Below are 57671 nucleotides of genomic sequence, written 5' to 3' on the forward strand. Positions count from 1 at the left end.
ACACCCATTACCCCGGCGCCCACGACCATGCCGGCGACCAGCACGTGCCCCACGTCCGCCTCAGCGGCCTATGGCTGGAACAACTGGGCTTTGCCATCGGCACCAAGCTGCGCATCACCGCGAGCGAAGGGCAGCTGTTGATGGAGGTGTTGCCGCCGGTGGAGGTGCCTGCAAAGCAGCTTAGGGCGCGTCGGTGAGCGCCGCCCGCCGCATTCAGCTGGATCCGTCCGCCGCTAGCCGATCTTGCGAACGCAGAACTACGTGGAGTAATTGCTGCCGCCGCCTGATTTGAGGTCATTGACGTGTTAAATTTCAGCGACACTCTTAGCGCAGGATCAGAGAGATGGCCCTCCACCTTGGGAAATCCCATGGCCGGCAAGTTAGCCAAGGACGTAATGCCTTCCCTCAGGTAACGTTGTTACCAATTGCACTGCTGGCACTATGCACCTTTCATGCGGGATGTGCCCCCAGCACTCCACGCAATCAATCAGCCGTAGCGGCTGCAAAGCCCTCCGTTGAAACCAGGAGCAAAGACGTGACGGAACGCCTCAAGCAAGATGTAGATCGTTTGATCGCAACTGACTTCCAAGATAGCGCTGCCATCAGTGCTCAACTTCACACTCAACTCGGACCACCCCAGTTAGACGAGGAAAGAGAGTTGCGTGTCAGCGAGAGTGGTGTACTGGCAGGTGAGAAATTGCAGCGCGTTGAATTCAGTAATGCAACAGATGATCCATCGCGTGGAAAGTTGTTGATCGATTTTTCTCCACCTGGTCCAACCTTTGTGCATGCCCCCTGGGCAGATGCTATGCCCTATCCACCACGTCCGGATGCACCCGATTCGAGAGCATATTGGGTGATGACGGTTGACCGTACAAAAGTTACGTTTGGTCTGACTGAAGACCAGGCGCACCTAAGTTATATCTCGATCAATAAAATGTGACTAAAGGCTTAGTTGCTCAAGCAAAGGAAATGCGATGGAAGGCAATGAAGAATCAAAAATTCCGCAACCTAAGCAGGTGGGTGCATCATCTGCCGGCGCACCGCCCACCTTGCCGCTGAAAGACCCCGCACTTACTCCGTTTCTTGCTCAGTCACCTACGCTACAAGCAGGCTTATCTCAGCTCAAGCGTGATGGCATAGGCGTTGTGTGGGGTAATGCAGGCGGGGGCACTTACATAGTGCCCGACAAGGAGATCGTGATTGACCAGAATGCGATCGGCAAGGGCGGGCGAATCGCCGCATCGCTCTCGCATGAGATTGGTCATCATCGGTTCGCCGAGCCTCCTGATTATTCGTCCAAACAAGCTTATGTGAGTAACATGCTCCGCGGCGAAGCTGCAGCAACGCTCAGTAACGCACTGGTTCGGCGTGAGATTTTGAATAATCAAGGGCCAGATATTGGTATCGCTGGTAGCGGAAATAGGCCGCAGCAGTACGAAGCAATTGCCGATCAACAAATGGCAGGCCGCATCACTCGCAATGCGGCGTTGAATCAGATCGCCCAGATATTCAAGACGGAACAACCTTCGGTTGGGCCAAGTAAGACATACGAGCAATATTATGGCGATTACTACGACAAACACATTGTCCCCTGGAAGCTTAAACAAGGGCGGCCGGAGCCCGGAGCCGTTAGTGATATCGCTTTTTCTGATGTGAAGCAGGGTGGACTTGGCCCTGAATCACCCTTGACACCACCGAAGACCCCGTCGTTGCCCTCACAGCCAGGCCATGCGGACCACACGCTGTATCAGCAGATCAAAAGTGGTGTGATGCAGCTCGACGCCCAGCACGGCAAAGAGTGGGACGGGGCAAGCCAGCGTATGACCGCCAGCCTGCTTGCGCTGGCCAAAGAGGAGGGCTTGTCGCGGGTGGATCATGTAGTGCTCAACAACCCCACAGGTCAGCTGGCCGGCGGCGAGAAGGTCTTTGTCGTCCAGGGCGCCCTCAACGACCCGGCACACCAGCGCACACACATGCCGACGGTGGACGCCGTGCAGGCACCAGAGACCCAGTCGTTCGATCGCCTGCAGGCAATTAACCAGACTCAGGCCCAGGCGCGTGAACAGCAGCAGGCGCTGGAGCAGTCGCAGCAAGCCGTTACCCAGACAGGACCATCAATAGCGCGCTGAGATATTCCATGTCGTCGGTATTGCTGTCACTGAGTGCGACTGACTTGTCTCTTGTGTCGTTGATCCACCTTCACAGAGCTGTAATCAGATGGGCGACTCCTCAAAATCAAATGTAATTGTCTGATCGAAATCTCCAGGAATTCCTTGGCCGGCGTGAGCCGGAATTCGCTAGAAGGGGCGTCGCTATTCCTGCAAGGATGCGTGTGCTTTGTGCTTCTGGTAAAACATCGCTTTACCGCTGGAAGGGGCCGCGCTGTATGCCATTCGCTATCTTCCCTCATTACTTTTCGGCATCGGCCGCAGTGGTTGTTGCCACCTTTGCAGGATGCGCCATGAATGAGCCACCGATTTCAAAGGAACAGTTTTCCGAGCATGTTGTGACGCTGCTGGCCGGCAAGGACTCGGCGGTGGTCGAAGCCGGCAAGCTGACCGATTTCCCTTGGAAGACGCTGTGCTTCGAGCGCGATGACAGCCTGTTGCTGAAGTTCGATCGCGACGGAGAGACATCCGTGCTGCCGTTGCCCTATGAAGAGTTCTTCGTGGATGAGGCACATGTGAGCAATTCCCTGGAGGACAGCTGTGTCACGCCATCCGATCGCATCCTGATCAAGAAGAAGTATCCGGGCTATCAAGGGCCTATCGAGTTTCAGAAGGCAGCGCAGGGAGGCTAGGCCATGGTCGATATCACCGATCCAAAGGGTGCCAAGCGTGAGATTGAGCAGGAAGCCTATCGGCACTACGAACATCTGAGCGGCATCACCTTGGCAAAGCGTCCCGATGGCACCTTCCAATCGCAGGGGCACAACGACGAGCTCGATGCCTTTCGGCATGCGTATACCAGCGGCCGTGTCACCCAGCTTGCGTTAGGTCAGCAATGGATCGCACGCAGGTTCGGGGATGATGCCGAGATTGGGCCAGCCCATCCAAATGATCCCTACGAACATCGCATGGATCTATGGAACAACGAAGCCGGTCGCCGGCTTGGCGATCAGACCTCCGGGCAGGATGAGCTGGCGCGACAGGCCTACGCTGCGCTGCGCCAGGGCGATCTGGCGACCGGTTTGAACGATCCGCGGCTGAGGCAGCTGTTTCCCGACGATCCACGCCTGGCGCGCCCCCAGGGAGATCCAGAACGGGACCTTGTGACCAGGAGCGACGTTGACCGTATCAACAAGGATGTATCGCGTTTGCAGGACCAGGCGCGTGACAAGTTCCCAGACACGCATCCGGATCGTGCGTATTTCCAGACGTTGCGTGGGCAGCTGCCGGCATCCGTTTCCGATACCAAGGTTGCCGAGGTCATGATTGCCGCAAAGCAGGCCGGCATGGAACGGGTCGACCAACTTGCCGGCGCCGTGTTACGTGACGATCACATCTTCGTGGCTGGAAAGACGCCGGGATTTCGTGCGCAGGTGGACGCAACAACTCCGGCACCCGATATGCGCCAGAGCCTCTACACGGCCGACCAGCAGAATGCTGTCCACGCCTATGACCAAGCGCAGTCGCAAGCTGCACCACAAGCCCCTGCACCTGCACGTTAGCCGGCCCACGGGGGCCTAGCGGGCGGTTGGAGATTGTCGCGTGCTACCCGATGTCTTTCGTATCCCAGCCTGTCGGTCACGACTAGCCCTTCTTTTGCCTGGCAAGCCCTTTTTTGCATAACCCAATATTGGTTCTAGCTGCGCGAACGATTGCCAGATAGCGATCGGCAAGGGCCGGCGGCCAGTTGTCCGTCACCGCATCGTCTGGTGACGCTGCATCTTCAGCGTAGTCGTGCAGCGTTTCCAGGCATTGCGTGTACTGGGAAGTCTTGTACTGGGTGATTGCCAGGTCGTTGCGCATATCTCCCTTCTCGTCCCATTCCAGTGTCTGCCCGCACCGCGTCAGGATGGGAGACAGTGTAGGGAGTGCTGCTTGATAGTCCTTGCGATCGTAGTGCTGCTGAAACATCGCGCGCGTGCGGGCAATGGCGTTGCGGTCGCAGCCTGTCGTGGCACGAAGGTAATGCGCCTCAAAACCGCCGTTATAACCGCACAAGGTTTTGCATTCCATCGGGGTAGGCGTCGTGACGTCGATGCCTCCGGCGACTGGTGAGAACTGAACCTTGCAGCCTGTAGCGCCAGCTTCATTCTCTGCGCTGCCTTGCGTGCTTTGGACGGTGCCCTGCAGTGAACACATCGATTGGCCGGTCGTGCTTTCCAAGGAGAATCGAAGCGCGCCATTGTCGTTGGTCAGCAGCAACCGGCCCCACCCCGCGTCTGTAATGTATTCACCTGGCTCAAGCGGCCTGGCTTCCACATGCTGCGCAACGGCAGATGTATGGGGAGCTGCCGTCAATGCGGTTGGCCCAGGCTTGCCGATGGTTGACTGTGCAGCAATTGGCGCGATGAAGAGGGTGCCGGCCAGCCCTGCGAACATCCAGGCGGTAGGTATGAGGTAGTCCATTACGTTGGGTTCCCTTTGCTTTTATGCGTGTGGCGTAAATTGGCTGCCTCGGTCTACGCGGTGTCTGAATCCGGATGGCAGCTTGCCCTGATTCCATCATCAGCACTGCAGACGATAGTCTGCCCGTTTCGCTTTGCATCTGCCGTATGTATGTGCCTGCTGACGGCAATGTGCGGCTCATTTGCTCTCGGGTATGCATTGGCCTGGTGCACGCGTCGCAGCAAGCGGCGTATTCGTTGTCTGCAACTGCTGCAGCGCGCCGCTTTGCTGTTTGCTTGGAGTGCGCGGGAAAAAGCGTTGTAACCGTGCGATGCCGCGGGCAGGACTGCGCTTGCAGCGACCAGGTGTGGAGTGCGTGGTGATCTCGACCGAGGCTGACTAACACCCACAACGTAGGGGGTTAGCATCGCTTGCCGTCATAGAGGAAGAGGTGGGGCTGCGGTTCGGGGTGCGGCGCCCACCACCCACTCTCCATCTTTCGGCTGCACTGCTCATGTTCAGATCCACTTGCATGACCCTCGCGCGCGCGTTGCGCTGGTGCGTCGTGTCGCAAGATGCGTGGGGAAGTTGGTGGGCAGCGGCACTTGGCCGAAGGCGCGGCGATCACGATGAGCTCGCGTGACGGGCCGCCCATGGCGCGCGGGCAGCCGTCGCTCGCCGAGAGGGACCGTCTCCGCGCCGAGTTCGACCAGGCATTGGCCGCACTGCATGCTGAGCTGTTGGTGTACCTGCGCCGCCGTACGCGCGATGCCGAGACCGCTGCAGACCTGGCACAGGAGACCTTCTCGCGGATGATGGTGTACCGCGATGCGCCCAACATCGGCGACCGCCGGCTGCTGATGTACCGCATCGCGCACAACCTGGTGATCGAGCAGCGGCGCTCGCGTCAGCGGCGGCTGGCGGCGCAGCACGTGTCGCTGGACCAGGTTGCACCGATCAGCGCCGACGAGGCCGGCGTGGACGAGATCGCCGATGCACGCCAGACACTCGATGTGCTGCTCAAGCGCACCTTGCTCGAGCTGCCGCCAAAGTGCCGGCTTGCGTTCAAGCTCAGCCGGTTCGACGGGCTCACCTATCCGCAGATCGCCGCGAAGATGGGGATCTCCACCAAGATGGTGGAGAAGCACATCAGCCGTGCGCTGCTGGCGTGCCGCGCGGCGGTGGGGGAATTGCCGCAGTAACCGGGCTGCAAGGCGGCTGGCTGGCGCCGCCGGAAGATGCTGGTAGCATCGTGCGCGAGGCCGCAGCAGACGGCCCGTCGGGAGTCACCAGCCATGCGTGCAGAGTCCGGGCGCATCCACGCGCAGGCGGCCGCCTATCTCGTTCGACGCGGCAGCGAGACTGCTGCCGAGCGCGCTGCGCGCGAGGCGTGGCTGGCTGCCGATCCGCGCCACCGTGCGGCCTACCAGCAGTTGCTCGACGTGGACGAACACGCGTCGGCAGTGCTGGATGACCCCGAGTTGCAGGCCGCCACTGCACGCGATCTGGAACTGCTGACGCCGGCCTCTGCCCGGCGTCGTCGCTGGCCCTGGCTGTTGCTGGCAGCGATGCTGGTTGCCGCGATCGGCTACGCGGTGCATCACCTGCTGGTGCAGTAGCGCGCACTCAGCGCTCGGCACTCAGTAAACCGCACTGCGTGTTGCAGAAGCCGTTGAATGTGCGCTCTGTTGCAGCGCTGCCTGCATATTGCACACGTTGCTGGTAGGGCATTGCGCTTGCGCAACATCACTTGTTGTCGGGGGACGCAATGGCGATGGTGCCGCGCCCAGGACGCGAAGGATGCACATGCAAGCACGACGGGCAGTATCGGGGAGTGGTGTCGGTTTTGATCATGCACGCAGCAGACTGGCAGTGGCGGTTGTCTCGCTGCTGTCGCTGCACAACCTTGCGGCGCAGGAACGCACTGCTGTGCAACGCGTGCAGACCCCAGCGGTGGAAGCGGATGCGCAGCTCGGTGATGCGCCTGTGCACGTAGCCACGGCCGGCATGCTCTGGTGATGGCGATGCAGGCGTAGTGGACGCGTAGGAGGTAGTGGGGAAAGGGCAATTGCATACACAGCGATGACGTGTCGGGCCCGGATGGGTGCCGAGCCATTTTGCGTGCGCAATGATTGCTCGAAAATCAAACAGTTAGTGATACTGGTCGCTGCCCGCCGCGCTGCGGTGCCCGCGTTTTCAGCAGTCGGGTGCAGGACCGATCTTGCTCAGCTGGCGATGCGCGCCGGGTCGACCCGGAGTGCGCCGTCGGCGGGCCAACCCAGGCAAGCCAAAGGACGCAGCATGAAGACACGCACGTTACGCAACGCCATTTCCATCGCCCTGCTAGCCGTGGCGAGCGGGGCGGCAGGTGCGGTGGGGGCACGGGCAGCGACAGCGCAGGGGGCGACGCAAGCTCCGGCAGCGGCGCAGAAAACGCCGGGAGCCGTGGCACCGAACGCAGGCGAGCCGCCCAGGCCCGGCTCGCCGGAGGCTGCGATTGCGGCGACCGCGCCGGCGCAAACCGCCGCGACCGAGTTGGAGTCCATCGAAGTCACCGGCACGCGCATCAAGGGCGGTGCAGTTCCGTCGCCGGTGATTTCGATCAGCGCGGCGCGTATCCAGGAAGAGGATTTCAGCGATCTGGGCGAGGTGATCCGCAGCGTGCCGCAGAACTTCTCCGGTGGGCAGAACCCGGGCGTGCTGAGCGGCAATCTGGCCGGGGCCGGCAATGCGAACCAGAACATGACCGGCGGCGCGAGCCTCAACCTGCGCGGGCTGGGCGCCGATGCCACGCTCACCCTGCTCAATGGGCGCCGGCTGGCCTATGGTGGATTCACCCAGGCGGTGGACCTCAGCGCGATCCCGGTGGAGGCAGTGGAGCGGCTGGAGATCGTGGCCGACGGTGCGTCGGCAATCTATGGGTCGGACGCGGTGGGTGGCGTCGGTAATGTGATCCTCAAGCGCGACTACGACGGGGTGAGCGTTGGCACGCGCTTCGGGCGGGCCACGCAAGGCGGGCTCACCTCGCGGCAATACAGCGTTACGGCCGGCACCACCTGGCGCAGTGGTGGAGTGATCGCGACCTACCAGGACGTCTCGGCAGACCCCATCTACAGCCGTCAGCGTAGTTACACCACTCAACTCACCGACCCGTCCACGCTGTATCCGGGCAGCGACCTGCGCAGCGGGCTGCTGAGTGCCTACCAGGCGCTGGGCGACAACGCCGAATTGCGCCTGGATGCGTTACGCACTGAACGCGACCAACTGCACTTTTACGCTGTCAGTGGCCGCAACAGCCGGGTCACTCCGACCACCACCAGCCTGCTGCTGTCACCGAGCCTTGTGGTGTGGTTGCCCAACGACTGGACGCTGACATTGGGCGCCACCGACGGCAACAGCAAGCACGATCAATACCGCCAGGAGACGGCGCTGGCTAGCGGTGCGGTGAGCGTGACCGACCTGTGCTATTGCAACGACAGCCGCAGTTACGAGCTGGGCGCCGAAGGGCCGCTGTTCGCGCTGCCGGCAGGCGATGCGCGCCTGGCCACCGGGGTGGGGTATCGCAGCAACACGTTCCGTAACGTCAACCACGTCAGTGGCGTGGAGACGATCGACGGCAGCGAAAGCGCGCGCTTTGCCTATGCGGAGCTGAACCTGCCGGTGGTGGGCCCGGCGCAGGGCGTGCCCGGTGTGCAGCGACTGACGCTGACAGCGGCGGTGCGCGGGGAGGACTACAGCAGCTTCGGCGGGGTGACGACGCCCAAGTTCGGTGTGCTGTATGCGCCTGGCAGCGATGTGACGCTCAAGGCCTCGTGGGGCAAGTCGTTCAAGGCGCCCACGCTGTTCGAGCGCAACTACGCGCAGGAGGCGTGGCTGTTCCAGCCGGGCGCGTTCGGCGGGGTGGGCTTTCCCGCCGGGACGACGGTGCTGGTGGCCGATGGCGGCAACCAGGATCTGCAGCCGGAGCGCGCCATCACCCGCTCGGTCTCGCTGGCCTGGCACCCCGAGGCGCTGGATGGCCTGGAGGCGGAGCTGACCTGGTTCGGGGTGGACTACAGCAACCGCGTGTTGCAGCCGATCGCCAATGCCAGCCAGGCGTTGCGCAATCCGATCTACGCACCCTTCGTGGACCGCACGCCGACGCCGCAGGCGCAGGCCGATGTGATCGCGCTCGCCAGCCGGTTCTCCAATTTTGCCGGCGTCGCCTACGACCCGAGCCGGGTGGCGGCAATCATCTACACGCAGTACGCCAACGTGGCGCAGCAGGACATCGAGGGTCTGGACCTGAGCGGTAGCTACCAGGTGGCGTTGGCGCGCGGCACGCTGACCTTGCGCGGGGCGGCGAGCTGGCTGGACAGCACGCAGCAGACGTTGCCCGCGCAACCGGAGTTCGATCTGTCCGGCACGCTGTTCAATCCGCCCAGGCTGAGCAGCCGCGTGGGTGCGGTATGGAAGCAGGGCGGGCTCACTGCCTCGCTGTTCGGCAACTACCGCGGCGGGGTGCGCAACCGCGCCGATGGGGTGGAGTCTGCATCGTTCACCACCTTCGATATGGCATTGCGCTACGCAACGGGCGCACGCCGCGATGCATGGGCCGGGCTGGAATTCGGGGTGTCGGTGGACAACGCCTTCGATCGCGATCCGCCGCTGTATCGGGTGACCTCGCCGCTGTACGTGGCGCCGTACGACTCCACCAACTATTCGGCGATTGGTCGCTTTGTGAGCGTGTCGGTGTCCAAGCACTGGTGATGCGTCGGCTGCCTACTGCCGCCGGTGTACAGGCATTGCCCTTGAGCGTTGCTGAGAGGAGTGTGTACGTGAGGAATCACAAACCATGGCGCCTGCTGCTTGCTGGCGTGCTGATGGCGGCAGGTGCGTGCGTGTGCCACGCGCAAACGGTATCGCCCCAGCGATTGCTGGAGGTGGTGGATATCGGCAGCCCCACGCTGTCGCCGGATGGCCGCAGTGTGGCCTTCCGCACGGAGCAGGCATCGGTGCAGCGCAATACCTACGACAGCGTCTGGTATGTGCAGGGCCTGCAGGATGCTGCGCCCAGACGCGTCGCCGATGGCGGCGTGCCGTTGCGCGACTCGGCTGGCGGGTCCTTGCCTGCAAAGGTGCTGTGGTCGCCGGATGGCCGCTGGCTGTACTACCGCGCGTTGATCGATGGCGTGATTGCGGTCTGGCGCGCGGCGGCGGACGGTTCCGGGGCGGAGCCGGTGACGCACGATGCAGCGGATGTGCAGGAGTTCGCGCTGGATGCGGACGGGCGCGTTCTGCGTTACCGCATCGGTGCAACGCGCGAGCAGGTGCTGTCGGCCGAGCAGGACGAGTATGCGCAGGGCATCCGGATCGACGAGACGGTGCCGCTCGGGCAAGGCCTGTTCCGTTCGGGCAATGTCGACGGGCGCTTGGCCACGCAGCGTTTCGGCTCGGTGTGGTTCGACCGTGCCGGGCTATCGGCGGGAGTGCCGGCACGGTGGATCGCGCTGGATTTGACGACTGGCACTACACAGGTGCTCGCCGATGCGCAGCGACCCGAGGCGGAAGCAGACGTCAGCACGCTGCGCGACCTGGTCGGCGATGCGTGGAAATCTGCGCGCGCGCCACAGGGCGGCGCGGTAGCGGTGTTGTCGCGCGTGGGCGACGGCACTGGGCAGCTGTCCCGGCCGGACGTGGCGCTGTCGGTAGTACCGGGTGCTGGCCCACGCAAGGCAGTGCAGTGCGTGGCGGCAGCCTGCGTGGGCAAGGCGATCAGTGGCATGCAGTGGCGCCCCGGGAGCACGGAGGTGCTCTTCACCATCACCGATCCTGCCTTGGGGCTGGCGCAATCCATCCACCGCTGGGACCCCGCCAGCGGGCAGGTGCAACTGGTGGTGCAGGGCGGCGGGTTGGTCAATGGCGGGCGCGATCCATCCGCACCCTGCGGCGCATCGGCTACGGCACTGGTCTGCGTGACAGCCGAAGCCGATCGCCCGCCGCGTCTGGAACGTATCGGCCTGGACGATGGCACGCGGCAGGTGCTGTTCGATCCAAATGCGGAGCTTGCAGCGGACATGGCGCGTGCGACGCCTGCACGGCTTTTGCAGTGGAGCGATGCACGTGGGCGGCGCTACAGCGGGCAGTTCTTCGCGGCACACGGTACCGGCGCGGGCAAGCTGCCGTTGTTCGTCACCTACTACAGCTGCCCTGGCTTCGTGCGCGGTGGCGTGGGCGATGAGTGGCCGCTGGCCGCGTTGGCGCAGGTCGGCATCGCAGCGCTGTGCATCAATCAGCTGCCCGGCTACACCATGGATGCGGTGGAACGGCACGGCGAAGGGCTGGCGGCGGTGGAAAGCGCGGTGGCGTTGTTGTCGTCACAGGCCGGCATCGATCGCACGCGGGTGGGCATGGGCGGGCTGAGCTTCGGCGGTGCGGTGACCCTGTGGACGGCCACTGAGTCGAACCTGCTGGCCGCCGCTTCGGTGGCCAACCCGGTGGTGTCGCCATCGTACTACCTGTTCGGCAGCATGAAGGGCGAGCCCTTCCTCAAGGGGCTGCGCGACATGTGGGGCCTGGGTGCACCGGAGCAGACACCCGAGCGATGGAAAGTGTTGTCGCCGGCGTTCAAGCTGGAGCGGATTCGCGCGCCCATCCTGTTCCAGCATTCCGAGCAGGAGTATCTGTACGCGCTGGATTACCTGATTCCCCTGCTGCGTGCGCAGCGCGCCGAGCTGTACGTGTTTGCGAACGAGCCGCACCAGAAGTTCCAGCCGCAGCACAAGTTGGCCGTATATGCGCGCAACGTCGATTGGTTCCGCTTCTGGTTGCAGGACTACCAGGACGCTGCGCCGGAAAAGGCCGCGCAGTATGCGCGCTGGCGTGCAATCAAGGCGGCATTGCCGGCGCGTGGCGACTAGCGTGTGTGGTGCAGCTGACGCGTGGCACGTTGGCATGCGGGCGGCACGCACCTACACAGTGCAGGCAACCTCAGCGCTGATGACGGACCCAGTTCTCGACCGCACACAGGTCAAAGATGCGCATGACGCTGTGGTCGCCGTCGGCCACTGTGTGGTCGAAATGGTGGCGCAGGGCATCGGCGTCCAGCAGCCCCTGGCCTGCAAGCCGACCCTGCAGCAGATAATCGCGGATCTGCTGCCTGCCCCGACGATAGACCGCGCCGGAGTAATTCATGAAGGTGCCTTTGCTGCGGCGATGCAGGATCTGCGCAGGCAGCACATCCGCAAACGCGTCGCGTGCGACGGCGCGATTGCGGCCACCAGCGATCCACATCCAGCTCGGCACTGTCAGGCAGGCCTCCACCACCGGTTGCGACAGCAGCGGCATGCGCAGGTGCCACGACGCACTGCGTGCCAGCCCATCGCGGAACACCTGGGTGCCGGCCAGATCGACGATACGTTCGCGGTCGCCGGGCAGGCTGTCGGGTGGGGCATCGAACCAGGGATGCGATTGCAATGGAACAGCAGCCTGTGTGCTTGGCAGGAACGATCTCTCCGGCTTGCGTGGCGGTCCGGCCTTGGCGAGGAGTTTCTTGATCGTCAGCCTGCCTGCCTTCCAGAGCGTGCATTGGTGCAGTTCTGCAAGCGCATGGATTGCGCTGAAGCCGGCGCGCAGGCCGCCTGCACGGAAGGCGTCTGCAGCGGGCGCGGCGGTTCTGGTGTTGCAGAACACGGTGTCGCCACCGCCGCCGGAAAAGAAACTGGTGATGGCCAGCTGCGTGCCGATCGCTTCTTTCAGCGCATTGGAGGCATGCTGCAGAAACCAGGTGCTGGGCGCGACCGCATGTGCCGGCGGTGCGAAATCGACTGGTGCAGCGTCGAACCCCAGGGTGCGCACGATCAGCTCGGTGCCCAACAGATCGCTCATCTGCCGGGCATAGTGCCGTTCGTCGGCGCCAGGCACCGGCGTGACCAGATTGCAGCACGCCACGCGCGCGGTGGTGTCTTTCAGGCATGCAGCCAGGATGGAGGAGTCCAGGCCGCCAGAGAGTTCCAGCAGTACGGACGCATCGGTCCGCGCCCAACACGTGACGCTGGAGGCCACCGCCTGACGCAGCTGTGCCTGTGCGTCGAGTGGGTCGTGCCGGCGCCGGGATGCTGCGACGAAATCCCAGGGGTTCCAGACTTGCTCGACACTGCTGTGGTTGGACTGCAGACACAGCTGGCTGCCCGGCAGCAATTCGCGTACGCCAACAAGCCCGGTGCGCTCGGTCTTGAGGTGCGGGTAGTGCAGATGATGGGCGATGGCGTCCCAGTCGATCTCACGCGAGTACACACCGGCATGCGTGGCGATCGAAATGTCTGAAGTGATAAAGCCATGCTGTAGCGCGTAAACGCATGCCACGCCGCCGGAAGGCTCGCGCATGACGGTGATGGCGCTCGGGTCCGCGCGCGGTGCATGCAACAGCAGGTACTCGCCCCAGTGCGTCTCGATCAGGTGCCGTGTCCGTTGTGCTGCGGAAAACGCATGCAGCGATGCGCCGTCCAGCAAGGGGGCGTTGTCGCGCTGCGAAAAGACATGGCCGATCAGTGCGCCACCACCAGGCAAGTCGAGCACGGGCGTGTCGTCTGAGGCATACAGGTCGATGTGCCCAGCGCGTTGCCGTAGCTGTAACCCGAGCTGCCGCAACGACGCCTCGACGCCGGCGCGGTCGCCATCGCGGTGCGCCTGCGCATGGTTGAACAAGGCGATGTAGCGGTACATCACACCACCCGGATGGGGGTATGCGCGTGGACGTTGCCGACCGTGTCGTTCAGGACCAGATCGCCTGTCTGTACCCAGCAATGGGCCGAAAACGGATCGAGTGCAACGCCGAAGACAAGCTGGGCGTCGAGCTGGCGCCTACGCAGGAATCTTGCCAATGCGACTGAATCGAGCAGGCAGCGCATCTCGACCGGCACCCACAGGCGTGCGTGCCGGAAGGCGGACGCCGCATCAGTGAGCCGTTGCTCGACTCCGGCGGCCGAGCGTTGCTGCGTCCCCCGACGCTGTGCTCCAGCGGAGAGGCTGCCAAGTACCCTGCCAAGCGGGTTGCGCTTCAATGCCAGGCGTGTGGACAGCACAAGTGCCAGCACCTCGAGTTTTTCAAGCAGCTGTGGTCGTCGTGCTGGTATGGGCATTTCCATCGCGCTACGCGCAACAGGCATGACGGAAGTTTGTGGGTCGGCGGTTGCTCGCGACCGCTCAACCAGCAGGCCCCGTTCGACAAGGTCGTTGATCTCCAGGTCCGACACTGGGTCTTGCGCCAGGTAGGTGAGCAGGGAGTGCTCCAGTGCCTCGGGCAGACGGAAGTAGCGGTCGTTACCGACATCCAGGAACACCAGGCGCTCGCCAATGCGGCAGAACGCTAGGTCGTCGCGCAATGTGTAGCGTTGCATGGCGCTGTCCTTGAGAAAGAAGGGGCGCACCGTTGCAGTGCGCCCCGTGGCCTGGGAAGTTGCTCACCGGCATGTACGGCCGAGTGGCGACTGCCGCGCGTTGGCCGTGCCTAGTCCTGGCTGATGCCCAGCGCGGTGATGCCGCCCATTTCTTCGCCTGCGAGTGGCCCGCCCTGTGTGTCCAGGCTTGCGATGCCAAGCACGATGAGATCCTGGCCAGACGTCGTGGTATGCGCGTCGTTGTTGCTGGTATCCATGGTCTCTACTCCTGGTGGGAGAGGCGTGCGCTCAGGCACGCCTCGGGTTCACTCTTCGGAAATGCCCGGCACATTGAAGCCGCCGATTTCTTCGCCAGCGAGCGGGCCGCCCTTGGTGTCGGTGCTGGCAACGCCAAGCACCGTGATCTCGCTGGATGCATCGGTGTGGGTGGTGTCATTGATGTTCATCGCTGTCTCCTGGTTGTGTCATGGGATCCATGACACCAACAGGTTAGGAAACGGGATTGTTGATTTTCAAATGATTAAGTCGTAACACCGCAATAATTAAATTCACTGTGTGACCGCCATCGAAGATGGCCGTGGAAACTTTGCCGGTAGCGTCGCATCGCGCCGCTTATGCCGCATCAGGTGCACGTTGCCGGCAGTGCCCCAGCGCAGCATGCAGATCTTGCGAGGCCATGCGCTGGCGACAGTCAGCCGCCAAACCGTCAAGCCTGACGGCTGCGCTCATGCATGGCGGCCACGATGCGCGGCACGGCCTGGATGCGGCGCACGTGATAGGCATGCATCGCCGTTTGCAGCGCCGCAAGGTCGTGCCGCTGCCAGTGCAACGTGAGTTCTGCCAGTTCTCCCTCGAGGGCGTCGAGCAGGCCATGTTTGGCACGTCGCACCGGGGCCAATCGGTCATTGGTCTGCCTGACGGCTTGATGCAGCGACCAATGCGCAGTGGCGTGGGCAATGGCGTCGAAGAGCTTCCAGGTCTCCTTAATCACATCTGCAGGGGCTGTGGTGGGCTCCTGCTCGCCGGGGGCATGCGGCATCGATGCAACGCCGATTTCGCAGGCCATCTGCAACAGGCGATCCATCCAGTCATAGAGATCCCGCAGCGCGACTTCGGTGAGCAGCGGTACCTGCAAGCCATAGCGTGCGTGATCGATGAGCAGGCCTTCGCCAACCAGGCAATACAGCGCAAAGCGCACCGGCGTGGGGCTGACCTTGAACTCTTTCGCCAGTGTTCCCGGGTCGATGCGTTGACCGGGCGGATACCGGCCGGATTGTAGTGCGCGCCTGACCTGTGCGTAGGCGACAGCACGTTTGGAGTGGGACCCGGGCATGGCGAACTCCTTGTCTGACCTCGACTCTTCCCCTGGATGGATCGTACATGCAATGACTGTGGCGGGTGGCTGCTGCAGTAGCCTTTTCAGTCCCAGGCTGGGCACAGCGCGACGCGTGTTAGGCAGTTCCGAGCCAATCGCCTGTCCCGACAGTAATAGTTTTAATAACGTAGAAAAGAGAGAAAGCCGAGGGCCACCCGATATGCCCGGGCGGCCCTCGTGCGTTGTACGTTATCTGTCCCCGCTATTGCGGGGCACCACCGCTGTGCCAAGCGCGGTGGCTTGTCTAGCGAAACGACTCACGCAGCCGCTTGCCCGCATACTCCTGCGCGGCCTTTGCCTTGGCAACGACTGCCGCACAACCGAAGAACTCGTGCGTCACGCCGGTGTAGACCTCGCGCTCGACCGGTACATTGGCCTCCTTGAGGGCGTCCTCCAGCTTGGCGCCGTCGCTGCGCAGCGGGTCGATGGTGGCGTTGATGAGCGTCACCGGTGCCAGGCCGCGCAGGTTGGCGTTGACCAGGTCCAGGCGCGTATCTGCCTTGTCCGCATCGCTACGGATCAGGTGCTCCACGAACCACTCGATCATGGCCTTGTTCAAGGGCTTGGCGATGGCGTTTTCGATGTAGGACTCGGTGTGCAGGCTGCCGGTCTGGCCGACCGGGTACACCGCCAGGATATGCGTCGGTGCCTGCAGCCCCTTGTCGCGTGCGGCTACCGCCGTGGCGATGGCGAGGTTGCCACCGGCGCTTTCGCCCGCAAGGGCCACGCGCTGGGGATTACCGCCGATGCTGGCCGCATTGGCCAGCACCCATTCGTAGGTGGCGAGTGCGTCGTCCCAGGCAGCGGGAAACTTGTGCTCTGGCGCCTGGCGGTAATCGACCGAAACCACGATGGCGCCGGTTTCCTTGGCCAGCCCACGCGCGCCGCCGTCGTAGACCTCGGCATTGGCGATCACCCAGCCACCACCGTGGAAATAGACGATCACCGGCAGTTGCGTGCCGCCGTTGGGGGTATAGATCAGTGCCGGGAGATTGCCTGCTGGCGTCTCCAGCGTGTGAGCCGTGCGTTTGACGCCGGGCACCAGGACTTCCGGGTCGGTGGTCTTGCCCTGGTCCTGCAATACCTTGTTGACCGCATCGGCAATGGTGGGCTGCTGCCGTGCTTCCTGTGGCGTCAATTTTTCGATGGCCTTGGGTTCCAGCGCATCGTGCGCCAGTGCTACCTGGTGCATGTCGTCATCGGCGCGAAGGGTGCCGATGATGTTTGCGAGGGTGTCGATGATGGGATTGGGTTTGCCGTTGTCGGTCATCTGCGCGTCTTCTGAGGAGTGGTGCGACGCTAGCGCCGATCTGATCAATGGTGTGGCAAGGGAACACGACCGTTGTGCACGTGGTTGCAACAATTGAGCTCGCTTGGCCGCACGGCGACGCCGGAGCAGCTGGAGCAGGGGCAACGGGCCGCCCTCCACCAAGCGGGTGCGTTGGCCGGGACATTGATTGACCAGGGTGGATCGTCGCTGCTGGCGCTGTGCGATTGCGCCGCGAACCGTCTGCTGCGCGCGCAGCGCGGCAACGCGAGCCGCGTGCGTTGACGGATGAGTGACCGTTTCATGCCCCCCAGGGCACGGGAAGCCTTGCAGGCGTGCGCTGGCGCAGGCGCCCTATCGCCGGATAGGGCAACCAGCCGACGGCGTCTGGAATCAGCTGCCCGGGCGGCGGACGCCGGACGGCATCGCAGCGTGACAATGTGCCGAGACGCGCCGACCTAGTGCAGGTGCGTGAAAACCCAGCAGGCGCCACTCAGCAGCGTGACGTAGCCAGTGACAAGTGCCGCATGGATGGCACGTTGATGCGTTCTGATCAGCTGCATGCTTCCCCTCGCACACAAACATCTGCTGTTGGAATGCCGGCTCTGGATGTGCTCCGCATCCCACGAGATGAGCGGCCCATGGCCTCGTGTCCGACAGCGTGATGTTGGTGTGAAGGTGGGCGCCAATCCAATAGAAAATTTCTATCCCTCGATTCCGGAACGAACCCGCCGGCTCACAGGGTCTCGACTCGCCATTTCCGATCATTGCGCGCATGAATAGTGGTAACCAGATCACAGCGCGAACCGTGACTGTCGCGCCCGGCGACACGGGGCGCGCCGGCAGCAAGATCACCGTCGAGTTGTCTGCCCATCCCGACCCGCGGTGGCAGGCGTGCTTCCAGTTCGTGGTGCAAGGCCGCGACGGGTTCTTCATGGAAGCCAGGCCGGTGTTCGACCGCGGCAGCTTCGAGGGGATGGTGCCGCCCGCGCACGTGGATGGGTTTCGTCAGGAACTCAATGACGTCATCGCAGCGGCCAATGTGCTTGCACGTGCGCAGGCCAACAAGGACGCGCCGCCTCGACGCCGCTGAGCCTGGCGGGTGCAGGGGGATGTGCGAGGGCAAGCGGTCAGCTGCGATGATGCGCCCCCCACTGCGTCACCGCTGGCCTAGCGCCGCGGAGACTCGATCCAACCGCTCACTCAGTACCTCACGACCGGCATCGAGCGCGGTGTTGCCGATCCGCTGCTGCCACGCGGCAGTCGCCGATGCCATCTCGGCAGGCAGGCCCAGGGCGGCCACGGTGGCGGCAACCTCATGCATCTCTGCCGCGCGGCGGACGCCGTGCACCATCATGCGCTCCAGGTTGTAGCTGGCCTGCTCGCCCCACTCGCGTTGTGGTGAAGACGCATTGAGCGATGCGATGACCTGGTCTTCGACACCTGCACGCCGGGCGGCGATGAAGCATTCGGCGCACAGCGCCTCGATGCCCTTGACCATCACCGAGCGCAGCATCTTGATGGACGACGCCTGGCCCACGAGGTCGCCAGCGATCTCGGGCCGCATGCCCAGCGCCTGCAGCATGGTCAGTGCGGCAGGCGCATGCGGGCCGCTCACCAGCAGCGGTACGTGGTGCCGTTGCGGCAGCACCGGGGCCATGACCGCAACGTCGACATAGCGGCCGCCGGCCGCTTCGATCACGGCCGCTGCCGCCTGTTTGGTGCCGGGTGCACACGAGTTGCAGTCCAGCCAGAGCGCTGCCTTGCGCAGGGCGGGCGCTGCTGCGTGTGCTGCCGCTTGTGCACAGTCGGCAGTGACCAGGCTGAAGACGATATCTGCCTGTTCCACTGCGGCTGCGGCGCTTTCGCAGCCCACCACGGCATGGTCGAGGTAGCGCGCATGCATGGCAGGTTGCGTCTCGGGGTGGTCGCTCTTGATGTCGTAGGCCGTGATCCGGCGCTGGCCATCGAGTGCCCAACCCTCGTGGAATGCGCATGCGGCTTCGCCGAAGCCGATAAAGGCGAGTGCGCCGTACGATGCTGACATGCAGGAGCTCCTGTGCCGCGGGTGGTCGATCGGGCGGGTGTGGGTTGTCTGATGCAACGCTAAGAGGTGCCGTCAAGCCGGACTGTCTTGGGTTGGATGGAGTGGCCCACTCATGCGTTGCCTCGTTGATGCAACTTCAAACGCGCCCGGGGCTCGGCGACGCGTTGCAGGCCTCCACCCTGACCTCATGCGTCTTGTACGTTAGGGCCGGCGATGCGAGGGAGGACAGTTCAACATGCATGCCGAACCGGCACGGGGCCGAGCGCGAACCGACGCGTGCTTCCGCGAATCAATGCAACGCCACGTGAGGCTGCGCACGCACTGGCCGGTGCGTGTGTGCGGAGCCGGCATCGCATCGCGATGCGGTGCGCCGGTGCGGCCTGATCCATCACCAATCCGTCGGCGCGTAATCCTTCAGGAACTGGCCCCACACGTGCTCGCCGGTATTGAAGCCGTGGATGATCGGGTCGACGATGCGGGCGGCGCCGTCGACGATGTCCAGCGGCGGATGGAAGCGTTCCTGCTGGACCTTGAGCGCGGCAATGTCGGCCGGATCTTCGTCGGTGACCCAGCCGGTGTCGACGCTGTTCATGTGGATGCCGTCGTTCTGATAATCGGCCGCCGAGGTGCGCGTCATCATGTTCAACGCGGCCTTGGCCATGTTGGTATGCGGGTGGCGCGTGGTCTTGAAGTTGCGGTAGAACTGGCCTTCCATCGCCGAGACGTTGACGATGTGCTTGTCGCGTTCGGGCGTGCGCAGCATCAGGGGCTTCAGGCGCGCGTTGATGATGAACGGCGCGATGGCGTTGACCAGTTGCGTTTCCAGCAGCTCCACCGAGGGCACTTCGGCCATCAGCAGGCGCCAGGAGTTGCGCCCGCGCAGGTCCACCTGCTGCAGGTCCTGGTCCAGCCGGCCTTCGGGGAACAGGTGTTCCTGACCCACCAGCTCGTCGTCCAGCAGCGCGATCTGCGACAGCTCTGCAGCGCGGGTGAGGCCGTCTGCATCGTCGAGGCCGCGCCCATGCACGGCCGGCAGCGCGGTGGCCGATGCGTCGCGCAGCAATTCGGGCGTGCGCAGGCCTTCGTAATGGCCAACGAGTTGTTGCACCGTCTCCGGCAGGTCATGCAGGGCGGCGGTTTCATTGGCCATCATGTGCGCATAGAACTGCGGTGGGCGGCGCACCGTCTGGCAGGCATTGTTGATGATGAAATCCAGCCGCTCGCGGGTGGCCAGCAATTGGCTGCAGAAGGCTTCCACGCTGGGCGTGTGGCGCAGATCCAGGCCAAAGACCTGCAGGCGGTGGCCCCACTGCGCGAAATCCGGTTCTTCCGCATAACGCGCGGCCGAATCGCGCGGAAAACGCGTGGTGACGATCAATTCCGCGCCGGCACGCAGCAGCTTCAATCCGGCCTGATAACCGATCTTCACCCGCCCACCGGTGAGCAGCGCCACGCGCCCGCGCAGGTCGGCGGTTTCGGTGCGCTTGAAGAAATTGAGCTCGGCGCAGGCCGGGCACATCTGGTCGTAGAAGTGATGCAGCTGGGTGAACTTCTGCTTGCACACATAGCAGTGCCGCAGCTCCGGCGAGTGCAGCTGCTCCGGTGCCTCGGCGGCGTTCTCGCCGTTGTGTGCGTCGTGCAGGCCGGCGGCATGCGGCGGAAAGTAGTTCGGCGTGCTGAACACCGGTTTGCGCCGCAGTGCGCGGATGCCGCGTTGTTCCAGCAGCGCTTCGGCCTTGCGCACCTTTTCCTGATGCCGCTCGCGTTCGCGCTGCTTGAGCAGCTGCCGTCGCGCCTTGGGCTCGGGGTGATAGACCTTGGCGACCACCTGATGCAGGCGCACGCGATCGGCCTCGGGCAAGGTGTCGAGCACACTGCGGTCGGCCTCGATGGCCTCCAGCAGATCCAGCGCCGCGCGCAGGCGGTCGGTCAGGGGCAGGTCGTCGTTGGCGGGCAGGGGCGGAGCGTTGGTGTTCAAGGCAGATCCGGAAAAGACGTTGGGCATCGGTCGCGTGCCAGGCACGCGTGGAGGAGGCCGCGGCAGGGTGCGGCGAGTGTGCGCGCCGGGCGGCCCCAAGGCGCGATGACGCATTATTTTCACCGATCCGGGCAGGTTGGCGCCAATGCCGCGGGCCGGGTGGCCAGCTACCTACCTACGACGATGCGTGACCGGCAACCGAGCGGCTGCCCAGGCGCTGCTCGCGCCCGCCGCGGATGTGTGCAGGCCCGTCTCCGCTGCCTTTGCCTAGCGGCAAGCGGTGCGGTGTGGATGGCGTAGCGCTCACGCACCCTCCAGTGCTGCTGGGCTAGGGTGGCCGCTCATGCTGTGGCGGGAGAACACGATGGGCCTGTTGGTCGATGGCAAGTGGCAAGACCGGTGGTACGACACCGACAAGAGCGATGGGCGATTCGAGCGTTCTCAATCGCAGTTTCGCAACTGGGTGACACGCGACGGGTCGGCCGGGCCGCATGGCGAAGGCGGGTTCAAGGCGGCCGCGGGCCGCTACCACCTGTATGTGTCGCTGGCCTGCCCCTGGGCGCATCGCACGCTGATCTTTCGTCGGCTGAAGGGGCTGGAACCACTGATCGATGTGTCGGTGGTGCACTGGCTGATGGGTGAGCAGGGCTGGACCTTCGACCCTGGTCCGGGTGTGGTGGCCGATTCGGTCAACCATGCCACGCGCTTGTACGAGGTGTATCTGAAGGCCGACCCGCGCTACTCCGGCCGCGTGACGGTGCCGGTGCTCTGGGACCGTGAGCGCGGCACGGTGGTGAGCAATGAATCGGCCGACATCATCCGCATGTTCAATAGCGCCTTCGACGACGTGGGTGCCCGCGCGGGCGACTACTTCCCTGCGCACCTGCGTGAGCAGATCGACGCGGTCAACGCACGCGTGTACGACACCGTCAACAACGGAGTTTACAAGGCGGGCTTTGCGACCACCCAACACGCCTACGAAGAGGCCGTGACGCCACTGTTCGCCTCACTGGACTGGCTTGAGGCGCGCCTTGGCCAGCAGCGCTATCTATGCGGCGACACCCTGACCGAAGCGGACTGGCGCCTGTTCACCACCTTGGTGCGGTTCGATGCCGTGTATGTGGGGCACTTCAAATGCAATCTGAAAAGGATTGCCGATTACCCGCAGTTGTCCGGCTTCCTGCGCGAGCTGTACCAGCTGCCGGGAATCGCCGAGACGGTGAATTTCCAGCATATCAAGGGCCACTATTACCAAAGCCACGGCATGATCAATCCGACCGGAATCGTGCCGATGGGGCCGCTGCTGGATCTGGATGCACCCCACGGGCGTGGCGGTTGAAGTGCAGGGCGTTTCAGGCAGCCTATGTGCCCGATTGCAGCTTGGCGATGGAATGTGCAGCAATGGTGGAACGCAGTGGCCCAGGCGCCCGAAGCACCCGCCTAACGCCAGGCGGGGTACTGCAGCACGGCCGTGCTGCGGCCACGGTGCAGAAGTTGAACCATGGTGCAGCACTGCATGCAGGCACGTCAGCGGGAATTAGCGCTTTGCGGCGTCCCGGATGATCAAGGTGGCCGCGCCCACCGAGATGGCGTCTTCGACAATGCCGGTGCTGGTCTGGCCGTAGCGTTCGATGGCGCGTATGCGGGCGTTGAAGGTGAGATAGGCAGCGGCGACCGCGGTGGTTGCACCGAGCAGGGCGGCAATGCCACGTTGCTCGCGCGGCGCCAACGCAGTGCCGACGATGACGCCGGTGGCGATGCGGGCGATCATTCCGGGGAGCACGATGCGGTCCGGGGCAGTCTTCATCTTGTCGCCCGCCAGCTCACCGCCGGCCAGCGCCAGCATGCCGGCCGAGGCGACAGGGTTGGCAAGCAACGACGGGGCGCCATTGTCAGCAGGAAGCTTGCCGGTGCGGGCGGCATTGGCCACTGCTGCCAGCGGCGTCATCGAGCGCATGCCGGCGACGGCGCTCATCAGGATGGAATGAATCAAAGCCATGTGCACCTCTGCCTGTGGTCGACGAGCGCAAACCAACGGCACTGCGAACGTCACGCTGTTGTGGATCGCTACACACTAGGGCCGGGCATGTGTGGGCATTGGCAAGACGTTGTGCACGCCGCGCATCGGTCGCGCCCGTATGCCGGTGCTTGCTGTTCGCCACGTGCCGCCGGGTGGTGCGTAGGTCATGTGGCGCGCAGCCTCTGCAGCTGCCGCCACAGCGAACGGATCAATAACGCCTGCGAGATGCGGGCGTTACCCCATTGCCTGGCGAACTGACCGCGGCGCCATGCCAGCCGCACGACCGTGTCGTAGTTCTTGTGGTAACGCACCTGTTCGTACTCGCCGACATCCAGGTAAACCTGCGCGGGGAGATCAGTGTGGGTGGTGGCGTAGGCAGCTTCACGCTGCGCCATGACATGCGCGCCGTACCAGTACGACGGGCTGCCCAGGATGTAGCCGGAAAACATCTGCGGTGTGCTCAGCAGGATCTCGGTTCCGAGCAGGCCACCATACGAATAGCCCAGATACAGGCGCCGCTCTTCGTCAGTGGGGTAGTGCTGCGCGGTGAAGGGCAACACCTGGTCACGCAGATACGCGACATACGCCGCGCTCTTGCCGTGCCCGGCGTCTGAGACCAGCGCGACGCGCCGCTCACCGGCTGCGTCTCGACACCTTGATCGCGCATCTCAGTTCAATTGCCCGACCACGGCGAGCGCTGGTGCGCGCGCCATATCGTTCGGGTTGCTGCCGGGTACGTCCTGCGGAACCTGCATGCCGCGGCTGCGGTAGAAATCGGTCCAGTATGGCGAGATCCTGCCGGTCTGCAGGTTCTTGAAGTTCATCGGCTGCAGCGCAAACACATGGTGTGCCCGGAACGCGCGCTCGATGAAGTCCGAGCAGTAATAGCTGTCTTCGTTCGGCACATAGGTGTCGTTGTAGGGTTTGCCGAGCATGCGACGCGCCTGGGCGACGGCGTCTGCAATGGCAGGGCGATGCTCCGGCGTGAGGCGATACACGATGATCTGCCGGTGCTTGGTGGTCGCCTCGTCGATGAACGTGTGCAGCGACTGCTGGCGCGAGCCCTGTTCGTCGGCGTGCAGGACGATCTGCGTGTTCCCTTCGTGCGCGACCAGTGCCACATGGTCGAAGCTGGGCGCGCCCGGTCTTGCGGTTGCATCGTCGATCGCACCACTGAGGCCGGTACGTGCGGCGGTGACGAACAGCAGGTCGCCCTCGTGGACGCGCAGGGCTGATGCCGTGACGGGCAGCAAGGCGAACAGGAGTGAGAGCAGCAGGGCGAAACGCATGGTGCGGGCCTGAGGGCAATAAGACCTGCATTATTGCCTGGACGGGCAACTGGTGCGTTGCTGCAGCCAGATGCACTGCAGGAGTGGGCTCGGACCTCGGCAGCGGTGCATTGGCACCCGCTGCGGTCACCACCTGTAAACTCGGTGGGCCAGCGGGCGTCGCCGCCGCCATCGCGTCGCGGCAATCCCTGTGTCCACTGGAGTGTTGCATGCGTTCTGCTGCTGCGTTGTCGTCGATGGGTCGGCTGTTTGCGGTTGCCGCGTTCATTGAGGGCGTGACCTGGGCCGGCTTGTTGCTGGGCATGTGGCTCAAGTACGGCACACAGACCACCGAGGTGGTGGTGTGGCTGTTCGGTCGCCTGCACGGTGTGGCCTTCCTGTTCTACCTGGCGGTGAGCGTGCTGGCCGCGCTGCGGCTGCGCTGGCCGTGGTGGGCCTGGGTGCTGAGCCTGCTGGCCGCAGTGCCGCCGCTGGTGACGGTGCCAGTGGAGATGTGGTTCCGGCGTATCGGATTGCTGGGGCAACGACGAGTTGCCGTGCGCTGACGCATCGGCTTGCGTGCGTGACACCACCCAGCGTCAATCCGGCATTGGTGTACGGCTCGCGTAGCGACCCTGACGCGGGGCTGCGCTGCGCGTTGGTTGCGCACCTGCCACAGAGGGCATCGAGAGCGACGCGTTGCCTGGGCATGGACGCCACCGCATGCCTTTGCCACCATGGCGGCCTCAAGGACAGATCGTGGAGGCGCTATGCGGTGTTGGGTGATGGGGGCGGTGTGTACGTTGGCGCTGGTCGTGGCGTCGCCGGGGCAGGCGCAGCAGGCAGTGGACCTGACGCCGTATCTCAAGCATGACAGGTTCGAACGGATCAAGATCTCGCCGTCGGGCGCGTACTTCGCGCTGACGATGCCGCTGGAAGATCGCACCGTGTTGGGGATCGTGCGGCGCGAGGACAAAGTGGCCACCGCCAAGGTCACTGGTGGCGTCAACAGCGTGGTGGACGATTTCTGGTGGACCAGCGACGAGCGCATCGTGGTATCGATAGCGCAGCGGCTGGGCTCGCGCGACGAACCGGTGGCCATCGGCCAGCTGCACGCCATCGATGCCGACGGCAAGAACGGTCGCCTGCTGGCCAGCCCTTATGGCACCAATCCGGACATCAACGGCGCCCAGCTGAAGATGGACCTGGACCCGGCGACCTTCATGCTGGATACCTTGCCGGGCGACCCGCGCAACATCCTGGTGTCCACGGTTCCGTTCGTGGGCGACCCAAGCATCCGCATCGACAAACTGGATACCCAGACCGGCCGACGCAGTACCGTGGCCACATCGCCGGTTCGCCGCGCGGGCTTTGTGACCGACCAGCAGGGGCGCATCCGCTTCGCCAATGGTTCGGACCTCAGCAATGTCAGCAAGTTGTATTACCGCGATGACGATACTGCGCCGTGGCGGCTGATCAACGATTCCGCCAGCAGCAAGCATCGCGAGTTTCCGCTGGGCTTCTCGGCCGATGGCAGCCGTGCGTATCTGCAGGTGGAACAGTCCAGCGGTCCGGATACGCTGGTGGCCTGGGACCCGGCGACTGGCACTGCAACGCCGGTGCTGCACGACGACACCGTCGACCCGTACCGGATCCTGCGCGACCTGGATGGCGCCACGCCGATCGGCGCGTCGTACATGAGCGACCGCGTCCGTAATCGCTTCTTTGACGAAGCCTCGCCCACTGCCAGGCTCTATCGCAGCCTTGAAAAGGCGTTCGACGGCAACGCGGTGTATATCACCTCGGCCACTCGTGACCGCCACCTGGTGCTGGTGTATGTGTGGAGCGATCGCAATAACGGCGATTACTATCTGTTCGATACGGTCAGCAAGAAGGCCGACCGGGTGTTCAGTCGCCGCGAGTGGTTTGCACCCGACGGCGTGCCGGCCAGCAAGCAGGTGAGTTTCAAGGCGCGCGATGGGTTGGTCTTGCACGGTTACCTGACCCAGCCACTGCATGCGGCCGCCGGAAAGCCGTTGCCGCTGATCGTGATGCCGCATGGCGGCCCGTTCGGCATCTTCGACGAGTGGCAGTTTGACGACGACACGCAGTTGCTTGCGGCCGCCGGCTACGCCGTGCTGCGCGTCAACTACCGCGGTTCGGCCAATTACGGGTACGCCTTTACCCAGGCCGGCGCCAAGGAGTGGGGCGGGCGCATGCAGGACGATGTCACCGATGCCACCCGGTGGGCGATTGCCGAAGGCATCGCCGATGCGTCGCGCATCTGCATCTACGGCGCCAGTTATGGCGGTTACGCGGCGCTGATGGGCGTTGCCAGGGAGCCTGCGCTCTACCGCTGCGCGGCCGGGTACGTGGGTGTCTACGATCTGGAGATGATGGCACGCGATACCGCACGTTACGCGCGGTGGGCCAAGAACTGGACAGTGGATTGGCTGGGCGCGCGCGACACATTGGCCGCGCGTTCGCCGGTGACGCTGGCGCGGCAGATCAAGGTGCCGGTGTTCCTGGCCGCCGGCGGCAAGGACGAACGTGCGCCAATCGAACACACCAAGGCGATGGAGCGCGCGCTGAAGGGCGCCGGCGTGCCGGTGGAGTCGCTGTACTTCCCCAACGAGGGCCATGGTTTCTACACCGAAGCACACCGCCGGGAGTACTACACGCAGCTGCTGGCCTTTTTGCACAAGCAGCTGGGTGGCGGTACGGCACAGTGAGGTGCTGCCGCACCACCCGCGGCGTGCCTGATGGCATGGTGGCGGGAGTTGCGCTGTCGTCTGGTCGGGTGGATTGCCCGTCTTCGCCAAGAATGCGAGGTGCGCGAGCGGCAGCTGTGGGTGATGCTGATTGCAGCTGGTGCGGTTATCGCCGGTGCATCGCGCGGCCTGGGCCGCTCCTACGAAGGGCGGGGTGCAGCGTGCTTTCGGTAATGCTTGAAGACGCGCCACGCGGCACCGATGGCGGTGCCGCGTAGCGGGGTGGTCACTCCTTCGGCATCGGCTTCATCTGGTACTGCGCCGGTGGTGTGGCGCCGAGCAGGTACTGCACGAAGTAGTCCCAGCGACGGCGGGCGACGTACGGGGTCAGGTCGCCGTAGCCGTGCTTGGCGTTGGGCAGCATCAGCATGTCGAAGTCCTTGTTGGCCTTGATCAGCGCATCGGCCACCAGCAGGGTGAGGTAGGGCGGCACGTTGTCGTCCAGGGTGCCGTGTACCAGCATCAGCCGGCCCTTGAGTTTGCTGGCGTGGTTGGCGTTGGCCTGGTCGTCGTAGTTGGATGTGCCGTCGGCGTTGACGATGTGCTCGCCGTGATACTTCTCGGCCCAGTCGTCTTCGTAGCCGCGGTTGTCGTGGTTGCCGCTTTCCGACCAGGCCACCTTGAAGAAGTCCGGATAGCGCAGCATCGCCGCGGTGGACGCATTGCCGCCGCCGGAATGGCCCCAGATGCCGACGCGGTCCAGATCGATCCATGGATGGCGCTGGCCGAGCTCCTTCAAGCCGGCCACCTGGTCGGGCAGGGTGTTGTCGCCCATGTTGGCGTACCAGGTGTCGTGGAAGGTCTTGGAGCGCCACGGCGTGCCCATGCCGTCGATGGCGACCACGATGAAGCCGAGTTCGGCCAGCGATTGATTGTCGCCGTGGCCGGCCAGGAAGCTGCGGCCGCGCACCGAGCCGGTCTGCGGGCCGGGGTAGACGTAATCGATCACCGGGTATTTGCGCGTCGGGTCGAAGTGGCTGGGCTTGAACATCAGCCCGTACAACGTGGTCTTGCCGTCGCGCGCCTTGACCGTGATCGGTTCCGGCGGCACCCAGCCGGCCGCCTTGAGGCGGGTGATGTCGGCAGTGGCCATCGTACTGACGGTGCGGCCGTCGCCGGCATCGCGCAGCAGGGTGACCGGCGGGGTGACGGAGGTGGAATAGGTGTCGACAAAACGTGCGCCATCCGGTGACAGCGCAATGCTGTGATCGGCTGCTTCGGGGGTGAGCAGTACCGGCTCGCCACCGTCCAGGCTCACTTTCCACAGCTGCTGGTAGTAGGGGTCCACGCCCGGGCTGCGGCCGACGCCGACAAACCAGGCAGTACGGCTCGCCGGGTCCACGCGCAACAGTTTGGTGACGTTGCCCTCGCCGCTGGTGATGGCGCGCTTGGGTTTGCCGGTGGCCAGATCGTAGAGATACAACTGGCCCCAATCGCTGCGCTCGGAAAACCATATCGCTTCGTTGCTGGCTGGCAGATAGGCCCAGTTGGCGGCAACCTGGCCGCTTTCGTAATAGGTCTTGGCGGTTTCCTCAAACGCGGTGCGCACGGCGCCGGTGCCGGCATCGGCGATACGCAGCCAGGTCTGCTTGTGAAAGCGCGAGGTGGAGGCGAACGCCAGCGTCTTGCTGTCCTGCGCCCACTTCACGTCGTCCCACAGGCCGGGCGAGCAACTGACGTCGTCGCACAAGGTGGAGCGGTGCTGATCCGGCGGCAGCTTCAGACGCACCATGCTGCGCGTGGGCACGTCGATGATGACGCGCTCGATCATGGTCACGTCCTTGTCGCCGGCCAGCGGGTATTTCCAGGATTGCAGTTCTGGATGCCCGAGCTTGGTGCTGACCAGATACATGTCGCCGGTCTTGCGTTGGTCCTGCTGGAACGTGGCGATCTTTTGCGAATCCGGCGACCACGCCACGATGGCGTTGTCGCTGTGCTGCCAGCCGGCGTTGTCGGTGGCGTAGCCGAAATTTTCCACGCCATCGCGGGTGAGCTGGGTTTCCTGGCCGCTGGCCAGATCGCGCACCCACAGGTTCCAGTTGCGGATGAAGGCTTCGCTGCGTTTATCCGGCGACAGCACACCTGGTTCGGGTTTGTCCTTTGTGTAGAGCTTGCTGCAGCGCGCCCGTGCATCGCAGACCACGGCGGTATTGCGCACATTGAGGCGGTAACGACCATCGGCGGTGCGCTTGACCACCGGTGCGAAGGTATTGGCCTTGAGCGGTTTGTCGCCGGTCTTCAGCAGCGTGTTGAGCGTAGCGACCAGCGTGGCCTGTTTGAACAGCGGCGCGCTCTTGCCGGTGGCGGTGTCCAGTTGCAGCAGGCGGTTGCCCTTGGCATCGTGATCGACATACACCACGTGCGTGGCGTCCAGCCAATCGATGCGCGTGAGGGCATGGTCGACCAGCGGCTGCGCGGCGTAGTAGATCAACTGCTCGGCACGCGCATAGTCGGCCTCGGTGACGGCAGGCGCCTGCGCGCTGGCGAGGACTGGCAGGGCGGCCAGGGCCACGGCGGCGAACAGGTGCCGCATCGGCAACGGGGTGGGCATGTAGGACTCTCCGGGACGAAAGGAGCGCGCAACGCGGTTGGCGCGACCGCACGATGCTACCCGCTGCCTGCCAGGCGTGCCTCTGCCGGAAGTCTTGCTTCTCATTGAGCGACATCGCATCGCCTGCGCGACGGATCAATGGGCGAGGTACCGAACAGGCAGTGCCGTGATTGCCTCCAGAAACTGCTGACGAGCGACTGCCGGAGCGCGCTGCCGGCATCTGCTGCGGTTCGCCGCAGATGTGCCTGCAGGCAATGCGGGTGTCTGTACAGGGCGCTGCGTCCGGCGGGTGGGTTGCGCTGCGCACCGGCGCAAGGGTGTGCAGGTGCTGCGGCTGATGCACCTGCCCGCTTACTTGCCCATGCAGCGCTTCCAGCGCTCATTCACCCGCTGCGCAAACCAAGCGGTGGTGAGCGTGCGGGTGATCTTGGGGCTGTCCAGGGTGATGCCGGGCAGCACGGCGCGCGGCAAGGGCGCGCCGGCAGTGCGGTCGGCAAGGGCGAACACCTCGCGGTACAGCGAGGTGCCTTCGAACTCCAGCGTGTTGCCAGCCTCCAGGGCGCGACGGATCTGGCGGTCGTTCATTGCCAGCTGGCTGGCGAGTGCGCGTGTGGCACGTTCGGTGCCGCCAGGCGTATCCAGGCTGGCGCCGGGCGTGAGCAGGTCGCCATCCAGTGCCAGCGAGATGCCGCTGGCCTTGCTCAGCGCGGCCTGGAAGGCGGCATTGCGGCTGGCGTACCACCCGGCGTTGAAATCGGCGAAACGGTACAACAGCTTGTCGTAGGTGGCCGGGTACCCAAGCAAATGCTGGGTGCCGAACCACAGCCCGCCACGGCGGCTGAAGACCTCGTGGCGGATCGAGTCGCCGGGCGGGTAGGGGTAGCGCTGCGCGTGTTGTTCGGCGAAGGCGATGCTCACCTGCATCGGCCCGGCGGTGTGCACGGGGTTGAGACCGTCGAACAGGCGCGCGCCCAGCGGCACGCTGCCGGTGAAGTCTTCGAAGACGTGGCTCAGCTCCTGCTCGGTGCGGGCGGCGGCGATACGCGTGGCGTAGCTGCGGCCGTCCGGCGAGGTGATGCGCAGCGCCGCATCGACCATGAAGGCGGGAATGTGGTGCGCGCCGGCGCGGCGATCGATTTCCGCGCGCGAGATCTTGCCCAGGTTGGGCACGGTGGGATTGGCCTGATAGGTGGACTCCTGCTCGGTGACCGCCAGCACCGCGCAGATGTGCTCGGCGCTGGTGTCCAGCGCCTGCGACGACAGCGCCACGTAGACATCGTTGGCCCAGCCGGCACGGTCGGGCAGGTTGGCCGGCAGGCGCCGTGCGATGTCGGCCTTGACCGCCTCCGGCGAGCGTTGCGGTGCGCGCGGCGCCTGGGTGGCGCAGGCCGACAGCAGGGCGATGGCCAGCAGCGTGAGCAGGCGGGGCAGGGGGCAGGTCACGGTGTCTCCAGGATCGATGGCGGCAATCGCCGTGGCGCAGTTTACGTGGCCTGGGTGTGGCGGTTTTCATGGCGCGCGAGGTGCCGCGTGGCGGCCGGCGGCATCGCCGATGTCGATCGTGTCAGCTGGCCGGCAGGACGCACCGCCTGAGCGCACGGCCTGCCGCACCGCACGGCAGCCAACGACAACGGCGATACACCCCCTCGGCTGCGTGCGGACGAGCCGGTGAGTGACCTCGATCTGCGCAGTGAACCCCGGGCACCGTGTCCAGCAGGCCACCCGGTGTGCCACGGCCGGCATGTGCACGCGGGCCGCGCCCAACCGATTCATGCAGCCCGATTCAAGACGTGCGCAACGCAGCCGATAACGGGCTCGACCCCGCTGCGCGCTCACGTGACCTGCCGTGTCTGCCAGTCATCATTGCAGCCGCAAGACATCGAGCGCGCCGTGCAGGCGGCTCACCGGATTCCACCGCTGTCAGACCAAGGGAGTGCCCGAGATGCCGCCGCAAACAGCCAGCCCGGGCCGGGCCACGGGTCTTGCCACGTGTAGTGCCATGGGCGCGCTGCGCATGCGGTCTGGTCCGCAGCGACCGTGAGCACCGGTTGAGCAGGACCGCGACCGCCTGGCGAGGTGTGCTCACCGCGTGCATGGTGCTGTTGTTCAGTGCACCGGCCTGGGCGCAGCCGCAGCCGTGGAAGACCATCGAATCGGCCACGCTCGACGACCCGATGCAGGCCCTGCAGATCGCCCGGCAGGCGCTGCAGCGGGCGCGCGCCGATGGCGACAGCGATGCGCAGTTCTGGGCGCAGCTGGCGCAGGCCCGGGTGCTGATCTCCCTGGAAGACACCGACGCGCGACAGGCGGCGCTGGCGCAGGCGCGTGGCCTGCTGGACCAACTGCACGGCAACGCCGCGCAGGCGCGGCTGTGGCTGGAGATCGTGCAGGCGCTCAGCGACGTACGCGAAAATCCCAATCGCGGCATGGTGGCGCGGTTGAATGCATTGCGGCAGCAGGCGCGCGCGCTGGGGCGCAGCGATCTGGTGTGCGAAGTCGAAGCCGTGGACATGTGGAGCATGCTGGCTTCCGGCAGCAGCGACGAGGCCTGGAGCGCCGCGCAGACCAGCTACCAGTGCGCCGTGCGCGAACATCAGCTGGGTCTGGAAATGGACGGGCTGACCCAGCTCGGGTCGTTGGCCAGCCGCGTGGCCGGCCGGGTTGCCGACGACACCGACGCGCAGGATTACCTGCAGCGTGCCCTGGCGCGCCTGCAGGGCCAGCCGGCGCGCTTCCAGCGCAGCCTGATCGAATACGAATACGGTACCTCGCTGGCGCAACAGCAGCCGGCAGCGGCGTTGCTGCATTTCCGGCGCGCGCTGGCGCTCAGCCGCGAGCTGGGCGATCAGGCCGGCGTGGCGGCGGCGCTGACCAGCGCCAGCGAGGCATTGATCGACACCGGCGATGCCGCGGCGGCGCTGAGCATGGCGCGCGAGGCGCTGCCCGTGATGCAGTCCCAGGGCAATGTCGGCCGGGTCGCCGCGTGCCACACGGTGCTGCTGCGGGCATTGATCGCGCTGAAGTCCGCCAGCCTGGGCAGCGCAATCATCGCGGCCAGGGACGCGGACGACCCGAACCTGACCCTGAGCCGGCGTGCAGAGCTGGTCGAGGCCATCGCCCAGGCACTGGCGGCCGAAGGCCGGCATGCCGAGGCATACCAGGAGCTGCAGCGTGCCAACGCACTGCGCGCGCAGAGCCTGGAGCGCCAGCGCGACACGGTGATGCTGCGCCTGCAGGCGCGTTACGAAGATGCGCGCCGCGAGGCGGAAAACGCCGAGTTGCGCCGCCGCAGCGAAACCGCGCAGCTGGCATTGCAGGCGCGCGAAGCCGGCCAGCGCGCGCTGTGGATCGCGTTGTGCGCGGCCTGCCTGCTGTTGCTTGGGGCGCTGGTGGTGCTGGCCTTCGGGGCGCGGCATCGCCGGCAGCTGTCGCGCCTGGCCATGCGCGACGAACTCACCGGCCTGCCCAATCGCCGCGCCATCCGCGCCGAAGCGCAACAGCAGATCGAGCAGGCGTTGCGTGCGCACACCCCGTGCATGCTGGCCTTGATCGACCTGGACCACTTCAAGCTGATCAACGATGTGCACGGGCACGCCATCGGCGATGCGGTGCTCAAGGCGCTGGCCAGCGCGTCGACCCTGGCACTGCGTGCGCAGGACCGCCTGGGCAGGCTGGGTGGCGAAGAATTCCTGCTGGTGCTGCCGGGCTGCAGGCCGGATGAAATTCCGGCCGTGTTTGCGCGCTTGCGCAATGCGGTGGCCGCGATCGAGATCCCCGGTCTGCCGGCAGAGCAGCCGGTGCGCTTCTGCATGGGGGCGGTGAGCGTGGCCCCGGCCACCGGGCTGGATGTGCTGCTCGGTCAGGCCGATCTGGCGCTGTATGCCGCCAAGACGGCCGGGCGCGATCAATGGGCGGTGTGCTGAACCAGCAGCGCTCAGCCGGCAGCACGCTGCGACAACCGCAGGGCGCTGCGGCACAATCGCGAGCTGACGAGGGCATGTCGTTCCTCTGAATCAACCAGACCAAGCCTGAGACCGCGTGCGAACCGATAGCCGCCTTTCCCGCATGTTGCATGTGCTGCTGCACATGGCCAGACGCGAGCAACCGATGACCTCCGAGCAGATCGCCAGCATGCTGGCGACCAACGCGGTGGTGGTGCGCCGGACCATGGCCGGGCTGCGCAGTGCCGGCTACGTGCAATCGAGCAAGGGGCACCACGGAGGGTGGCAGATCGCCTGCGATCTGACGCAGGTGACGTTGCTGGACGTGCATCGCGCGGTCGGCGGGCCGCATTTGTTTGCAATCGGCGCCGATCATCCCAACCCGCAGTGCGGCGTGGAGCGTGTCGTCAATGCGGCGATTGCCGATGCGCTGGCCGACGCGGAAGCATTGCTGCTTCGCCGTCTGGGAACGGTGACCCTGGCCGCGTTGGCCAGCGAGTTCGATGCGCTGTGCAGCGCCGGCACGCCGCCTGCCGGCACGGGTGCAGGCAGGCGCCGGCAGGCGCCGCAGCAGTGAGCAAGGAGCGCCACGCACATTGATCGCGCGGCCGGCAGGCGGGCGCAACCGGTGCTCGAGCCGGCGTGACACGCGTGGACCGCACTGCTGCTGCGCCGTCCCCCCCTGACGGGGGCGTGCTGAAGGGTGTTGCAGCTCCAAGGCGTTTTCCGGTTGCGTGACCGAGGGTTGTCTTGTCATCTTTTCATGTAACATCGAAAAGTACATCAATTCATGCGACGACCCGGAGCGACCATGCACCACGACGTACTCATCATTGGCGGCAGCTATGCGGGGCTGTCGGCCGCACTGCAGCTGGCACGCGCGCGGCGCACCGTTTTGCTGGTGGACAGCGGCCAGCGGCGCAATCGGTTCGCCACAACCTCTCACGGCTTTCTGGGCCGCGATGGCGCATCGCCTGCGCAGATTGCCGATGAAGCCCGCACGCAGGTGCTGGCCTATCCAAGCGTGCAGTGGGCCGGTGGCGAGGTGGTGCAGCTGCGCGGCCAGGCCGATGCATTCGAGGCCACGCTTGCCGACGGCAGCGTCCACGTCGCGCGTCGGCTGATTCTGGCAATGGGCATGGTCGACCGCCTGCCTGCGCTTGCAGGCCTGGCCGAGCGTTGGGGCAGGCAGGTGTTTGTCTGCCCGTACTGCCATGGTTACGAGCTGCAGCAAGGCCGCATCGGTGTGGTGGCCACATCGGCGTTTGCCGTGCACCAGGCCAGCATGCTGCCGGATTGGGGCGCCACCCGCTTGTTCTTGAACGACACCTTGGTGCTGGACGAGGCGCAACACGCGCAACTTCAGGCACGCGGCGTTGCGCTGGTGACGGGTGCGGTTGCAGGGCTGCAAGGCGAGGGCGACGCGCTGGCCGTGGTGCTGCACGACGGCCAGGCATTTGCGCTGGACGGCGTGTTCATCACCCCACAGACTCAGATCAGCCCGTTGGTGGCAGCGCTAGGATGCGGCACAAGCGAGGGACCATTGGGCCACTACCTCGCAGTCGACGCATTACAGGCCACCACGGTGCCGGGCGTGTTTGCCTGTGGCGATATCGCAAGCCCCGCGGCATCGGTGGCGTTTGCGGTTGCCAGCGGCGCCATGGCCGGTGCCGCAACCCATCGCACCTTGATGTTCGGCCTGGGACACTGATGGCAGCGTTGTGCATCGGTCGCCTGCGCAGGCGACCGATTGCTGCACTGCCTACTGCCGGGCTTCCCGCAGTGGAATCTTGTGCGCGGTGGAATAGGCGCGCTGGGCGGTATTCAAGGCTTGCATGTCAGTGTTGAGTCGGGTGGAGACGGTCTCCAGGTCCTGCGCCAGCGGCGCCAGCTCGGTGTTTGTGTAGCCATTGGGCAGCGCGGCAACGCGTTCCAGTGCCGCCATCATTGCATCGGCGCTGCGGAGATAGGCCGTCAGCTTGCTGTCCAGGTCCTTGGCGTCGTCCGGCACGCCCGAGGCCATGGCGGTGTTGGCCTGCGCGTTGGCGGCCAGGGCCTTGCGCCGGCTACCCAGTTCGGTCTTGTAGCCTTGCAGCGGCTTGAGCGCCACGGCATCGGAGATCAGGCTCTGCCCACGGTCACCGGCAACCCACGGATCGATGATGCTCACCGCGCCATTCCACACCGAGATGTTGTGCAGCAGGTAGTCGCTCGACGAAAGTCTGGAAGCGCCGCCGGTGGCGCTGCCACTGCGGGACGCCAGCAGCAGGCTGAGAGAGACAAGCAGAAAGGTAGCGAACGTTTTCAACGAGAGATCCTTGGTGCGACGCTGTTGCCATGACATGGCACATCAGCAGGAACTCAAGGAAGCGTCCGGGCAATCGCCGTTGCGCGGTTGCAGGCCATCTTCCTTGAGGCGAAAGCAGCGTGGAGCGATCCATGCACCCGACCGGGTGTGCTGCCCGGCCAGTATAGCGGCGACCTGCGCACACCTTGCAGCGACAGGCCTGTGGCGGTGTGTTGCATCGTGGTCTGCGCGTCTGCGTTCTGGACGCCGGCAGACGTGCAGAGCGTTGCCGCCAACCTCGCCAGGCGTCAAATGAAGCGGGATTCGCGCATGCAACGTCCGTGTCGAGGACGGTGCAGTATCGAAAATCCTCCTGCGCCGCCGCGGGCGAAGGTGCGGCTAGCGCCGGGCCGGCAACGTCGCGAGTACGCCATCCAGCGCCAACTGCGCACTGAACCCGGCCTTGGTCAGGCGCTTGCTCACTTCATTGGGCACATCGCGCCCGCTGGTGAGCTTGTTGGGCGCGCCGGTGTAGTGGAACAGCCGCCCGCCACGGCGCAGCACGCGCGCCAGCTGGTCGTAGAACACCTGCGAATACAGCTCGCCGGCAATGCCGAAGCGCGGCGGGTCGTGCAGGATGGCATCGACCGAATCGTCGGCCAGCGTGGCGATCTGCTGTGCGACATCGGCATGCACCAGCTGCAGCCGCCCGCCGGCAGCGGCAGCCTCCGGGTCCGGCGACCATGGGTTGAGCGTGCGCAGCCACAGCACGTCGGCGTTCTTTTCGAACGAGCGCACCTGCGCAACGCCGTCTTCCAGCGCGCAGGCTGCGAAGTAGCCCAGGCCGCCACAGGTGTCCAGCACGCTCTTGCCGCGCGGGTTCACCAACGCCACCTTGCGGCGCGCATCCTCGAATGGTGAGAGTTGTGCCGACGGCAGCATCTTGATGCCGTCGATCTCGAAGGTGGGCGCGCCCCATTGGGTAGGCACCAGCTTGATCAGCGCGCTGCCGAAGCGCGAGATCGGCGCGAAATCGTCGCCGTCCCAGAAATAGAGCGTGCGGTCCTTGAGCTTGCCCGGATACGGGTAGCCCCGGCCGCGCCATTGCCAGGTCTGCGCATCCAGCTGCGCGGTCCCGGTGCTGCGGCCCAGATCCAGCGACCCCGTCCACGCGACGCGGCCGGCGCCACGCGCGGCCAGCAAGGCCTGGGCATCGGAAAGGGCGAGCAAGGGTCCGGAATAGTGGGGCACGGCTGGCAGGAACATGGAGGGCGGGCGCTGCGCGAGGCGGCGCAGAGGGCTGGCATCGTAACCGACCTGATGCTTCCGGGCATCGGCCCGGCAAATTGGCGAGGACGGCCAGCGTGAGAGAGACCACCACCTGCAGCCCGCCGGATCGCTGCGGTGCTGGCACGTGCCGGCCCGGGAGTGCACCGCTGCTGCGCAGTACGCTGCACGACTGCTGCCAATGCGTGTCCGGCCGCGCCCGGCCGAACGCGCAGCGAGCGCTGCGTGGTGCTTGCCGCGGTTCCGCTGACACATCCCGCACCGCATACTGCGGGCCGTCCGTATCGATACCCGCATCGATCGGCGTCAACCGTGGAGTATCGGCAATGCTGAAGGGTGTGTTGTTGGGGTTCGCCTGTTACGCGGCCTATTCGATCAGCGATGCGTTCGTGAAGCTGCTCGAAGGCACCTTGCCGGTCTACGAGGTGTTGTTTCTCGGTGCCCTGCTGATGCTGCTGGCAGTGCCTTTCCTGAAGAAGCCCGACGACCAGCTGCGCGAGCTGGTGATGGCAAAACAGCCTGCACTGTGGCTGCTACGCGCCTTCACCGGGGCCATCGGCAACCTCACTTCGGTGATCGCCTTCACCACCTTGCCGATGGCCGAAGCCTTTGCGTTGATCTTCCTGATGCCGATCTTCGTCACCGTGCTGTCGGTGATCTTCCTCAAGGAACAGGTGCATTGGCGGCGGTGGTCGGCGGTGATCGTCGGCTTCATCGGCGTGCTGATCGTGCTGCGGCCGGGCTTTCGCCATCTCACCCATGGGCATGTGGCAGCGATCGTGTGCGGCCTGGTCGGCGCCATCTCGGTGATCACCTTGCGCATGGCCGGACATAGCGAAAAGCGCCTGACCTTGTATGGCGCCGGCGTGATCGGCCCATTGGTGATGGGCGGGATCATGATGTTGCCGAGCTTTGTGTGGCCCACGTTGTACCAGTGGGGGCTGCTGGCCGGTTACGGCCTGCTGGCCGGGCTGGCCGCCATCTGCATGATGTACGCCACGCGGCTGGCACCGGTCAGCGTGGTTGCGCCTACGCAATACAGCCAGATGCTATGGGCGATCGCCTTCGGCTACCTGCTGTTTCACGATCATCTGGACTGGCCGATGGGCGTGGGTATCGCGCTGATCCTGGGCGCCGGCCTGTTCACCCTGGTGCGCGAGGAGCAGGTGTCCAGGTGGTGGCGGCGGACCAAGATCGTTTGAGGGCGGGGATTGGGATTGGGGATTCGGGATTCGTAAGAGCACTGCCAAAGGCGTCGGATCCACTGCTGTTCCGATTCCCGATTCCCTATTCCCTATTCCCTATTCCCTATTCCCGCCAGGCGGCAACGATGCGCCCATACTCGCCGCTGGCCTTGCTCAGATGCAGCCACTGATCGACATAGGCCTTCCAGGTTTGGTCGTCGCGCGGTAGCAGGAAGGCCTTTTCGCTGTATTGCAGCGGCTGTTTGGGGGCGATGGCGCACAGGCCCGGCAGCCGGGCCTGCTGGTACAGCGCTTCGGAGGCATCGGTGATCATCACGTCGGCGCGCCGATGCAGCAGTTCGTGGAAGATGGTGGTGTTGTCGGCAAACAGGCGCAGTTGCGCGCGTGGCAGGTCGCGCCGCGCAAAGGCTTCATTGGTGCCACCGGGCGGCTCGATCACGCGGACCTCGGGGCGATTGAGTTGCTCGATGGTGCGGTATCGCTTGCGGTCTGCACACCGCACGAGCGGGATCTTGCCGTCCACGTCCAGCACTGCGCTGAAGCTTGCCTGGCGCTGCCGTTGCAAGGTCACCGAAATCCCGCCCACCGCGATATCGCAGCGATCGGCCAGCAGGTCGGGCAGGAGTGCCGGCTAGCTGGTCTGCACGAATTGCACGCGCACCTGCAGGCTGTCGGCCAGCGACTGCACCAGCGCAATATCGCTGCCCTCGAAGCGGCCATCGGCGCGCAGCAGCGAGTACGGCCGATAGTCGCCGGTGGTGCAGACGCGCAGCACACCGGCCTGCAGTACCGCATCCAGGCGGGACGTGGGCGTGGCCGCCTGCGTGCTGCCGATGGTCATCAGCACGGCGAGAAGGACGCAGTGGTGCATGGCGTTGCCTCGGAGGTGAGTGCCCATGATAGCGGTGGCACGACCGGTGAGGCCGGTGTGCTGCGGAGCTTTGGTCGCCGTCCGCTGTGCAGCGGTGACCTGCAGCACCGGCAGTCATCGTCGATGAAAGGGGGAATGCGCTGCGGCTTGCGTGGTGCAGGAACACTGCGCTGTGCGGGACGCGTCAACAAGGCGTCACGAACGTCACCAGCCGGCTCACAGCCCGGTAGCACCGTGCGGCCTAGCGTTGTCGCTACCGTCAACCGTAAGGAGTCAGACATGCATCTCAATCTACGCACCGCGCGGCCGATGACCTCGTTCGCGGCAGGTCTGTCGGTCCACGGCACACCGGATCCGGATACCAACGAGGAGCAGACTCCTCTGGAAGAGCAGCCGCCGCAGAAAGGCGGCCTGCGCGATGAAGTTGGCGACCTTGAACAGGATGACGACCAGGCGCTGCCGGGACGTGTGGGGGGTGGGTTGGCTGGTGGTTGATGGATTGGTGGTGCTTGAGTAGTGCGCGCGGTGTGGATGTATGGCATGCGTTGAATGTGCGGTTTCAGCTCTAGTGCATTGCATTGCTTTGGAGCGCGCATGCTTTGAATGAATGCTATGAGATGTGCCAGCGTGATCGAGGCTGCGTAATGTGCGTGACCAATTTGGCCGCCGTACCCTCACCCCAACCCTTCTCCCGGTGGGAGAAGGGCTTTTGCATTGCGGTCTGCACAGTGTTGGCGATGGTTGGCCGGAGTGCCATTCGCTAGATGCGCCGAGGCTGGATTGCGCTAGCTAACGCTGGCGTGCACTCACTGCATCAGTGGCTTGCACTCTCTGCGTCGCGCCCGCCTGCATCACGCGGCCATGCAGAAGTTGCTTGACCGTGTAGATCACCGCTGTGCCGTGGTTTCTGCACGAACAACGAGACACATCGATCGGTACGCAAGTTGCTACGGAAACTGCACCTGGCCCGGCTGGAAATACGCCGGATGGCTGCCGTCTTCATAGAGCGCGGGAATGGTATCGAGGATGGCCTTGCCGCGGATGTCGGTGATGCGGATGGAGAGGGGTTGATTGCCGAGCTGTTCGCCGAGGAAATGGTTGTAGTCCATCTTCTGCAGGCTCTTCCATGTGCTGCCTTGTTTGACCTCGAACTTGACCACCGGATAGGCGTGGTTGCGCACCTGGATCGCGGCCCACCAGCGTGAGCTGCCTTCCTTGATGCGGTACTGCACGTTGCCGCTCACCGGTGCGCGCACCACCTTCCAGCTGATCGGGATGCGCCCGTCCACCATGTTGCCGATCGCAGCGAACGCGTTGTGCGACAGATCCAGCCCGCCGGAGGCGCCTTCCGGATAGAGATCGGTCACATAGACGGTGGTCTTGCCCTTGGGGCCGGTCACTTCCAGGTAGGCGCCGGCCAGCGCAGCCTTGACGCCACCGAAGTTCAGCTGCGTCGGGTTGAGCGCGGTGATGAAGGCGGTGCTCGGGATCGGGTCCAGCAGCAGCGCGCCGCCGGAGTAGCCGGAGCCGGTGTACGTGGCCGTGCCGGTGAAGGTGCCGTTCCAGGCGGTTGCCTTGCTTGCCTCCTTCGTGCCCGCCGCCTTTGCCGAGGCAGCCGACCCCGCTCCAGGGCCGATGCCCCACGCCTGATGCAGCACCTGCAGTTTGTCCGCACGCGGGCTGCCGTCCGGCCCGAGCAGGCCACCGTTGTTGGCATTGCCCACCTCCCAGCGACCGAGAAATGCGCTGCGCATGCCACTGCCCGAGAGATAGCTGCTCAGGGCGGTCTGCCATGCCGCATCGCGCGGATCGCCATCGCCCAGGCCGCCGCCGATGCTGACCGGGATCACCGCGTGGTCCACTGCAAACGTGCCGAAATCGCGTTGCCAGGTGGCGGGCAGCAGTTGCGCAAAGTTGGGTGCTGCAAACGCCTCGGCCGCATCACGATCGGGCCCGGCCAGCTTCGGCATCAGTACCAGCTGCCGCGCCGGAATACGCAAGGGCACGCAGGCCAGCGGTTGCAGATTGCTGCCTGCGGCCTTGCGTGCGGTGTCGCTGCACACGGTGTTGCTGCCGACGCCTTCCACACCCACCACCCAGCGCGGCGCCTGCGCAAGCACCGCTGTGGCGGCGCGCGAGGCTACGCGGTTCCAGTCCGACGCTGCGGCGCTTCCCGCCCAGGTCGCGTTGCGATAACCGCTGCTGCCAAGATCCACGCCCATCACGCCGGTGTGGTTGCCGTAGCGGCGTGCGAGGGTGACCAGATCGCGTGTCCACGCCTGTGGATGGCTGCCCAGTTGCGGCGCCTCCTCGTCGCAGCCGCCATCGGCCAAGGCAAACAGCACCTGCATCCCGCGTTCGCTGCTGGCACGCACCACTGCATCGAGCAGTTGCAGGGAATTGAGCGCGTGCAATGCCCGGTCGCCGGCGACTGCCGCAGCGGGCACCGGCCTGCCGTGCAGCGCCGCGGCGCAAACGGGCAGGCGCACGGCGTTGATGTCCGACGCCTGCATCTGGTCCAGCAGCTGCGCCAGTGTGCGGCTGTGCAAGCCGTTCGCCACCAGCGTGTTGCGATCGAATCCCGGCCAGGTCACGCCGCGGAGCTGCAACACCCGCCCCTGCACATCGACAAGCTGCCCGCGCGAGTCGACCTGCATGGCCAGCGGTGTGACCGGGGCGAGCAGCGCGAGGGCGAGCAGTAAGTGGACGCGTGAGTGCATGTAAGTCTCCTGGGTGGTGGCTGCGCAGGAAACCAGCTAGTGCCCGCGCGGTCCGTGCGCCCAGTCAAGGAAGCGGGCGCGAGTGCGCCTGCCACACGAAGCGGACCGCCGCACTGGAATGGGGATCGCTGTTTGTGCGAGATGCCGCACCGTCATCGTCGTGACGGGCACAGTGGGCGCCGCCTGGAGTGATGCCGCAGTGTGTCGGTCGCCGCGCAGGCCATCACGGGGATCTGTCGACGGGACCGACACGGCGATGCGCTGGTCGCGATCGCTTCGACGTGTGAGTCGCCGAGGTGGATGCCGGCCTTGGCACACAGCCACCTGACAGCGCTGGACGTGGAGCGGTGTCGATCGGCTGAGCCGCTGCATGCAGTCCATGCCGGCATGCGAGCGGGTCGCGCTGCGCACCATCATGGGGCGTGACGCCAGGCGTGGGTGGGGCCGGTTCGTTTTCGATGCAGGCAACTCCAGTCAAACCGCTGGTGCCAGCCGGCGCGATCTCGTATTTTTGACGGCTTGTTCACTTGCCGGTGCCGTGCCCATGTCCGATCCGTCCGTGCCCGATCATCTGCAACGCAGCCTGTCCAATCGCCACCTGCAGTTGATTGCGATCGGTGGGGCGATCGGCACCGGGCTGTTCATGGGCTCGGGCAAGACGATCAGTCTGGCCGGACCGTCGATCCTGTTCGTCTATCTCATCATCGGCGCGATGCTGTTCTTCGTGATGCGCGCGATGGGTGAGTTGCTGTTGTCCAACCTGGAGTACAAGTCGTTCATCGACTTCTCCACCGATCTGCTCGGGCCATGGGCCGGGTTCTTCTGCGGGTGGACCTACTGGTTCTGCTGGATCATCACCGCCATCGCCGATGTCATCGCGATCGCTGCGTATGCGCAGTTCTGGTTTCCCGGATTGGCGCCATGGATACCGGCCATCGCCTGCGTGCTGTTGCTGCTTGCATTGAATCTGGTGACGGTGAAGCTGTTCGGCGAGATGGAATTCTGGTTTGCGCTGATCAAGATCATCGCCATCGCCGCATTGATCATCACCGGCGCCGGCCTGGTGGCCTGGGGCTTCCGCTCGCCGTCGGGCAACGTGGCCTCGCTGTCGAATCTGTGGAACGATGGCGGCATGTTCCCGATGGGGATTGGTGGTTTCTTTGCCGGGTTCCAGATCGCGGTATTCGCCTTTGTCGGCATCGAGCTGGTCGGCACCACCGCTGCAGAAACCGCCGACCCGCGGCGCAATCTGCCCAAGGCGATCAACTCGATTCCGGTGCGGATCCTGATCTTCTATGTGCTTGCCCTGGTCGCGATCATGGCGGTGACGCCGTGGCGGCAGGTGGTGGCCGACAAGAGCCCGTTCGTGGAGCTGTTCGTGCTGGCCGGTGTGCCGGCCGCGGCCAGCCTGATCAACTTCGTGGTGCTGACCTCGGCCACCTCGTCGGCCAATAGCGGCATCTTCTCCACCAGCCGCATGCTCTACGGCCTGGCCGAAGAACAGCATGCACCGAAGGGCTTCGCCAAGCTCTCGCGCGCTGCGGTGCCGGCACGTGGGCTGTTGTTTTCCTGCGTCTGCCTGCTGCTGGGCGCGATGCTGGTGTACCTGATCCCGAACCTGGTCACTGCATTTACGCTGGTCACCACGTTGTCGGCAGTGCTCTTCATGTTCGTGTGGTCGCTGATCCTGTGCGCCTACATTGCCTATCGCCGCAAGCGGCCGGAGCAGCACGCCGCCTCGCAGTTCAAGATGCCGGGCGGTGTGTTGATGTGTTACGTGTGCCTGGCGTTCTTCGCCTTCGTCATCGTGCTGCTGACCTTGCAGACCGATACGCGCCAGGCGCTGCTGGCCAGCCCGGTGTGGTTCCTGATCCTGGCGATCGGGTATGCGGTGAAGGGGCAGCAGGCGCGCAGCGGCTGAGCGCTCGCACGGGCCGAACACATCCACCGAAGACATCCTCAAGGCCCCGCACTGCGGGGCCTTGGCGCGTGTGGCTGCAGGGCGCCGAGATAAAGGCCACTGGCAGCTAAGCGCGTTGTGCGCGTGACGTTGACGCGGATCGGATGGAACGGGATGCTCGCCGCCATCCATTGCCACGGCCCACCGCATGATCACCACGCACCCGATCGCCACAACGCAGCAGACACAAGGGTGCTGGGTCGACCTGTGCCAGGCCAGCGCGCAGGAACTGGCGCAGGCCGCAGACACGGTGGGGTTTGCGCTGCCGGATCGCGCAGCCATCGGCGAGATCGAATTCTCCAGCCGGGTGCGGCGCCAGGGCGAGGTGCTGTTTCTCAACGTGCCGCGCTTTCAGGACGACGACGGCCCGACCGCGCCGCTGGGCTTTGCGCTGTCGCCGACCATGCTAGTGACCCTGCGCGAGCAGCACATGGGTTCGCTGGATGCAGTGGCGGCGCAGCTGCAACATGACCCCTGCCATAGCGCCGACGATCTGCTGCTGCGCATCTTCGACCAGCTAGTGGGGCGGCTGGCAGACCGGCTGGAATCGCTGGAAGCCGAGGTTACCGACACCACCCGCCAGGTGTTCGACAACCCGCACAAGACCAAGGACCTGGAGCGCATGCTGCATCAGGTCGGTGGCATGGGGCGGCGTCTGGGCGGGCTGCACAATGCCGGGCAGGGACTGCTGCGCCTGGTCACCTATCTGGACGGCACCGCGCCGGACTGGTTCGGCAACGATGCGGCCAAACGCATCGGCTTGCTGCACAAGGACCTGACCACCTTGAGCGAGTTCCAGCAGCACATGGACGACCGCATCGAGTTCCTGCTCGACAGCGTGCTGGGCATGATCAACATGGACCAGAACAACGTGATGAAGGTGATGGCGGTGGCGTCGGTGGTCGGCATTCCGCCGACGGTGCTGGTCGGCATCTGGGGCATGAACTTCGCCTACATGCCCGAGCTCAAATGGCACGATGCCTACTACTGGGCGCTGGGTGTGATCGCGCTGAGCGTGGTGATTCCGCTGGCGTGGTTCCGCAAGCGCGGGTGGGTGTAACGCATCAGAGCCATAAACCCGTAGGAGCGCACCCGGGCGCGACGTGGCGTTACCGGTAAGTCCCTCGCGCCCGGGTGCGCTCCTACAGGGGGCTGGGGTGCGCACCTGTCACTGCGCACCGTGTCGTGGCTGGAAAACTGCCTAGCTGCCTAGCGTGCGACCAGCGATGCGCCTTGCTGATTGCTACGGGGCGGGCTGGATCAGCCCTTTGCCTGAAAACTGGCTTCTTCGTACGGCTGCACCACCACCCAGCCTTCGCCGGCGAAGCGCATCTGCAGGCTTTCGCCCGAGCCGCGGCCGAACAGCGTGCCGATCGACACGTCGGTGACCAGCTCCGGGGTCAGCGTGCCCGACCACGCCACGGTGGCATTGGGGTCGGTGAACACCGGGCCGCTGGCGGCGGTGACCGGCAGGGTCAGCGGCTCGTAGTGCGAGGTGATCGCCACGATGCCGTGGCCGCTCAGGCGCACGTTGAACAGCCCGCCCGACAACATGCCGGCCACTTTGCGCATCATGGTGATCTTGTGCTCGACGCCCGACTCGAACGCCAGCACATCGTTGCCGTTGACGAAGATCGCCTCACCATTCAAGCGCAGCAGCGTCACCAGCTTGCCGACATCGGCCAGATACACCCGGCCCTGGCCTTCGGCCTTCATCAGCTGCATGCCTTCGCCGCTGACGGCCTTCTTCAGCAGGTTGCCCAGGCCCTGTTCCAGCAGCCCCTCGCGGGTGAACTTGACGGTGCCGGTGCGCGCCACCATGGCGCCGGCCTTGGACCACACCATGCCGTTGAGGCGCACTTCCAGCAGGTGCGGGTTTTCCAGTTCGAACGGATCGGGGCTGACGTCCTTTTCCTTGGAATGGGCGAGAAATTCGTTGAGCGTGCGTACGGCCATGGGTCCGTCCTGGAGTGAAAGAGTGCGCATGATACGCGGCAGACAGGTGTCTTCGAAGCGCCGTGGGCCAGCTGCCGGTTCCATGAGTGTGGCGCGCTGCGGTGCCGGCGCATCTGTTGGTGGCCGTGGCTGGATTGTCGTGCTCAAGCTCAGGTTCTGCCAGGCGACTGGTCTGAAGTTGCATGTCGTGCTGGAGTAATGCCACGGTTGCTGCGGGACCACTACGTTCGCGATGTCCTCGGTGCCGTGCAACGGACACCGATCATGACAATGCATCACCGATGCAGCAGCCGGGCATGTGCGATCCATGCGCGATGACATTGCGGTTGCGTTAGACAGCCCGCGACGAAGGCGCGTCGCAAAAACACGGCGCCAAACCGCCTGTGCTTTGCTTCTGAGATCAGCGTCGGATTCATGGCAGTGCTGCCGGGCTAGATTGCTCCGACAGAAAACATCTTGATGGTGTTCAAGGAGCAAGGCGATGCGCGCTAATGGTGGCAGTCGAGTGAAAGAGGGCTGGTCCGGCATGTCGCTGCGTGGTGGCGCGATCGCAGCGCTATTAGCCATGGCCGCTGCTGCGATTGGCTCGCACAGCGCACCCGCGCAAGCGGCCGTGGGGCCGGGCGTGGTGAGCGGCGACACCATCGTGCACGATCCGTCGATGCTCAAGCTGAGCGATGGGCGTTACTACATCTATGCCACTACCGGCGTGGTCACCAGTACCGACCGGACCAAGTTCAGCAATGCGGGCGCGATCTTCAGCAGCATGCCGAGCTGGGTACGCAGCTACAACCCCGACAACCAGCTGTGGGCGCCGGATGTGTCCTTCCATGGCGGCAAGTATCTGATGTATTACACCGCCTCCAAATTCGCCACCAACACCTCGGCGATTGCACTTGCCAGCAGCAGCACCGGCAAGCCCGGCTCGTGGAAGGACCAAGGCATCGTCTACACCTCCAAAAGTAGCGACGACTACAACGCCATCGACGGCAATCTGGTGGTGGACGGCAATGGCAAGTGGTGGTTGGCGTTCGGCTCGTTCTGGTCCGGGATCAAGCTGATCCAGCTCGATCCCAGCACGGGCAAGCAGTCGTCCAGCAACACGGCACGCTACAGCCTGGCGAGCCGGCCGTACCCGGGCGCGGTGGAGGCGCCTTTCATCCAGCAGGCCAATGGCTGGTACTACTTGTTCGTGTCGTTCGATGCGTGCTGCAAGGGCGCCAGCAGCACCTACAAGATTGCGGTGGGGCGTGCGCGTTCGGTGACCGGGCCGTATCTGGATCGCGCCGGTGTGGACATGCGCAACGGCGGCGGCACGGTGATCCAGTCCGGCTTGGGCAGCATGCATGGGCCGGGCGGGCAATCGGTGTTTCGCGATGGCGACGGCGACATCCTGGTCTACCACTACTACGACGACCGCGGCGACGCGCGCCTGGGCATCAACCGGCTGGGATACGACAGCAGTGCATGGCCGGTGGTGCAGTAGCAGTAGTCAATCGAACGCGCTGCTGCGCCCTGCAATGGCGCAGCGATCAGGCAATGCATGGTGTAGCGATCCGCCGGTGTTGCCGATTGCCAGAACCCCGATGCCGCCAGCGCTGACGGGCAGTACCCGGCAGCGCTGGTGCACACTTAGCGCGTGGCCGCTTCGGGCTTGCGCACGCGTTTGACAGGCGCCGGCTTGGTCGCGGTGTCCGGATACAGATTCAACAGCATCAAGGTGACGCCGTTGGTCCAGCCGAAGCCATCCTGCAGGGCGTATTCGCCACCGCCGCCGCCGGCTGCGTTGGCTTCCAGGCCGTATTTTTCGACCAGTTTGTGTTCGCGTGCGAACAGCGCCTGTACCTGGGCGAGGAAGCGTTCGCCGATGGTGCGGGCCAGCGCGTCTTCGCCATAGCGGCGCAGGCCGTCCACGGCCACCCATTGCAGCGGGGCCCAGCCATTGGGTTCGTCCCATTGCTGGCCGGTCTTCACTGCGGTGGTGGCCAGGCCGCCCGGGCGTAGCAGCGTTTTGCGCACGGTGCCGGCAGTGCGCTTGGCGTGATCGTCCGAGGCCAGGCCGGCGAACAGCGGATACAGCGCCGCGGCGGTGACCTGGTCGCTCAGCGTGCGCGCCTGCCAGTCGTAGTCGGCGTAATAGCCGGCCTTGTTCCACAGATGCGCGTCGATGGCCTGCTTGCGCTGCTGCGCGAGTGCGGCGTAGTCGCGCGTGCAGTCTGCGCCCGGTTGCGCACAGGCCTGGGCCAGGGTGCGTTCCAGGTGGTAGAGCAGACTGTTGAGGTCGATCGGGATGATGGCGGTGGTGCGGATGGTGCGCAGGTTCTGGCCATCGGCCAGCCAGCGGCTGGTGTAGTCCCAGCCACTTTCCGCACCGGCGCGCAGGTCGCGGTAGACCTCGGCAGCGGGTCGGTCGGTCACTTCGGCGGCGGTGCGGGTGTCGTGCAGCCAGGCTTCCGGGCGCGGGGTGTCGCGCTCGTCCCAGTAGCGGTTGAGCATGCTGCCGTCGGCCAGGCGCACCACATGGCGCGCGGCCTCGCCCGGCTTCAGGCCATCGCTGCCCTGCATCCAGTACGCGTACTCCTTCTGCAGCTGCGGCAGGTAGCGTTGATACACCGCCTCGCCTTCCACGCCGGCCTGCAGCTCCACCATGTAGGAGAAGAACGGCGGCTGCGAGCGGCTCAGGTAGTAGGTGCGGTTGCCGTTGGGAATATGCCCGTAGGTGTCGATCAGGTAGGCAAAGTTGTCCAGCATCTGACGGCTGAGCGTGGTCTCGCCACTCTTCACCAGGCCCAGCATGGTGAAGTAGGAATCCCAGTAGTACACCTCGCGGAAGCGCCCGCCCGGCACCACGTACGGGTGCGGCAGCGCCAGCAGGCTGCTGTGCGGCGGGACATGGGTCTGGCTGCGCACCAGCTTGGGCCACAGCAGGTCGATGTGCTCGCGCAGCGCGGTGTCCTGGCGGATCGCGTCGGTCTGCACCGGCGGCGACTCTTCGAAATTGGCATCCACGAACTTGCGCAGGTCGAAACCGGGGTGGTCGTGCTGCGCCAGATAATCGGCGTTGATCAGTGCCGGGTCGCGCAGCGGCAGGAAGTCGACGAAATGCTTCTGGTCGTCGAACAGTTCGCCGCTCTGCACGGCCTGAAACAGTTCCGGGTAGGCCAGGTCGGGCGTGGGCGGCGTGGAGGCCGGCGCATTGACGACCGGAGTGTCCAGTGGAGCGGCGGTCAGCGTGCACGGCGCGACGAACATGCTCAGCGACAGGCCAAGCAGCGACGTGCAACACGGGGGCGCGGCAGAACTCATGGCATCTCCAGAACGGGCAGTGACGTGGGGCATGGTAAACGACCGAAGTGGCGGGCGGGACCGCGTGGGTTGCCGGAGTGCCGGCAGACTTCGCGCGGTGACAACAGGGTTCAGCAAGGTGATCCGGCGTGCCGCCGCAACGTGCGCCGATCCTGGCGTATCGGCGCGGATCGAGGTAGCTTGAGCGTAGCGCCGGTGCGCAGGATCGCCGGTGTCGTTGCAAGAAGTGCGCCAGGGTGCGGAATGCAAGGGTGTCGCGGACAGCGCGAGTGCCTGCGGCGTGTTGTCCGGGCAGCAGCGGATGCAGGCAAGCGGGACGTGGCCCGTACACCCGTGGCCGCCATGGCTGGAGGTTTGTGCAGGTGCAGGCAGTGGCCGCGCTACACCCCGGCAGGCCCGACACCGCCGATGCGCATCACGCCGCGCGGTCGATGCCCAGCAGTGCCTGCAGGCGTAGCGCATTGGGCACCGCCAGGCCGGCGGCGGTGTTGTCGAAGATGATCCAGCAGTCGGTCTGTGGCTGGCCGGCCGCACGCACCGATTCGGCCAGTGCCTGCAGCGCCCCCTCGTCGTAGGCGCTGTAATAGATGCGCGGGCTGCCATGCCACCGCCAGTATTGCGGCCCGGCGCTTGCGCTGGGTGTTGCCGCTGCAGCCACCGGGGCCGGGTCGGCCGCGCAGCGTGCGATGCGGTGGCGCGCCAGTAGCGCCTGTGCCTGCGGCAGGAACCAACTGGCGTGGCGCGGCTCGCACACCACCGCACCGTCCCAGCGCCGCCGCAGCACCGCAAAAAACCTCGCTGCCACGCGCGCGTCGAACGCCGCGCTGGGTGGCAGCTGCAACAGCAGACAACCCAGGCGCGTGCCCAACGCGCCGGCCTGTGCAAGAAATGCGTCCAGCAATGGCCCGGCAGCGTGCAGGCGTGCATCGTGACTGATGCTGCGCGGCAGCTTGACCGAAAAACGGAAATCCTCCGGCACGCTGTCGGCCCAGCGTGCGTAGGTACTGGCGCGGTGTGGGCGATAGAACGAGGAGTTGATTTCCACCGCATCAAAGCGCGTGGCGTAGCGCTGCAGCACGCTGGCACCCTCACCAAACGCGGCACGGTCGGCAGCAGGAATCGACCAGCCCGCGCAGCCACAGCGCACACGAGCATCGGCAGTGGGGAGACGAGCAGGCATGGCGGACGAGGCAAGGGGCGGCAGCACTCTATGCAGGGGCATCCGTCAGCAACGCGTGTGCGCAGCGATCACGGCCGACTCACGAGCGGCTTCGATACTGGGCGTATGCCAGAAGGTCCCTCACTCGTCATCCTGCGCGAAGAATCGGCTCACTTTGTCGGCCGGAAAATCCTTCACGTTTCCGGAAACAGCAAGCAGGACATCGCACGCCTGGAACATCAGAAAGTGCTGGCGCTACGCACCTGGGGCAAGCACTTTCTGATCGAATGCGCGCAGTTCAGCGTGCGTATCCATTTTCTGTTGTTCGGCAGCTACCGCATCAACGAAGAAAAACCCAATGCGGTGCCGCGCTTGTGCCTGGAATTCTCCAAGGGCGAGCGCCTGAACTTCTATGCCTGCTCGGTGCAATTCATCGACCGCCCGCTCGATGAGGTCTACGACTGGACCGCCGATGTGATGAATCCGCTGTGGGACCCTGCGCAGGCGCGTCGCAAGCTGCGCGCCGCGCCCGGCATGCTGGCGGCCGATGCCTTGCTGGATCAGACGGTATTTGCCGGCGTGGGCAACATCATCAAGAACGAGGTGCTGCACCGCATCCGCGTGCATCCGGAGAGCGAAGTGGGCGCACTGCCGGCGCGCAAGCTCGGCGAGCTGGTGACCCAGGCACGCGACTACAGTTTTGATTTCTACACCTGGAAAAAAGCCTTCGTGCTGAAAAAGCATTACCAGGTGCATACCAAGGCCAGCTGCCCGCGCGACGGTGCGCCGCTGCAGTACCGCAAGCACCTGGGCAAGGCCGGGCGACGTGCGTTTTTCTGCGAGGTGTGCCAGCGGCTGTATCGGGCCGACCAGACGTAGCAAGCGCGCGGGAAGCGTTGCGATCGGCGCTGGGTCCGGACGCCCGTTCTGCGTTCGATCGGGTGCGTACGGTAGAGCCAGGCAGTGTTCTTCGACCACCGAGTGCGCAGCGCTGGCCAATCCTGCCGCGCAGGGCGCCAGGGCGCAGGACGGGTCAGACCGTAGGCGCCCAATGTGAATGGCGGCTGGGGACGCCTGGCCGGACAACGAATTCCAAACGCGCGCAAACGCTGTGCCCGCTAGATTTGCCCGCTATGCACCAGGGTCAGCGGTGCCGTTCCCGTCTTTCACTCACCGGTCTCCCGCATTGTGACTACCCGCAGGAAGGAAGCGCTTGTCCCGCATGTTGCCGCCGCCGCATGCACGGGCGCCATCCTGTTTTTCCTGGCCTGCCTGTTGCTGTACATGCCGGCGCCGCGCCAGACCCTGCAACACGGCGACAGGTTGCAGGTGTATTTCGTGCCACGGCCGCAAGAGGCGCCCCCCACACCGCAGGAACCGCCGCAGGAACCCGAGCGCAAACCGCGCGCTGCGGCAGTGTCGGCTACGCGCACGGCGCCGCCACCCACGCGCACCCCGCCGCCACCCACGCGCACCCCGCCACCGCAGCGGCAGGTGGCCGCCGCCGATGCGCCCGCCAGCGACGCCATGGCGGCTCAGCTGTATACCCGCGAAGGGCGTCTGCGCATTGCGCAGGTGGACCCGATGGCACAGACCGGCGGCGCGGCGCCGCCGGGCATGACCGACGAGCGCGCGCAGGCCAAGGCGCGCAACGTGATGGAGCGGGTCAACCCGGTGCAGTACCAGGACACCCGCTTTGCCAAGGACTGGAAGAGTGATGGCACGCTGGGCGATGTGGCGATGCAGGAAATGAATCGCGGCATGAAGAAGTTCAACGACATGCTCAACGGGCCGCAGACGCAGGTGGCCAAGGCCCGTCCGCCGCCGGAGGTGCGCTTCAATCCGGCGCTGGCCGGCAAGCAGGCCGAGATGGGCAGCGAGGCGACCGGCGATGCGTACAAGGCCGCGCCGATCGCGCATGAGACACCGCCGGATCTCAAGGGCGAAGCCAGCCGCCGCATCCGCGAAGCGCTGGCCGCGCTGGAGCAGCGCAGCGCGCGTTGCGATGCGTCCAAGCGCAAATCCCTGTTGTCGCCGGTGCGCACGCATCTGGGCGATCTGGAGCGTGCCGAGCACGCCTTGAACAACGGCGCCGACCCGGTGATGGCCGCACAAATGCTGCCGCGCCAGGCCGACAGCGCCTACGATCTGGCCCGCCGCGCGCTGTGGTACGCGGACCGCCAGTTGAAGCAGTGTGCGATCGGGTGAGTGGTGCAGTGAATGCGTTTGGGTGCAGCTGACCAGCAGTGGCGGGCAAACCCTCTCTAAGGCTGTACCGATGGCGGCAACGTATCGATCACACTCGCAGCGTTGACGTGTGACGGTGATTGAGTCGATTCCGCAGTGCCCTCACCGCTTGCGGGACCCGCACTGACTCCGTCCATGGAGGCTCCTTGGCGGCATCCATGCCGCCATTGGTTGCCTTGTTTAAAACCATGCACACCAACCATCTCTGATGGTCCTTGCCCGCCCACCGTCGCGGGACCTTACGCGGCATGGATGCCGCGTAAGAGCCTACATGGACGTACTTGCGGCGTGTCCTACGATGGTGGGCGGGCAAGGGCCCTGCAGCAAACTCACAGCATCGAGGACACCGCATCGGAGAGTTTGCTGACTGTTTTTATTGAGAGCTATGCACACTGATCATCTCGACTGGTCCTTGCCTGCCCACCGTCGCGGGACCTTACGCGGCATGGATGCCGCGTAAGAGCCTACATGGACGTACTTGCGGCGTGTCCTGCGATGGTGGGCGGGCAAGGGCCCTGCAGCCAAACCTGGCGTTGGCAACCGATTGATTGAAGAAGTAAGGCAGTCTTCGTCAGGTATCGGGAATAGAACCCCTCCCGCCGGGGCGAGAAGGCGCGGCTTTCGCGGCAAGGGCGCGTGTGCCTTGGAGCGCCCCCGACGCAAGCGCGGTTGGAGGCGCGCAGCGGGAGTTGTGAGGGCACATCTATGAAACGGCGGATCAGCCGTCAGCCGGACTGTCGCCCCGCGCTACATCAGGCGCTGGGCCCGTCCTGCGCCAGACTCTGCCGATAGCGGTCTTTCTCGACACTCAGCGCGACTTCCGCGCGCAGGAACACCTGCCCGATCGGCTCGTCGCCACGGGTTGCCTGCGCCTGGCCGATCAGCACCGTCAGCCCGTGCGCATGCTGCTGCTGGGCGATGTCGCGCAGGCGCTGCAGCTTCTGTTCGGCATTGGGATCGCGCAGTACCGCGATGAATTCGGCGCTGTCGGTCACGCGGTCCACACTGTCGCCGTTGGCTTGCGCCTGCGCGGCCAGGGCCTGGTCGAGCTGTTGCAAGGCGCGACCCAGGAGCCGCTCGCTCTGTTTTTCAGCCAGCGCGGCCAGTTCCTGCACTTCCAGGATCACCAGGTAATAGCCGGTGTCGGCGGCGGCCGGGGCGGCAACCGGTGCAACCGGCTGCAGGATCGCCTCGCGCTCGAGCTGCAACTCGCGCTTGCGCTCGTCCAGCAGGCGCATGGTGACGCGTGCCAATGCCTGCAGCCCGGTGCGTTGAATGTCGGTGAGCGTGCGCGGCTCGGTGTCGAGCACGCAGACGGTGCCCAATGCCACGCCGTCGGAGGTAACCAGCGGCATGCCGGCATAGAAGCGCGCGCCGGTCTCGCCGGTGACGACCGAGACATCGGCAAAGCGGCTGTCCTGGGTGAGGTCGCGCACTTCCATCAATTGCTCGGGGCTGCGGATGGCGTGATCGCACACGGCTTGGCTGCGGTCGGTCTGCTGCATGCCCAGGCCGAGCTGGGCCTTGAACCATTGGCGGTCGCGATCGACCAGCGACATCAGTGCGATCGGCGTGTTGCACAGCGAGGCCGCCACCTGCACCACGTCCTGGTAGGTGTCCTCGGGCAGGCTGTCGACGATGCGATAGCCGTCCAGGACCTGTTGGCGGGAGGCTTCGTCAGCCAGGGGCATTTGCTTCATCGAATAAGCCAGGCAAGCGCGAGCGAGAAAGATGTAACGATACCGGCACCGCCGATAACGCGGCGTGGATTTGCCATGCGCCCGAGCACGGCCTGCAGGGCGGATTCAGATCCGCATCCCCGCCGCGCTGCGCAGGCTAGGGGACATGCAACCGGCGGACTGAAGCGCCGGCGCAAGATTTCAAACCCGAGTGCGATGCCTGCGCATTGCACGCAGGAACCGGGAACTCATACGCACACGCACCATTGCGTACCGCGCATGTGGAAACGGCGCGGCTCGAAAGCCGCGCCGTCGGTGTGCGACTGACCAGCCTCAGCGCTTGACCGGCTTGCCGTCCACGTCCAGCACCTGCACCTCACCGAGCTTGAGCGCACGCACCGGGGCTTCGATCTTCTTCAGGTCGCCCACGATCACCCAGGTCATCGCGTTGGGCGCGATGATTTCCTTGATGGCTTTTTGCGCGGCCGGCTGGTCGATCGCTTCCAGGCGCGGCTTGAGCGTCTGCACGTAGTCATCGGGGCGATCGAACTGCACGATGCCTTCGATCGCGCCCAGCACCGCGCCGGTGGTTTCGAAGCTGCCGGGCAGGGCGCGGATGCGCTGATTCTTGATCTTCTCGATCTCGTCGTTGGACAGCGGCTTGTCGCCGATGATGGCGGTGGCTTCCTTGAAGATCTCGTTGGCCGATTCGGCGGTCTTGTCGGTCTGCACCGGTGCCGAGAACAGGTAGGGCCGCTGGCCCTGCGCATCCACCATCTGGGTGCGCGCACCGTAGGCCCAGCGCTTGTTCTCGCGCAGGTTCATGTTCAGGCGCGAGGTAAAGGTGCCGCCGAAGGCGCCGTTGGCAACACCGATCGCCAGGTTGTCCGGTGCCCTGGTGGACGGGGCCAGCAAGCCGGCCAGGATCACCGACTGCGGTGCGTCCGGGCGGTTGATCAGGTACACGCGCGGCTTGGGCTGTGCGGCGACGTTGGCCAGGTTTTTCTTCGGCAACGCCGTCGCCGGGGCCTTCCAGTCGCCGAACGCGGCATCGAGCTGGGGGATGATCTGCGCCAGCGTGGTGTCGCCGGCCACCAGGATGCGCAGGTTGTCCGGACGCAGCCACTGGCTGTGGAACCGCTGCAGGTCCTGCGCGTTGAGGCTCTTGATCGCCGCCTCGGTGCCGCTACCGGTGAGCGGGATGCCGTACGGATGCTGGTTGCCGAACAGCAGCGGCGGCAGCGCGCGCAGGCCCAGGCTGTTGGGCTGGGTCTTTTCCTGGGCGATGCCGGCCAGCCACTGGCCGCGCACGCGCTCGATGTCGGCGGCCTTGAACGCGGGATTGCGCACGATGTCGGAAAACAGCTGCAGCGAGGGCTGCAACTGGTCGTTGAGCGCATCCAGCGAGGCGCTGCAGCTGTCCAGATCGCAGCCCACCGACGTGATGGCGCCCAGCCGCTGGCGGCGCTGCGCCACTTCCACCGAATCCAGCGCAGCGGTGCTCTCGTTCATCAGCGCGGCGCTGAAGCTGGCGGTGCCGAGCTTATTGCCCTGGTCTGCGGCGTAGCCGGCGTCGAACAGCAGCTCCACCTGGGTCACCGGAATGGTGTGGCGCTCGGCCAGGATCACCTCGATGCCGTTCTTCAACTTGCCGCGCTGCAACTGCGGGAAGCTCAGGTCCGGGAATTGATCGGTCTGCGGCACGCCCTTGCTGCGATCGAGCGTGCTGGCGACGGTCTTGTACTTGCCCGCAGCCGGCAGCTTCGGCGCCGGCTTGCCGGCTTCTTCGCCGCGTGCAACCACCGCCTTGTCCTCGGCGGCTGGGTCGAAGTCCTTGCCGGCCGGCAGCACGGTGAGCAGGTAGTCGCCCTTGCCAAACCAGGTGGCAGCGGCCTGCTTGACGCTGTCCACGGTGGCGGCCTGGCCGCGTTGCAGGTCTTTCTTGTAGGCGCCCGGGTCGCCGCGGTAGACCTGGCCTTCAGCCAGGATCACCGCCTTGCCACTGAAGCCGCCGACCTTTTCCAGCCCGCGCACGAAGCCGGCGCGGTAGGCCACCTGCGCGCGCTGCAATTCGTCGGTGGTCGGGCCCTGTGCGATGAACTTCTTGAGTTCCTCGTCGATGATCGCCTCGACCTTGGCCGGGTCCACACCGTCCTTGACGTCGGCCTGGATCTGCACCTGGCTGGACAGCGCGAACGGCTGCACCGAGGCGGAGACGTCGTCCACCAGGTTGTCCTGGTAGACCAGGCGCTGGTACAGCCGCGAGGTCTTGCCGCCGCCGAGCACGGTGGTGGCCAGGTCCAGCTGGATCACATCGTCGGTGCCCAGCTGCGGCGCGGCCCAGGTGCGGTAGATGCGCGGCTGCGAGACATGGTCGTGCTGCACGCCGCGCTTCTGCGCGGGCAGCGGGGTCACCCAGGGCTGCTGACGCGCCACCGGCTTGCCGGACGGGATATCGCCAAAATACTGCGCGGCCTTGGCGCGCGCCTGCGCCACGGTGATGTCGCCGGCCAGCACCAGGGTGGTGTTGGCAGCGCCGTAGTTGTCGTTGAACCACTGCTTGACGTCGCCCAGCGACGCTGCGTCCAGATCCTCCATCGAGCCGATGGTGTCGTGCTGGTAGGGATGGTTGGCCGGGAACAGGTTGGACAGGATGTTCTGGTCCACGCGGCCGTAGGGGCGGTTTTCGCCCTGGCGCTTTTCGTTCTGCACCACGCCGCGCTGGGTATCGAGTTCTTCCTGGCCGATCGCCCCGAGCAGGTGGCCCATGCGGTCCGATTCCAGCCACAGCGCGGTGTCCAGCGCGGTGGTCGGCACGGTTTCGAAATAGTTGGTGCGGTCGAACCAGGTGGTGCCGTTCATGTCGGTGGTGCCGACCTTTTCCAGCGGCGCAAAGAAGCTGCCCTTGTTGTTTTCCGAGCCAGAGAACATCAGGTGCTCGAACAGGTGCGCAAAGCCGGTCTTGCCGGCCGGCTCGTCGCCGGAGCCGATGTGGTACCAGATGCTCACCGCCACCACCGGCGCCTTGTGGTCTTCATGCACCACCACGGTCAGGCCGTTGGGCAGGGTGAAGCGGGTGTAGGCGATGTCGGGAATGGCGCTGCTGGCCGCGCTCCTGGACAGGCTGGCCGGGGCGGCAGCGACGGCGGGGGCAACGGTACCGGTGACGACACCGAGCACACCGGCGATCAACAGGGACAGCGGACGCAGCATGTGACACTCCAGAACAGGGCAATCGGCCGAGGGTAGTGGCTGCTCGGCGGCGCCGCAAATGCAGGGCTGTGGACCACGCGTTTGGCTGCCGGTTAAGCGGGCGCCGCCGCACGTGCTCAAGTTGACCATCGCTTCGCCGTTACTTCGGGCGACCTACCCTCGCCAGACGCTATCCGCCAAGCACGCCATGACCGTCCTGTTGCCGCCCGTGCCGATTCCCGCCGACGACGCCCTGCGCGTGGACGCGGTGCGTCGGCTGGGCGTGCTGGATACCGAGGCCGAGGCCGAATTCGACGACATCGCCTGGCTGGCGGCGCATGTCACCGGCGCGCCGATGGCGCTGGTGTCGCTGCTGGATGCCGACCGCCAGTGGTTCAAGGCGCGCTGCGGCACCGACCTGGAAGGCACCCCGCGCAGTGTGTCGTTCTGTTCGCACACGGTGATGGGCACCGAACTGATGGAGGTGCCGGACGCCGAGGCCGACCCGCGCTTTGCGCAGAACCCGTTGGTGACGGCGGCCCCTGGCGTGCGCTCATACGTGGGCGTCCCGTTGATCGGCCGCGAGGGCTACGCCTACGGCACCTTGTGCACCCTCAGTACCAAATCGCGCGTGCTCGATGAGCAGCAGAA

The 57671-nt window shown here is 65.3% G+C and carries 46 protein-coding genes and 2 pseudogenes (1 of these 48 running past the window's edge); 25 read left to right on the plus strand and 23 right to left on the minus strand.

Annotation, left to right across the window (positions count from 1 at the left end):
* From OZ10_RS15095 to OZ10_RS20415, 5 genes are all read left to right on the plus strand, one after another.
* Positions 1 to 197 (plus strand): SymE family type I addiction module toxin (locus OZ10_RS15095; RefSeq protein ID WP_039565708.1); only part of this gene is annotated, 197 nt, incomplete at its 5' end.
* 338 nt (positions 198 to 535) lie between these two features.
* Entirely contained in the window at positions 536 to 943 is a 408-nt protein-coding gene (locus tag OZ10_RS21495) for a hypothetical protein (protein WP_065032169.1), read from the plus strand.
* Between the two features lie 34 nt (positions 944 to 977).
* Entirely contained in the window at positions 978 to 2132 is a 1155-nt protein-coding gene (locus tag OZ10_RS15100) for an XVIPCD domain-containing protein (RefSeq protein WP_236726982.1), read from the plus strand.
* A gap of 332 nt (positions 2133 to 2464) precedes the next feature.
* Positions 2465 to 2803: a hypothetical protein gene (locus tag OZ10_RS15105; RefSeq protein ID WP_081419572.1), complete on the plus strand. Its 339-nt coding sequence runs from the start codon at positions 2465 to 2467 to the stop codon at positions 2801 to 2803.
* A gap of 3 nt (positions 2804 to 2806) precedes the next feature.
* Positions 2807 to 3673 (plus strand): DUF6973 domain-containing protein, encoded by an 867-nt coding sequence (locus OZ10_RS20415; RefSeq protein ID WP_052210046.1) that lies wholly within the window; start codon positions 2807 to 2809, stop codon positions 3671 to 3673.
* Positions 3674 to 3755: 82 nt separating this feature from the next.
* Here the strand turns inward: OZ10_RS20415 and OZ10_RS15115 are convergent, their stop codons facing one another.
* Positions 3756 to 4577, minus strand: a complete 822-nt coding sequence (locus OZ10_RS15115) for a hypothetical protein (RefSeq protein WP_236726983.1) — start codon at positions 4575 to 4577, stop codon at positions 3756 to 3758.
* Positions 4578 to 5185: 608 nt separating this feature from the next.
* Between OZ10_RS15115 and OZ10_RS15120 the strand changes: the two genes are divergently transcribed.
* The 4 genes from OZ10_RS15120 (at position 5186) to OZ10_RS15135 (ending at position 11455) form a co-directional block, all read left to right on the plus strand.
* Positions 5186 to 5758: an RNA polymerase sigma factor gene (locus OZ10_RS15120; protein WP_226426886.1), complete on the plus strand. Its 573-nt coding sequence runs from the start codon at positions 5186 to 5188 to the stop codon at positions 5756 to 5758.
* A 93-nt stretch (positions 5759 to 5851) separates the two neighbouring features.
* On the plus strand, positions 5852 to 6175 hold the full coding sequence (locus tag OZ10_RS15125) for a DUF4880 domain-containing protein (RefSeq protein ID WP_039531103.1): 324 nt from the start codon (positions 5852 to 5854) through the stop codon (positions 6173 to 6175).
* Between the two features lie 682 nt (positions 6176 to 6857).
* Complete coding sequence (locus OZ10_RS15130; RefSeq protein WP_039565710.1) at positions 6858 to 9305, plus strand: TonB-dependent receptor plug domain-containing protein; 2448 nt, start codon at positions 6858 to 6860, stop codon at positions 9303 to 9305.
* A gap of 68 nt (positions 9306 to 9373) precedes the next feature.
* On the plus strand, positions 9374 to 11455 hold the full coding sequence (locus OZ10_RS15135) for an Atxe2 family lasso peptide isopeptidase (RefSeq protein ID WP_236726984.1): 2082 nt from the start codon (positions 9374 to 9376) through the stop codon (positions 11453 to 11455).
* A 70-nt stretch (positions 11456 to 11525) separates the two neighbouring features.
* On the opposite strand, the gene OZ10_RS15140 is transcribed toward OZ10_RS15135, so the two are convergent.
* From OZ10_RS15140 to OZ10_RS15155, 6 genes are all read right to left on the minus strand, one after another.
* Positions 11526 to 13259 carry a lasso peptide isopeptide bond-forming cyclase gene (locus OZ10_RS15140; RefSeq protein WP_039565714.1) on the minus strand — a complete coding sequence of 578 codons (1734 nt, stop codon included), beginning with the start codon at positions 13257 to 13259 and terminating at the stop codon, positions 11526 to 11528.
* Positions 13259 to 13933: a lasso peptide biosynthesis B2 protein gene (locus tag OZ10_RS15145; RefSeq protein ID WP_039565741.1), complete on the minus strand. Its 675-nt coding sequence runs from the start codon at positions 13931 to 13933 to the stop codon at positions 13259 to 13261. Before OZ10_RS15145 ends, OZ10_RS15140 begins: the two co-directional genes overlap by 1 nt.
* A 110-nt stretch (positions 13934 to 14043) precedes the next feature.
* Entirely contained in the window at positions 14044 to 14190 is a 147-nt protein-coding gene (locus OZ10_RS22260) for a benenodin family lasso peptide (RefSeq protein ID WP_139051335.1), read from the minus strand.
* Positions 14191 to 14238: 48 nt separating this feature from the next.
* A complete protein-coding gene (locus OZ10_RS22265; RefSeq protein ID WP_139051336.1) occupies positions 14239 to 14379 on the minus strand; it encodes a lasso peptide xanthomonin 1 in 141 nt (46 codons plus the stop codon).
* 260 nt (positions 14380 to 14639) lie between these two features.
* On the minus strand, positions 14640 to 15371 hold the full coding sequence (locus OZ10_RS15150) for a GntR family transcriptional regulator (protein WP_324251025.1): 732 nt from the start codon (positions 15369 to 15371) through the stop codon (positions 14640 to 14642).
* A gap of 181 nt (positions 15372 to 15552) precedes the next feature.
* Positions 15553 to 16578, minus strand: coding sequence for an alpha/beta hydrolase (locus tag OZ10_RS15155; protein WP_039411189.1), 1026 nt, complete (start codon positions 16576 to 16578; stop codon positions 15553 to 15555).
* A 72-nt stretch (positions 16579 to 16650) separates the two neighbouring features.
* Here OZ10_RS15155 and OZ10_RS15160 point away from each other — a divergent pair, with 72 nt between their 5' ends.
* Positions 16651 to 16860: a hypothetical protein gene (locus OZ10_RS15160; protein ID WP_139051337.1), complete on the plus strand. Its 210-nt coding sequence runs from the start codon at positions 16651 to 16653 to the stop codon at positions 16858 to 16860.
* A gap of 490 nt (positions 16861 to 17350) precedes the next feature.
* A complete protein-coding gene (locus tag OZ10_RS15165) occupies positions 17351 to 17668 on the plus strand; it encodes a hypothetical protein (RefSeq protein ID WP_039411184.1) in 318 nt (105 codons plus the stop codon).
* A 66-nt stretch (positions 17669 to 17734) separates the two neighbouring features.
* Here the strand turns inward: OZ10_RS15165 and OZ10_RS15170 are convergent, their stop codons facing one another.
* The gene (locus tag OZ10_RS15170; RefSeq protein ID WP_039411183.1) at positions 17735 to 18622 is read right to left on the minus strand and encodes a DUF1932 domain-containing protein; all 888 of its coding nucleotides are present in this window, start codon (positions 18620 to 18622) and stop codon (positions 17735 to 17737) included.
* 388 nt (positions 18623 to 19010) lie between these two features.
* Positions 19011 to 20600, minus strand: a complete 1590-nt coding sequence (locus OZ10_RS15175; protein WP_039565716.1) for an SDR family NAD(P)-dependent oxidoreductase — start codon at positions 20598 to 20600, stop codon at positions 19011 to 19013.
* Between the two features lie 364 nt (positions 20601 to 20964).
* On the opposite strand from OZ10_RS15175, the gene OZ10_RS15180 reads away from it, so the two are divergent.
* Complete coding sequence (locus tag OZ10_RS15180; protein ID WP_039565742.1) at positions 20965 to 21939, plus strand: glutathione S-transferase family protein; 975 nt, start codon at positions 20965 to 20967, stop codon at positions 21937 to 21939.
* A gap of 198 nt (positions 21940 to 22137) precedes the next feature.
* Here the strand turns inward: OZ10_RS15180 and OZ10_RS15185 are convergent, their stop codons facing one another.
* From OZ10_RS15185 to OZ10_RS15195, 3 genes and pseudogenes are all read right to left on the minus strand, one after another.
* On the minus strand, positions 22138 to 22599 hold the full coding sequence (locus tag OZ10_RS15185) for a DUF4126 family protein (protein ID WP_039411179.1): 462 nt from the start codon (positions 22597 to 22599) through the stop codon (positions 22138 to 22140).
* A gap of 299 nt (positions 22600 to 22898) precedes the next feature.
* A pseudogene (locus OZ10_RS15190) lies at positions 22899 to 23228 on the minus strand (alpha/beta hydrolase-fold protein); the annotation flags it as partial.
* 60 nt (positions 23229 to 23288) lie between these two features.
* Positions 23289 to 23909 carry a YiiX/YebB-like N1pC/P60 family cysteine hydrolase gene (locus tag OZ10_RS15195; RefSeq protein ID WP_039565717.1) on the minus strand — a complete coding sequence of 207 codons (621 nt, stop codon included), beginning with the start codon at positions 23907 to 23909 and terminating at the stop codon, positions 23289 to 23291.
* Positions 23910 to 24118: 209 nt separating this feature from the next.
* Here OZ10_RS15195 and OZ10_RS15200 point away from each other — a divergent pair, with 209 nt between their 5' ends.
* Both OZ10_RS15200 and OZ10_RS15205 read left to right on the plus strand, forming a co-directional pair.
* Positions 24119 to 24454, plus strand: a complete 336-nt coding sequence (locus OZ10_RS15200) for a DUF3817 domain-containing protein (protein ID WP_068835694.1) — start codon at positions 24119 to 24121, stop codon at positions 24452 to 24454.
* 204 nt (positions 24455 to 24658) lie between these two features.
* Positions 24659 to 26620: a S9 family peptidase gene (locus tag OZ10_RS15205; RefSeq protein ID WP_202903022.1), complete on the plus strand. Its 1962-nt coding sequence runs from the start codon at positions 24659 to 24661 to the stop codon at positions 26618 to 26620.
* A 265-nt stretch (positions 26621 to 26885) separates the two neighbouring features.
* Here OZ10_RS15205 and OZ10_RS15210 read toward each other — a convergent pair whose 3' ends face one another.
* The gene (locus tag OZ10_RS15210; RefSeq protein ID WP_039565719.1) at positions 26886 to 29210 is read right to left on the minus strand and encodes a S9 family peptidase; all 2325 of its coding nucleotides are present in this window, start codon (positions 29208 to 29210) and stop codon (positions 26886 to 26888) included.
* A 351-nt stretch (positions 29211 to 29561) separates the two neighbouring features.
* Positions 29562 to 30653: a DUF1615 domain-containing protein gene (locus OZ10_RS15215; protein WP_039565720.1), complete on the minus strand. Its 1092-nt coding sequence runs from the start codon at positions 30651 to 30653 to the stop codon at positions 29562 to 29564.
* A 650-nt stretch (positions 30654 to 31303) separates the two neighbouring features.
* Here OZ10_RS15215 and OZ10_RS15220 point away from each other — a divergent pair.
* The 3 genes from OZ10_RS15220 to OZ10_RS15230 all read left to right on the plus strand — a co-directional run bounded on the left by OZ10_RS15220 (position 31304) and on the right by OZ10_RS15230 (position 34862).
* Positions 31304 to 33133, plus strand: coding sequence for a GGDEF domain-containing protein (locus OZ10_RS15220; protein ID WP_052210047.1), 1830 nt, complete (start codon positions 31304 to 31306; stop codon positions 33131 to 33133).
* A 115-nt stretch (positions 33134 to 33248) separates the two neighbouring features.
* Positions 33249 to 33728 carry an Rrf2 family transcriptional regulator gene (locus OZ10_RS15225; protein WP_039565722.1) on the plus strand — a complete coding sequence of 160 codons (480 nt, stop codon included), beginning with the start codon at positions 33249 to 33251 and terminating at the stop codon, positions 33726 to 33728.
* A 234-nt stretch (positions 33729 to 33962) separates the two neighbouring features.
* Entirely contained in the window at positions 33963 to 34862 is a 900-nt protein-coding gene (locus OZ10_RS15230) for an NAD(P)/FAD-dependent oxidoreductase (RefSeq protein WP_039411165.1), read from the plus strand.
* 51 nt (positions 34863 to 34913) lie between these two features.
* On the opposite strand, the gene OZ10_RS15235 is transcribed toward OZ10_RS15230, so the two are convergent.
* Both OZ10_RS15235 and OZ10_RS15240 read right to left on the minus strand, forming a co-directional pair.
* Entirely contained in the window at positions 34914 to 35459 is a 546-nt protein-coding gene (locus OZ10_RS15235) for a hypothetical protein (RefSeq protein ID WP_039565744.1), read from the minus strand.
* Positions 35460 to 35837: 378 nt separating this feature from the next.
* The gene (locus OZ10_RS15240; protein ID WP_052210048.1) at positions 35838 to 36704 is read right to left on the minus strand and encodes a class I SAM-dependent methyltransferase; all 867 of its coding nucleotides are present in this window, start codon (positions 36702 to 36704) and stop codon (positions 35838 to 35840) included.
* A gap of 347 nt (positions 36705 to 37051) precedes the next feature.
* On the opposite strand from OZ10_RS15240, the gene OZ10_RS15245 reads away from it, so the two are divergent.
* On the plus strand, positions 37052 to 37927 hold the full coding sequence (locus OZ10_RS15245) for a DMT family transporter (RefSeq protein WP_039410735.1): 876 nt from the start codon (positions 37052 to 37054) through the stop codon (positions 37925 to 37927).
* Positions 37928 to 38033: 106 nt separating this feature from the next.
* Here the strand turns inward: OZ10_RS15245 and OZ10_RS15250 are convergent.
* Positions 38034 to 38801 (minus strand): annotated as a pseudogene (locus tag OZ10_RS15250) (transporter substrate-binding domain-containing protein).
* Between the two features lie 279 nt (positions 38802 to 39080).
* Between OZ10_RS15250 and OZ10_RS15255 the strand changes: the two are divergent.
* Complete coding sequence (locus tag OZ10_RS15255) at positions 39081 to 39296, plus strand: hypothetical protein (RefSeq protein WP_039565723.1); 216 nt, start codon at positions 39081 to 39083, stop codon at positions 39294 to 39296.
* A 452-nt stretch (positions 39297 to 39748) separates the two neighbouring features.
* Here OZ10_RS15255 and OZ10_RS15260 read toward each other — a convergent pair whose 3' ends face one another.
* A complete protein-coding gene (locus OZ10_RS15260; RefSeq protein ID WP_039410730.1) occupies positions 39749 to 41521 on the minus strand; it encodes an expansin EXLX1 family cellulose-binding protein in 1773 nt (590 codons plus the stop codon).
* Positions 41522 to 42065: 544 nt separating this feature from the next.
* Here OZ10_RS15260 and cycA point away from each other — a divergent pair.
* Positions 42066 to 43442 (plus strand): D-serine/D-alanine/glycine transporter, encoded by a 1377-nt coding sequence (gene cycA / locus OZ10_RS15265; protein WP_039565724.1) that lies wholly within the window; start codon positions 42066 to 42068, stop codon positions 43440 to 43442.
* A 187-nt stretch (positions 43443 to 43629) separates the two neighbouring features.
* Positions 43630 to 44541, plus strand: coding sequence for a CorA family divalent cation transporter (locus OZ10_RS15270; RefSeq protein ID WP_039410725.1), 912 nt, complete (start codon positions 43630 to 43632; stop codon positions 44539 to 44541).
* 200 nt (positions 44542 to 44741) lie between these two features.
* On the opposite strand, the gene OZ10_RS15275 is transcribed toward OZ10_RS15270, so the two are convergent.
* Positions 44742 to 45437, minus strand: a complete 696-nt coding sequence (locus OZ10_RS15275) for an AIM24 family protein (protein ID WP_039410723.1) — start codon at positions 45435 to 45437, stop codon at positions 44742 to 44744.
* A 481-nt stretch (positions 45438 to 45918) separates the two neighbouring features.
* Here OZ10_RS15275 and OZ10_RS15280 point away from each other — a divergent pair, with 481 nt between their 5' ends.
* Complete coding sequence (locus OZ10_RS15280; RefSeq protein WP_236726825.1) at positions 45919 to 46923, plus strand: arabinan endo-1,5-alpha-L-arabinosidase; 1005 nt, start codon at positions 45919 to 45921, stop codon at positions 46921 to 46923.
* A gap of 146 nt (positions 46924 to 47069) precedes the next feature.
* Here OZ10_RS15280 and treA read toward each other — a convergent pair whose 3' ends face one another.
* A complete protein-coding gene (treA, locus tag OZ10_RS15285; protein ID WP_039410721.1) occupies positions 47070 to 48743 on the minus strand; it encodes an alpha,alpha-trehalase TreA in 1674 nt (557 codons plus the stop codon).
* Positions 48744 to 49158: 415 nt separating this feature from the next.
* The gene (locus OZ10_RS15290) at positions 49159 to 49923 is read right to left on the minus strand and encodes a DUF72 domain-containing protein (protein ID WP_039410717.1); all 765 of its coding nucleotides are present in this window, start codon (positions 49921 to 49923) and stop codon (positions 49159 to 49161) included.
* 105 nt (positions 49924 to 50028) lie between these two features.
* Here OZ10_RS15290 and OZ10_RS15295 point away from each other — a divergent pair, with 105 nt between their 5' ends.
* Both OZ10_RS15295 and OZ10_RS15300 read left to right on the plus strand, forming a co-directional pair.
* Positions 50029 to 50781, plus strand: a complete 753-nt coding sequence (locus tag OZ10_RS15295; RefSeq protein WP_039565725.1) for a DNA-formamidopyrimidine glycosylase family protein — start codon at positions 50029 to 50031, stop codon at positions 50779 to 50781.
* 309 nt (positions 50782 to 51090) lie between these two features.
* Complete coding sequence (locus OZ10_RS15300; protein WP_039565726.1) at positions 51091 to 52110, plus strand: hypothetical protein; 1020 nt, start codon at positions 51091 to 51093, stop codon at positions 52108 to 52110.
* Between the two features lie 791 nt (positions 52111 to 52901).
* On the opposite strand, the gene OZ10_RS15305 is transcribed toward OZ10_RS15300, so the two are convergent.
* Both OZ10_RS15305 and OZ10_RS15310 read right to left on the minus strand, forming a co-directional pair.
* Complete coding sequence (locus OZ10_RS15305; RefSeq protein WP_039565727.1) at positions 52902 to 53849, minus strand: GAF domain-containing protein; 948 nt, start codon at positions 53847 to 53849, stop codon at positions 52902 to 52904.
* Between the two features lie 312 nt (positions 53850 to 54161).
* Positions 54162 to 57041, minus strand: a complete 2880-nt coding sequence (locus OZ10_RS15310) for a M16 family metallopeptidase (RefSeq protein ID WP_039565728.1) — start codon at positions 57039 to 57041, stop codon at positions 54162 to 54164.
* A 58-nt stretch (positions 57042 to 57099) separates the two neighbouring features.
* On the opposite strand from OZ10_RS15310, the gene OZ10_RS15315 reads away from it, so the two are divergent.
* Positions 57100 to 57671: part of a PAS domain S-box protein coding region (locus OZ10_RS15315; RefSeq protein ID WP_236726985.1), annotated on the plus strand (this coding region is incomplete at its 3' end). Its footprint extends 1063 nt past the window's final position; the window shows 572 of its 1635 annotated nt.

Origin of the sequence: Xanthomonas cannabis pv. cannabis, from assembly GCF_000802365.1 — a bacterium.
Lineage (GTDB): Bacteria > Pseudomonadota > Gammaproteobacteria > Xanthomonadales > Xanthomonadaceae > Xanthomonas > Xanthomonas cannabis.

Excerpts from the sequence above, each read along its gene's own strand:
- OZ10_RS22265 (WP_139051336.1), bottom strand. The coding sequence starts at position 14,379 with ATGAACATCAATGACACCACCCACACCGATGCATCCAGCGAGATCACG.
- OZ10_RS15115 (WP_236726983.1), bottom strand. The coding sequence starts at position 4,577 with ATGGACTACCTCATACCTACCGCCTGGATGTTCGCAGGGCTGGCCGGC.
- OZ10_RS15165 (WP_039411184.1), top strand. The coding sequence starts at position 17,351 with ATGAATAGTGGTAACCAGATCACAGCGCGAACCGTGACTGTCGCGCCC.
- OZ10_RS15295 (WP_039565725.1), top strand. The coding sequence starts at position 50,029 with ATGCCAGAAGGTCCCTCACTCGTCATCCTGCGCGAAGAATCGGCTCAC.
- OZ10_RS15210 (WP_039565719.1), bottom strand. The coding sequence starts at position 29,210 with ATGCCCACCCCGTTGCCGATGCGGCACCTGTTCGCCGCCGTGGCCCTG.
- OZ10_RS15240 (WP_052210048.1), bottom strand. The coding sequence starts at position 36,704 with ATGTTCCTGCCAGCCGTGCCCCACTATTCCGGACCCTTGCTCGCCCTT.
- OZ10_RS15155 (WP_039411189.1), bottom strand. The coding sequence starts at position 16,578 with ATGACCGACAACGGCAAACCCAATCCCATCATCGACACCCTCGCAAAC.
- OZ10_RS15170 (WP_039411183.1), bottom strand. The coding sequence starts at position 18,622 with ATGTCAGCATCGTACGGCGCACTCGCCTTTATCGGCTTCGGCGAAGCC.
- OZ10_RS20415 (WP_052210046.1), top strand. The coding sequence starts at position 2,807 with ATGGTCGATATCACCGATCCAAAGGGTGCCAAGCGTGAGATTGAGCAG.
- OZ10_RS15310 (WP_039565728.1), bottom strand. The coding sequence starts at position 57,041 with ATGCTGCGTCCGCTGTCCCTGTTGATCGCCGGTGTGCTCGGTGTCGTC.
- OZ10_RS15145 (WP_039565741.1), bottom strand. The coding sequence starts at position 13,933 with ATGCAACGCTACACATTGCGCGACGACCTAGCGTTCTGCCGCATTGGC.
- OZ10_RS15105 (WP_081419572.1), top strand. The coding sequence starts at position 2,465 with ATGAATGAGCCACCGATTTCAAAGGAACAGTTTTCCGAGCATGTTGTG.
- OZ10_RS15275 (WP_039410723.1), bottom strand. The coding sequence starts at position 45,437 with ATGGCCGTACGCACGCTCAACGAATTTCTCGCCCATTCCAAGGAAAAG.
- OZ10_RS15195 (WP_039565717.1), bottom strand. The coding sequence starts at position 23,909 with ATGCGTTTCGCCCTGCTGCTCTCACTCCTGTTCGCCTTGCTGCCCGTC.
- OZ10_RS15180 (WP_039565742.1), top strand. The coding sequence starts at position 20,965 with ATGGGCCTGTTGGTCGATGGCAAGTGGCAAGACCGGTGGTACGACACC.
- cycA (WP_039565724.1), top strand. The coding sequence starts at position 42,066 with ATGTCCGATCCGTCCGTGCCCGATCATCTGCAACGCAGCCTGTCCAAT.
- OZ10_RS15245 (WP_039410735.1), top strand. The coding sequence starts at position 37,052 with ATGCTGAAGGGTGTGTTGTTGGGGTTCGCCTGTTACGCGGCCTATTCG.
- OZ10_RS15205 (WP_202903022.1), top strand. The coding sequence starts at position 24,659 with ATGCGGTGTTGGGTGATGGGGGCGGTGTGTACGTTGGCGCTGGTCGTG.
- OZ10_RS15120 (WP_226426886.1), top strand. The coding sequence starts at position 5,186 with ATGAGCTCGCGTGACGGGCCGCCCATGGCGCGCGGGCAGCCGTCGCTC.
- OZ10_RS15220 (WP_052210047.1), top strand. The coding sequence starts at position 31,304 with ATGGTGCTGTTGTTCAGTGCACCGGCCTGGGCGCAGCCGCAGCCGTGG.
- OZ10_RS15270 (WP_039410725.1), top strand. The coding sequence starts at position 43,630 with ATGATCACCACGCACCCGATCGCCACAACGCAGCAGACACAAGGGTGC.
- OZ10_RS15185 (WP_039411179.1), bottom strand. The coding sequence starts at position 22,599 with ATGGCTTTGATTCATTCCATCCTGATGAGCGCCGTCGCCGGCATGCGC.
- OZ10_RS15140 (WP_039565714.1), bottom strand. The coding sequence starts at position 13,259 with ATGTACCGCTACATCGCCTTGTTCAACCATGCGCAGGCGCACCGCGAT.
- OZ10_RS15280 (WP_236726825.1), top strand. The coding sequence starts at position 45,919 with ATGCGCGCTAATGGTGGCAGTCGAGTGAAAGAGGGCTGGTCCGGCATG.
- OZ10_RS15305 (WP_039565727.1), bottom strand. The coding sequence starts at position 53,849 with ATGAAGCAAATGCCCCTGGCTGACGAAGCCTCCCGCCAACAGGTCCTG.
- OZ10_RS15260 (WP_039410730.1), bottom strand. The coding sequence starts at position 41,521 with ATGCACTCACGCGTCCACTTACTGCTCGCCCTCGCGCTGCTCGCCCCG.
- OZ10_RS15200 (WP_068835694.1), top strand. The coding sequence starts at position 24,119 with ATGCGTTCTGCTGCTGCGTTGTCGTCGATGGGTCGGCTGTTTGCGGTT.
- treA (WP_039410721.1), bottom strand. The coding sequence starts at position 48,743 with ATGAGTTCTGCCGCGCCCCCGTGTTGCACGTCGCTGCTTGGCCTGTCG.
- OZ10_RS15125 (WP_039531103.1), top strand. The coding sequence starts at position 5,852 with ATGCGTGCAGAGTCCGGGCGCATCCACGCGCAGGCGGCCGCCTATCTC.
- OZ10_RS15100 (WP_236726982.1), top strand. The coding sequence starts at position 978 with ATGGAAGGCAATGAAGAATCAAAAATTCCGCAACCTAAGCAGGTGGGT.
- OZ10_RS22260 (WP_139051335.1), bottom strand. The coding sequence starts at position 14,190 with ATGGATACCAGCAACAACGACGCGCATACCACGACGTCTGGCCAGGAT.
- OZ10_RS15255 (WP_039565723.1), top strand. The coding sequence starts at position 39,081 with ATGCATCTCAATCTACGCACCGCGCGGCCGATGACCTCGTTCGCGGCA.
- OZ10_RS15230 (WP_039411165.1), top strand. The coding sequence starts at position 33,963 with ATGCACCACGACGTACTCATCATTGGCGGCAGCTATGCGGGGCTGTCG.
- OZ10_RS15130 (WP_039565710.1), top strand. The coding sequence starts at position 6,858 with ATGAAGACACGCACGTTACGCAACGCCATTTCCATCGCCCTGCTAGCC.
- OZ10_RS15290 (WP_039410717.1), bottom strand. The coding sequence starts at position 49,923 with ATGCCTGCTCGTCTCCCCACTGCCGATGCTCGTGTGCGCTGTGGCTGC.